This window comes from Rubrivirga sp. SAORIC476, from assembly GCF_002283555.1.
In the GTDB taxonomy this organism is placed as follows: domain Bacteria; phylum Bacteroidota; class Rhodothermia; order Rhodothermales; family Rubricoccaceae; genus Rubrivirga.
In genome coordinates this window covers 1-55,096 of record NZ_MVOI01000015.1, presented here as the reverse complement: position 1 = coordinate 55,096, position 55,096 = coordinate 1, and the positions used below count along the sequence as shown (strand labels likewise).

Genomic DNA, 55,096 nt, shown 5'->3' with positions numbered 1-55,096 from the left:
GGACTCGTACATCGTCTCGACCAGCTCCGCGAAGCGGTCCTCGATGAGACGCCGCTTCAACTTCATTGTCGGCGTCATGAGGTCGTTGTCGACGGTGAAGGGCTCCGGCGCGAAGCGGTAGGTGCGGACGCGCTCGTGGCTCGCGGCGCCGGCGTTGTAGGCTGCGAACACGTCGTCGAACAGGGACAGGAGCGCAGGCTCGGCCAGCATCTGCTCCCGCGGGCCCGTCGGGAGGTCCCGTGCGTTCGCCTCCAGCGCCAGCACGTCCAGGTCGGGCACGACGAGCGCGGACAGGAACGGCCGCCCCTCGCCGACGACCATCAACTGCGCCACGAGGGGGCTGGCCGAGAGCGCGGCCTCGATGGGGCCGGGGTAGACGTTCTTCCCGCCCCCGGTCACGATCATGTGCTTGATCCGGTCGGTGATGCGGAGGTAGCCGCCCTCGAAACGCCCCACGTCGCCGGTGCGGAACCAGCCGTCGGCGTCGAAGGCCGCGGCGGTGTCCTCGGGGCGGTCCCAGTAGCCGGGCATCACGCCGGGGCCGCGGGCCAGGATCTCGCCGGGCGCCGTGGTCACGTCGAGCGGGTAGGCATCGCCCTCCACCTCGGCGAGCACGTGACCGGTGTCGAGCGACCGGATGCCGACCGTCACGCCGGGCATCACCCAGCCGACCGTGCCATACTGCGGCGCATCGGTGGGGTTGGCAGCCAGGATGGGCGCCGTCTCGCTCAGGCCGTAGCCCTCGATCAGGCGGATGCCCGCGGCCTGGAAGAACGCGCCGATCTCCTCCGGCAACGCGGCCCCGCCGCTGATGGCGTACTTGATGCGCCCGCCCAGCTTCTCGTGCAGCGTCGAGAACACGAGCCGCTGCGCGACCGCGTGCTGCGCGCGGAGGTGCGGCCAGACCGTCCGCCCCTCAGCCTCCCGCCGGGCGACGGCCGTTCCCACGTCGACCGCCCACGCGAACAGGCCGCGCTTGACCAGCGAGCCCTCTGCCACGGACCGCTGGATGGTCGCGTACACCCGCTCGAACAGGCGCGGCACCGACACCATCAGCGTGGGGCGGACCTCCGGGAGGTTCTTCGAGATGGCGTCGATGGACTCGGCGTAGACGATCTGCGCGCCCGCCGCCAGCACGGTCGAGTACCCGGCCGTCCGCTCGAAGGCGTGGCTGAGGGGCAGGAACGACAGGTGCACGTCGTCCTCGGTCACGTCGATCCGCTCCAGCGCCGCGTGGACGTTCGACATCAGGTTGCGATGCGTCATCATGACGCCCTTCGGCTCGCCCGTGGTGCCGGAGGTGTAGATGAGCGCCGAGAGGTCGTCGGGCGTCACCACGGCCTCGTCGAGCGTCACCGCGTGGCGGGCGCCCTCGGCGAGCGCGTCGGCCCAGGTGGTGACCGGGGTGTCGGGGCGGGCCTTGCGCGGCTCCGCCATCGACACGATGGCCCGGAGATCGGGGCAGTCGTCGTAGGCGCGGTCGGCCTTGCGGAGTTGGAGGCCGGTCGAGACGATCAGCACGACGGCGCCACTGTCGCGGACGACGTACGCCACCTGGCTGGCGGGCGTGGTCGTGTACAGGGCGACGGTGACCGCGCCCAGGACCTGCGTGGCGAGGTCGGCGACGGCCCACTCGGGACGGTTCTCGCTCAGGATGGCGACGCGGTCGCCCGCGCGCACGCCGCGTGCGTGCAGGAACCCGGCCAGCTGGTGGACCCGCTCGTGGAGATCTTCCCACGGGATGTCGGTCCAGGTCTTGGTCGCTCTGTCTTTGTAGCCCAGCGCCGCCTTGCCCGTCCCGGCGTAGTGGGCGGAGAGGCGGTGGAAGAGCTGGGGCGCGGTCTCGAACGGGACGACGGCAGGCATGTCGGCTGGAGGAGGGCGACGGGAAGGCTACGAACGAAGGGGCGCTGTCCGACTCGTCCCGGCTCCTGGGACGGGTAGTGAGTCTGCATCAGGGCACGGACCCCGGGGCGCGCGATCCTGGTGGTGCCTCCAGCCCGACTCCCATGCGCATCGCCCCGTTTCTTGTCCTCCTCGCCCTGCTCGTCGGCTGTGACGCCGTCGACTCCACCGAGCCCCAGGCCCGCATCCCGGACGGGTCGTTCGTCGAAGGTGTGGCGACTCTGCCGGACGGCTCGACGTTCGCGTTCCGCTCCGAGGGGGAGGCGTACGCTGGGAAGAACGCGTCCGACCACGACTACTTCTTCTTCGGGACGCGGCACGTCTACCCCTCGCCGACGCCCGATGCGATGGAGGTCGCGATCGCGTTCAACCAGCCCTACCAGTCGTCGCCCGTGATGGGCGCGTTCGAGACGCGGTTCTGGGACCCGGACCGGGAGTGGGTCCAGGCCTATTTCCACATCACCAACGTGCCCGGGCTGGACGCGGCCGACCCCGGGGCCCGCACGACGCTGAGCGAGTGGTTGCCCATTGGGACGATGGACGTGGCGCGCGACCGTCGCGGATGGCTCGTCGGGACCTTCGAGATGGACGCCTACCGCTACCCGACGCCGGGCGACTCGACGCGGATCGCGCGTGTCGAGGGGAGCTTCGAGGTACCGATCAGCCCGAGGCGCTGACTGAGGCGGTCAGTGCCGGGTTGTGAACGACACGGTGTGGAGTGGGAGCGGCTCGCATCCCGTCGGCGTCGTGCGGCACGGCAGGACCGTGACGGTGTAGGCGTCGCCGGGCACGAAGGGCTCCGGTTCGCCCGCCTCGGCGCCGCGCCCGTCGGGCGGGTAGATGCCCGGTGGCGGACCCAGCGCGCGGACGGCGAGTGGGGGCTCCAGCAGATCCGGCCCTCGTCGGGGGTGCGCAGGACCGGCCGTCGCTCGCCACATGATCCGCCCGGTGGCGGCGTGGCGAACCTCGACCCAGAGCGCTCCGGCCTCCCCCCAGGCGATCTCAACGGTCCCGCCGGCCGTCTGACGGACCTGCGCAGCCGGGTGTCCGGGGGAGTGGGTAGGCGCCTGCGGGGGCGAGGCGCAGGCAGCCAACAGCCCCGCGAGGAGGAGAAGGCGTGTTCTCACCGGACGTCGACCCGCTCGTTCACGCTGAAGCGGCCTCTGTAGACCGTCCCGTCGTAGCCCACCACCGAAACGGTGTACACGGTCCGGGGCGTCAGCGCAGCGGGGGGGACCAGGACGCGAGGGCGGGGGCCGAGGTGGCGGTCGTACCGCTCGCCGTAGGTCAGCGGCGGCACGATCGGCCCGCGCCGCTGGGCGCCGTGGGAGGTGTCACCCTCGGCGACCTCCCACACGACCGTCGGCCCACGTAGGACCGTCACCCGGGCCGCGACGGGCGCGTCCCACCGGAACACCGGCGGCTGGACCGCACCGTCGGCCTGCACCACCTCGACGCGGACGCCCGGCGGGGCGGCCTCGGGCGGCGCCGAGGCGCACCCACCCAGGAGCAAGGCCGCGACGAGGAGACCGGACCGCATCAGTCGTTCTGCCCGGTCCGGATTCCCAGCGGCAGTCGGGTGCCGGGGGGGAGATCCACGCCGGGCGGGAGCGTGATCCCCGCCGGGCTGCTGTCGCGGGCTGAGAACCGACCGTAGGAGAACAGGGTCGGCGTGGGAGGTCGGGTGGGGTGTGGAATGGGGGTGGCGTAGCCGCTGTAGGTGCCGCGCACGCGTCCGTCCGAGATGGAGGAGATCCAGACGTAGCCGGACGTGTAGACGTAGGATCGGTCGTACGGCGCCGAAAGTCCGCTGAGTACCTCGCCGGGCCCAGGCGGGGTCTCCGAGAAGGCATTGAGGATCCGGTAGATCCCGGCTCGGAGCGGCGTGGCGGTGTGGCCGACCGTCATGGTGTAGGTGCCGGGGTAGTTCAGGTTGCAGCCGTTGGTGAGTTGCAACTGCCAGCCGGGCGCGCCCATCATGGCCCCGTTGACGAAGAACACGGGGCCGCCCACGTTGGTCTCGTTGGCGAAGCCCGTCCACGAGCCCAGGCCGCCGTGGATGCCACCGAGGGTGTCCCAGATGTCCGGGCAGTCGCCGGAGGTCACGATGGGAGGGAACCCCCCGTCGCCATCGCCCTCCCCGCCGCCTGGTCCGTCGGGGTCGGTGATGGCATGAAAGCGCCCGACCAGCCGGATGGAGGTCTCGGTGGCGTCCGCCTCGACGCGCACGGCGGCGAAGTCGAACGCGCCGAGAGTGTGGTCGTCGTCGGTCTCGGTGATGGTGAGGCGGTTTCGAGAGCGCGGTGACTGGGCGCCGCTGCTGTAGGCCCCAACGGAGAGGTCGCCGAGGCGGAGGTAGGCGCGGGCGGCATCGTCCTCCACCACGTCGCGGGCGTCGGCGAAGGCCGCGCCATCGAGGTCGGGCGCGGTGGCCCGTTCGATGGCTACGAGGTCCTCGCCGTCGTCCAGCACGAGCGTCCAGCCACCGAGGGCTGCCGGGTAGGCGTGGACCGCCGCCCAGCCTTCGACGAGGCGTTCGGCGCCGTCGGCCTCCGTGATCGTCAGGTCGAATGTGCCGGGTGCGAGCGGAGACGGGTCGGGCTGGGCCAGCGCGACGAAGGGGAGCAGGAGGAGCCAGAGAAGCCAGCGCATGGGCGAATCGGGGAGGGTGCCGAAACCTCTCGGATCCGAAGCCTCGTCGCCTCACCCGTCGATGTGATTCGGGTCGTCCGCTGTGCGTGCGGGCGGCAGGCACCGCGCGATGGCAGAGGGGCTGCCGCGTCCGCCGAGACGGGCGCACCGCTCCACACGCCTCACACCCGCCCCAGCACCTTGGCCGCCGCCTCGGCGCGGGAGCGGACGTGCATCTTCTCGTACACGTGGCGAACGTGGGTGCGGACCGTGTCGAGCGAGATGAACAGCTGGTCGGCGATCTCACGGTAGCGGTGGCCCTGGACCAGCAGGTCGAGGATCTCATGCTCGCGCGGCGTCAGCGGCGTCTCGTCGACCGGCACAAGCGGTGGGCGGTGGAACGCCTCCACGACGCGGCGCGCGATGCCACTCGACATCGGCGAGCCGCCCGCGACGAGTTTCCGGATGGCGTCCAGCAACTCGTCCGGCGGGGTCGTCTTGAGGACGTAGCCGGTCGCTCCGGCGCGGAGGGCTTCGAAGACCGAGTCGTTGTCCTCGTAGACCGTCAGCATCATCGCCTGGACGGTCGATCGCCGCCGCGTCAGCTCGCGGACGGCCTCGATGCCGCTCATGCCCGGCAGGCCGATGTCCATCAGCGCGACGTCGAGGCGGAGGCCGCCCCCGCGCGGGGGGGAGAGGGCGTCCAGAAAGGCCTCGGCGTCGGCGAAGGTGGCCGCGCAGGCGAAGCCGTCGGCCGCGTCGACCAGCGCCGCGAGGCCCTCGCGGACGTCTTCGAGGTCCTCGACGATGGCGACGGAGATGGACACGGGGGTGGCGGGGAGCGTGGGGCAACCTAGGGCGCGGTCTCCATGCGGGGCCTCACATCAACGGACGATCCGCCCGGCGGGCTGACGAGCGGAATGTCGAGCCTGACCGTGCAGCCGGTCCCCGGCGCCGAGGTCACGGCGAGGGTGCCGCCTGCGTCGCGTGCGCGCGAGGCCATGTTGCCGAGTCCGTTGCCACCGATGAACCGGGCCGCCGCGCCGTCCCCGCCGGCCTCGGTGAAGCCGCGGCCGTCGTCGCGGATGGTGAGGAGGACCCGCCCTGCGACCACCTCGAACGAGACGCCGACGGCGTTCGCCTCGGCGTGTTTGGCCGCGTTGTGTAGCGCCTCCTTCAGCACGAGGAGCGCTGTCCGGCGGATCTCCGCGGAAACCGGCACGTCGGGCAGGCGAGCGGGAAAGGCCAGGCGGGCCGTCAGGGCGTGGGCGTCGAGGTAGCGGGCCGCGTGCTCACGCAGGTAGCCTGCCAGCGCAGGCAGGCGGTCGTTGCGCGGATTGACCGCCCACACGATCTGCCCGAGGCGCTCCAGCATCAACCGCGACGAGTCGGCGATGCGAGTCAGCCGCTCCTCGGTCACCGCCGCCTCGCCGAGCTGGCGCCGCGCCACCTCGGACAGCACCGCGATCTCGCTCAGGCTCGCGCCCACCTCGTCGTGCATGTCGCGCGAGATACGCGACCGCTCGGCCTCCAGCGCCCGCTGCGCTTCCAGCGCGGCCAGCTCGCGCCGGTACCGTCGCCTTGATACGTCCCAGCCGACGCCCGCCACCAACCCCAGCAGCGCCAGCGCCGTGAGCCACTGGAACCAGGCCGTCTGGTGGAGCGCCGGGCGGACGACGAGGGGCACCACGGTCTCGGCCCCCCAGATGCCGTCCGCGTTGGCGGCGCGCACCCGGAAGGCGTACCGACCGGGGGGGAGGTTGGTGAAGTTGACCCGCCGCCGGTCGCCGACCTCGACCCAGCCGTCGTCCCAGCCGTCCAGCCAGACCGCGTAGCGGCTCTGGTGACCGTTGAGGAAGTCGAGCGCGGCGAACTCGATCTCGACCGTCGTCTCGTCGGGCGCTAGCGACACGCCCTCCGGCCCGACGTACCGCTCGGTGGTCGTCCCGGCCCGTGTCGATCGGTGGACGGCCGTCAGCACGACGGGGGAGACGGGCGCGGGGGCATCGAGCGCATCGGGGTGGAAGACGGTCACCCCGCGGTCTCCGCCGAAGTACATCGTCCCGTCGGCGTCGCGGAAGGCGGCCCCCCGGTTGAACTCGACATTGCCGACCCCGTCCTCGACGGTGAACGCCCGGATGCGGGGCGTGGCGGACTCGTCGTAGCGGGCGAGACCGCGGTTGGTCGAGATCCACAGCCGCCCGGCGTCGTCTTCGAGGATGCCGTAGACCACGTTGCTGGGCAGGCCGTCGGCCGCGGTGAGGTGACTGAAGTGTCCATCCCCCTCGTAGCGGCTCAGCCCGCCCTGCGTCCCGACCCAGAGCCGACCCCGGCGGTCGAGGTGCAGGGCGATGGTGGCGTCGTCGGAGAGGGAGGTCGGGTCGTCCGGGTCGTGACGAAATCCCTCGAACGCGTCGCGGGCAGTGTCGTAGCGGTAGAGGCCATCGGAGGTCCCGACCCAGGCGCCGCCGGGAACCGTCCGGATGGCCTGGATGCCACTCGCGAAGGGCGCCGCCGTCGAGGCGGTGTCGCCGCGTGCGGTCTTCCTCCAGAGCCGGCCTCGGAACCCGAACCAGAGGGTCTGGTCGGCGTCGGTCCAGAGCCCCTGGGCGCCCTCGGGGTTGTGCGGGTCCTGCCCTGCATCGAGAGCGACGCGTCGGACCCTGGAGGGCCGGTCGAGGTCGACGGCGTCGAGGCTGAGGCCAGTCCCGATCCAGAGGGTGCGGTCGTCGCTGGCGAGGGCCCAGATCCAGTCGTGCGTCGGGCTGCCAGCCGGACCCGAGCGGTAGCGCGTGACGCGCCCGTCTGCCCCGATCCGGTTGAGGCCGCCACCGAGGGTGCCCACCCACATCGTCCCCTGCGCGTCGCGGTGTATGGAGAGGATGATGCCACTGCCGAGCGAGTTCGGGTCGTCGGGGTCGTGGGCGAGGAGCCGGAACGGAGGGGGCGCGGGCGCGGCGCGGTGGAGACCCCAGACGGTTCCCGCCCAGAGGGTGCCCGTCCGGTCGTGGTGTAGCGCCGAGACCCAGTTCTGGGTGGGGATGTCGCCGGGGAGGCGGAGCGAGTGGCGCGCGAAGGTGCCGTCGGCGAAGGAGAATCGGTAGACGCCGTCGTAGGTGGCGAGCCAGAGGCCGGTCGCGTCCGGGAGAATGGTGCCGACGGCCAGCCCGGTGCCGTAGCCCTGCACCACGGGCATGGGGCCGGGGACCCTCTCGATGGCGCAGCGCTCTCGGTCGAGCCGCCCGAGGTGGACGCCCCCGACCCACAGGGTCCCGTCGGGCGCCTCGGCGAGGGCGTGGAAGGCGTCGGACGAGCCGGTCGGGTGCCCCCACCCGGGCGGGGCGTCGACGCGTCGCGCGCGGCCGTCGGGGGCGTAGGCTTCGAGACCGTCGTCGGAGGTCACCCAGAGGGTCCCATCGCGGGTCGCGAGCCCACCGGTCGGCGCGGTCCGCTGGAGCCGGGAGCGGACGCGGACGAAGCGGTCCTGGGCCGCGTCGAAGCGGTGGAGCGCCAGCGAGTCCGCCAGCCAGGCGGCACCGTCCGGCCCGACGAACAGCCGGACGTGCGCGTGCTCGTAGCGGCGGACCTCGTCATGGGCGGGGCCGACGAGCCGGGCGACCCCGGTGGGGCGCTGGTCCGTGGCCTCGGTGACCGCCCAGAGGTCGCCCGTGGCGTCCTCGATCAGTTGGCGGACCACGTTGCCGGGCAGCGACCCCGCGTCGAACGCCTGGCGGCGCCAGGTCCGCATGGTGTAGCCGTCCCAGCGGCCCAGCCCCTCGCGCGTGGCGAACCACAGGAACCCCTGCCGGTCCTCCAGCACCTCGTAGACCGACGACTGCGGGAGGCGCGGCTCGATGACCACGGCCCGCTCGAATAGGGCGGTGCCGGGCTGCGCGCGGCCGACGACGGCCAGCGTGGCGAGGGAAAGGAGGAGCAGCAGGCGCACGGGCCAACGGGGCCGGACCTCAGAGGATAGAGCGGGCTCCGCGAACGCCACGCGCTACTCCTGGCCGATGCCGCCGACGAACAGCCGCTCCCCATCCGTCCACCGGAGCCAGCCCGCCGGCGGGCGGGGGCCGGCGAGGCCGAGCGTCGAGACCCGAACCCAGTTGCCGCGGACGGCGAGAGGACGGAGGCGGACGTCGGCGAGCGGCGTGGCGAGAAGAGGCGCGTCGCTCGAAGGCCGGGAGCGCAGCGGGGTCCGCTCCGGGTCGACGGTGAGCAGGGACTGGAGCAACACGTCGGGCCAGCCGAGCACCTCTACGCGGTCGCGGCGGAGCCAGGCCGTCCGCCCGTCGGACCGGTTGGTGACGACTTCCACCCAGCCGGTGGCGAGCGTCCGCACGCGCAGGCCGATGTGGCCGCGGGCGATGTCGAGCACCTCCGGCAGGAACCACGGGGGCGCGGTCCCCACCGAGGCCCGTCCGCGACGGGGCACGAACGTCACGCTGTCCGCGGGTGCACCCGCCTCGGCGTCGGCGTCGAGGTCTGGAGGGGGGTAGAGGCCCAGCGGGGCGGGCGCGTCGGTCACCCGGGCGACGGCCAGCCCGAGACCGAGGGGCTGGGCGGGGGCCACGCCGGGGAGGCCGTGCTGAGCGGACACGGTCCCTGTGAGGCAGAGCGCCAGCATCGCCAGAAGGAGCGGAGGCCAGCGGACGGGTGCTGGAGTCTCGTCCTCCATGCCTCCTCCCCGCGTCACAGCCGCCTGAAGACAACGCGTCGGTTCTGCGCCTTGCCCTCCGCCGTGGTGTTGGACGCGGCGGGCTGGCTCTCCCCGAAGCCGACCGTCGTCATCCGCCCCCGGTCGATGCCCTGGCCCGCGAGATAGGCGGCGACGGCCGCCGCGCGGCGCTCTGAGAGCGACTGGTTGGTGGCGTCCGACCCGTCGGCGTCGGTGTGGCCCTGGACTTCGAGGCGGAGGTCGGGGTGCTGCTCCATCATCTCGACGACCTGGGCGAGGTAGCCACCCGACTCGGGGCGGAGCGTCGCGCTGCCGGTGTCGAAGCGGATCGCCGTGGTCGAGATCTCGCCATCGGCCTCCAGGTCGTCGTACAGCGAGCGCTGGCCGCCCTCGGCGATGCGGAGGTCGTCGATGTAGAGGCTGTGGCGGTACACGTTCATGAACACGTGCAACTCCGACGCGCGGGGGAACTCCCAGCGCGGCACGTTCGCCTTGCGAACACCGTTGACGAACACCTTGCAGTAGTCGCCGTCGCAGCCGAGCGCGACCGAGCCCCACTCGTTGGCGCCGTAGCCGCTGGCCGACACCTGGTCGGTGCCCGGCCACGTGAGGCCGGTGTTCTGCGTGCTGGCGTAGAGGTGGGTCGGGGGCGGGTAGGTGCAGCGGGTGTCGGGCGTGTCGTCGGAGCCGTCGGAGAAGAGGTAGATCCGGTCCCGACGCTGCGGGTCGGTGGTCATCGTGCGGAACTCGAGGGTGAACCGCTCAGGGAGCGTCTCGGGGAGCGAGATCGTGAAGCACCCGTTCCCCCCGCGCGTGTCGCTCTCGCCGACGCGGAGCACGCGGGTCGCGTCGTCGCCCGAGCCGAGCACGACCACGTCGAGGTTGCCCGCGATGTAGCCGAGGCGGGACGGGAAGTTGCCGACCCGCGAGCCCTCGAAGTCGTGGACGAAGAGGACGCGCTCGCCGGGGACGAAGTCGTAGTTGGCCCAGACGCCTTGCGGGGCGGCCATCGAGGGGCTCCCCGTGGCGCTGCCGGTGCTGCCCGCGGGCTCGTAGCCGGAGACGGGCTCGCCGTCGGCGTCCACCACGACGGGCTCCTGGCCGTGCGCGCGGGCGTCGTCGATGCACGCCTGATCGGTGACGACGCACACGATGGCGCCCTCGGCGAGGTCGAGCGTCCGGTTGGCGATGTCGAGCGCGCGCTGCTCGACGCGGCGGTCGATGTCATTGCCGACGCGCGTCTGGACGCGGTCGGCGATGGCGCCAGGGGAGCAGGCGGCGAGCCCGAAGGCCACGGCGGCGAGGAGGAGGGGGCGGGTCGGCATGGCGGTCTGGGAGACGGTCCCCCAGTGTCGCCGGCCGCCCCGTTCCGCCGCGTCACCCGATGATGTGATTCCCCGGGTTCGCGCGCCGCTGAAACCGCCGTCTGTGCTTTCGCCCCGGCGCCAGGCGAACGACGGTGCGCCGGGTGCCCCACGCTTCACCGGCTCTCCCCGCCCGCCTCGGTAGCTTCGGCGGCACACGCACGCCGCCGTGGCGGCCCGCCCGACGATGACCGAGATCCCCCGCGACCGAGGCTCCAAGCCTGCGACCCCCGAGACGCCCGCCCCGGCCTCCGCCGACGGCCCCTACGAGCCCGACGCCGTCGAGCAGACGTGGTACCGCTACTGGGAGGACGGCGGCTTCTTCCACGCCGACCCCGAGGCGGTCACCTCCGGCGCCAAGCAGCCGTTCGTGATCCCGATGCCGCCGCCCAACGTGACCGGGCGCCTCCACATGGGCCACGGCCTGCAGGACACCGTCCAGGACCTGCTCATCCGCTACAAGCGGATGCAGGGCTTCGAGGCGCTCTGGATCCCGGGCATGGACCACGCGGGCATCGCGACCCAGAACGTCGTCGAGCGGACCCTCAAGAAGGAGGGCGTCGACCGCAAGGCCATCGGCCGGGAGGCGTTCTTGGAGCACGTCTGGAACTGGAAGGAGGAGTACGGCGGCATCATCCTGCAGCAGAAGCGCCGCCTCGGCGACTCGTGCGACTGGCGCTACGAGCGCTTCACGATGGACGACGGCCTGAGCCGCGCCGTCCAGGACGTGTTCGTGACGCTCCACGAGCAGGGCCTCGTCTACCGCGGCGAGTACCTCGTCAACTGGGACCCGGACAACCAGACGGTGATCTCCAACGAGGAGGTCGACAACGTCGAGCGGCCCGGGCACCTGTGGACCGTCCGGTACCCCGTCGTGGACGCGGACGGTACACCGACTGGGGAGACCATCGACATCGCGACGACGCGGCCGGAGACGATCCCGGCCGACACCGCCATCGCGGTCCACCCCGAGGACGAGCGCTACGCCGCGCTGGTCGGCAAGACGGTGAAGGTGCCGATGGTCGGCCGCATCGTGCCCATCATCGCCGACGACTACGTCAAGATGGACTTCGGCGCGGGCGCGCTCAAGGTGACGCCGGGCCACGACGAGAACGATTTCCAGATCGGGCGGCGGCATGACCTGGAAACCGTGTCGCTGATGAACCTCGACGGGACGCTCAACGAGGAGGGCGGCCCGTACGCGGGCCTGGACCGCTTCGACGCGCGGAAGGCCATCGTCGCGGACCTGGAGGCGAACGGCCAGCTCGTGAAGACCGAGGAGCACGTCAACTCGGTCCCGATCTCGTCGCGCTCGAAGGCCGTCATCGAGCCGCTGCTGTCGCCCCAGTGGTACGTCGCGATGCAGCCGCTCGCCGACAAGGCGCTGGCGGTCGTCAACGACGGCACGATCACGTTCCACCCAAGCCGCTGGGCCAACGAGTACCGACGCTGGCTGGAGGACATCCGCGACTGGCCGATCTCGCGCCAGCTCTGGTGGGGCCACCGGATCCCGGTCTGGTACCCCGTCGACGCCGACGGCGTGCGCGACGAGGACGCTTTCGTGGTGTCGGTCGACTCGCCCGGCGAGGGCTACGTGCAGGACGAGGACGTGCTCGACACGTGGTTCTCGTCCTGGCTCTGGCCCTTCGCGACGCTGGGCTGGCCCGAGAAGACGGACGCGCTGAAGGCGTTCTACCCGGGCTCGGTGCTCGTCTCCGGGTACGACATCCTGTTCTTCTGGATCGCGCGCATGATCATGGCCGGGACCCATTTCCTCGACGAGGTGCCCTACACCGACGTGTTCATCACGGGCATGATCAAGGACAAGCAGGGGCGGTGGATGTCGAAGTCGCTGGGCAACGGCATCGACCCGCTCGACATGATCGAGACCTACGGCGCCGACGCGGTCCGCTACACGCTGGCCGTGCTCTGCGCGCAGGGCCAGGACATCAAGCTCGACGAGGGCAAGTTCGAGGGCGGCCGCAACTTCGCGAACAAGATCTGGAACGCGTCCCGCGTGTTCGGCCGCTTCGTGGAGAAGGACGCCGCCGGGCGCCCGACCGAGGACCTGCGCCGCGAGCGCGACTTCGCCGACCTCGACCTGGCCGAGCGCTGGCTGCTGACGCGGCTCCACGAGACGACCGAAGCGGTCACCGAGGCGCTCGACAAATACCGGATCTCGGAGGCCGCGCATCTCGCCTACGACTTCGTCTGGCGCGACTTCTGTGACTGGTACCTCGAAGTGTCGAAGGCGCCGCACGGCGAAACGCCGAGCCGCGAGACGCTGGCGCTCTCGACCGAGGTGTTCGAGCAGATCCTCCAACTGCTCCACCCCTTCATGCCGTTCGTGACGGAAGAACTGTGGTGGACGCTCCGTCCGCGCCAGCCGGGCGACGCGCTCATCGCCGCCGCGTGGCCCGCGCCCGACCCGGCCGAGACGGACGCCGAGGCGGCCGGGACGTTCGCGACGGTGCAGGACCTGGTGACAGCCATCCGCCAGGTGCGCGCCCAGTACAACGTGCCGCCGTCCCAGGACGTCCGCGCGCTCATTGTGACCGGCGACGCCGCCACGGCGACGGCGCTGGAAGGCGCGCGTGAGTACGTCGAGCGCCTGGCCGGGCTCTCCGCGTTGACGCTCGGCGCGGACCTGGACAAGCCGAAGGCGAGCGCCGCGGTCGTCGTGGGGCCGCACATCGTCTACGTGCCCCTGGAAGGCATGATCGACCTCGACGTGGAGCGGGCGCGCTTGCAGAAGGAGATCGACGCCAAGCGGGGCTTCCTGGGCGGCGTCGAGAAGAAGCTCCTGAACGAGGCGTTCGTGAGCCGCGCGCCCGAGGCGGTCGTCGCCAAGGAGCGGCAGAAGGCGGACGACGCGAAGGCCGAGATCGCGGCGCTGCAGGCTAACCTCGCCGACCTCGGATGACGGACCTCCCCCGCCTCGGCACCGCGGCGGGGGAAACGAGGCGGTGAACGAACCGGAGGATCGAGACGTTACCCGGACCCGTCTCCCGCCACAGCACCCATGCTCCGCCCCCTTCTGCTCGCTGCCCTTCTGCCGTTCGTCGGGTGCTCCGCGCCCGCCCAGGTCGATCCCGGCGACGGGCCCGTGATCGGCCCCCAGATCCCGTCCGGCCCGGCCGCGGAGCGCTCGCCGGACCTCGACGCCGCCCGCGAGCGCTGGGCCGACGCTGGACTGGACGCCTACACGATGACGCTCCAGCGCATCTGTTTTTGCCCGTCGCCCGACTACACGGGTCCGTTCGAGGTGACCGTGCGTGACGGCGCGGTCGAGACGGTCCGCCTCGACGGCGCGACGGTGGACGACGAGCGCGGGGTGTCGGTGGACGACCTCTTCGCGCTGATCGAGGAGGCCTACGAGCGCAACGCGGCGCGGGTCGAGCTGGAGTTCCACCCCGAGCTCGGCTACCCCACGAGCCTCGGCATCGACTACGACACCATGATGGCGGATGAGGAGATCGCCTACCGTGTCTCCGACCTCCGCGCGTCCGACCGGTAGCATGCGCGCCCTGCCTCTCATCCTCGGCCTCCTCCTCGTCGCGGGCTGCGACACCGACCCCATCGTCGGCGGCGAGGCGCTGACGCGGGGCCAGGTCGAGGCCGCCCGCGCCAGCTTCGTCGCCTCGGGCGCCGACTCGTACGTGCTGCGCTACGCCATCGACTGCTTCTGCCCGCCCAACGAGGTCGAGGTCCGCGTGGCCGACGGAGCGGTGGCCGACGTGTCGTGGACGAGCTACGAGGCCGCCCCGCTGACGGTGCTCGGCCTCTACGATCTCGTGCTCGACGCCTACCGCCAGGATGCCGCGTTGGTGCGGGCCACCGTCTCGGCGACGGAGCCGCGGGTGCCCGCCGACATCTGGATCGACTACGACGAGGCCATCGCCGACGAGGAGATCGGCTACCGCGTGCTCTCGTTCGACGCCCGGTAGCGGCGGAGCGTCGCCATTCTTCAACCGCTCCACAGATCCCCCTCAGACAAGCCGGGCGGTCCGGCGCGTTCTTGAGCCCCGATTTCCCCCCCCCGACGCCGTGACTCGTCTTCTCCCGCTCGTCCTCGTTCTCGTGCTCGCCGCCTGCGGCAGTGAACCGCCCGCGGCGGACGTCACCGGCCTGCGGCTCCAGCGCGAGGGCACCGCCTACCCGACGCTTCAGGGCACACTCGTCAACCGGGGACCAGGGGCGATCTCGTCTGCCGACGTGTTCGTGACGCTCTACGACGCCCAGAACCGACCCATGGACGACGTGCTGGTCCAGGTCCGCAACGTGGCCGATGGGGACTCGGCGCGCTTCGAGCAGCGGCTGGACCTCCAGGCGGGGGCGGCCAAGCTGAAGTACGTCGGTGTGAACTGATGAGGAGCGGGTCAGGGCAGAGATGAGGTTTCGGCCGGGCGGCCGCACCGGGCACCAAGCGGGTTCGGGCGGCGTGTATGCGCCCCGCCTCCTCCCGTCATGACTCCTCGCGCCTACCTCTCCGTCCGACCGCTGCCGTTCGGATACCACCTCGATCAGGCCGCCGGGGTCGAGTGGATGAAGGCCGCCCTCCGTCGGGCCGCGGCTGAGGACGAGTCGATCGACGCCGACCGCGCGATCCGGTACTACGACATCGTCTCACGGCGGTCGAGCATCGAGAACCGCTACTCGGCCATCGACGACTACACGCACCAGGACTGGGACCGGATGGCGCTCCACGCTCCCGCGACGGGCGAGGACGGCCTTCCGGCGCCGTGGCATCAGGCGCCGCTGGACCGCCGGATGGCGCTCTACTGCGAGACCGCCGAGCAGGTCGCCCGCGATGCCTTCGCCGCCGACGACGCGCCGCCGGACATCGCGATGCAGGTCTCGTGCACCGGCTACGACAGCCCCTCCGCGGTGCAGCGGGCACTGGCGGATCGCGGCTGGTCGGGCGACGTCCGCGTGCTGACGGTCGGTCACATGGGCTGCTACGCCGCGCTCCCGGCCGTCGCGACCGCGGCCGACGTGGTGACCGCCGAGGCGGGGCGCAAGGCCGACGGCGACGCCCGCGCCACCCTTGTGGACATCGAGTTCTGCACGCTCCACCACTACCCAGCGACGACCGACCCCGAGCAGATCGTCCAGCAGTGCCTCTTCGCCGACGGCGCGATCCGCATCGACGTGACGGCCCAGCCGGGCGAGGCGACGTTCGCGCTGATCGACCACAGCGAGGCCATGATCCCGGACACGCTCGGCGAGATGACGTGGCGCCCCGCCTCGGACGGGTTTCGGATGACGCTCAGCCGCGCCGTGCCAGATCACATCAAGGCGAACGTCGCGGGCGTGATCGAGGCGTTCCTCGCCCGTCACGGCCTTGCCGTCGAGGACGTGGACGTGTGGGCCATCCATCCGGGCGGCCCGCGGGTGATCGAGAGCACCGCCGAGGCGCTCGGGGTGGACCACGCCGTCAAAGCGCGTCACAGCCACGACGTGCTCCGCGAGCGCGGCAACATGTCGTCCACGACGCTGCCCCACATCTGGGACCGGATCGCACAGGACGAGACCATTGCGTCGGGCGCGGTCGTCTGCTCGGTGGCCTTCGGTCCGGGGCTGACGGTGGCGACGAACCTGTTGCAGAAGGTCTGATCTCACTGACGCGGAATGGCCTCGGCGAGTAGCCATCTGCTACCGTCGGCGTGCGGCTTTCACGTCGGAGCGGCAGGGGAGAGGGTTACTTGTCTCCGCCACTCCGTTCCCAGCCTCGATGCCAGAGATCAACAACGCCTTCTACGACGACCTCGGCCACCGCTGGTTCGAGGACGACGGGCACGCGATCGCGCTGCTGCGGGCGGAGGGGCGGCTGAAGCTGGCGTACACGCACGAGGTGCTCGCGCGGCACGGCATTGGGCCGGGCGCCCGCGTGCTGGACGTGGCGTGCGGCGGCGGCCTGATCGCGCTCCCGCTGGCCGAGGCGGGCTACCGGGTCGAGGGCATCGACCTGTCGGGGAACTCGCTGGAAGAGGCGCGGCGGCGCGTCCCCGAGGGCGCCGACGCCACGTTCCGGGTAGGCGACGCGACGGCGCTGGAGGCCGAGGACGCGACGTACGATGCGGTGCTGCTGTTCGACATGCTGGAGCACGTCGAGGACCAGGCGGGCGTGATCGCCGAGGCCGCGCGGGTCGTGAAGCCGGGTGGCGTGGTGCTGTTCAACACGTTCAACCGGACGCCGCTTGCGTGGCTCGTCGCGGTGAAGGGTTTCAAGTTCGTCGTCCGCGAGGCGCCGGATCACATCCACGTCTGGCGCCTGTTCCTGCCGCCAACCGACCTGGCGGACCTCGCCGCGCCGCATGGGCTGACGGTCGAGGAGGTCCACGGCGTCCGCCCGACGCTGGACGGGGCGTTCGGCCGGTCGCTGCTGCGCCGTCGCGTGGATCCGGCGTTCTCGTTCACGACGGTCCGCTCGCTGGCGGTCGGCTACATGGGGACGGCCGTGCGGTCCTGACCGCGCCCGCCTCGGCGCCGAGGCGGTGGAGTCAGGCGCCGAGCGTCTCCCGGATGCGGACGATCTGCTGCTCGTGGCCCATGTCGTGCGCCGCCAGCAGCGTCACGATCTGGCGGACGCTCTCGATGCCGCGCTCGCTGTGGTGCCCCTCGCGCGTCCAGTCGGTCTCGGTGAGAGTGCGGAGGAAGCGAATGGTCATGCGGCGCCCCGCCACGTAGTCCTCGACGGCCTCGTCGAGTGTGCCGCGCAGATACGAGAGGCGCTCGGCCCAGGCCTCCTGGTCGTAGCCCGGAATGTCGGGGATGCGGCCGGGGTCGGCGGCGACGAGCAGGCGGAGGCGGTAGCCGTAGACGACCTCCGAGTCGGCGAGGTGGCGGACGACCTGGAGCACGGACCACGCGCCGGGGGCCTCCGGACGGCGAGCGGCGTTGTCCGACAGGTGCGTCACGGCGTCCGCGATGCGGTCGGGCGCGGCGGCCAGCAGCGGGACCGGGTCGCGGTCGCCGACGAGCGCCAGGCGGGAGGCCACGTAGGCGGCCGGGTCGTTGGCGTCGTAGGCGGGGAGCGGGGTCATCGCTGGACGGGAGGGAGGCGCGGGACATCCGGGTCGGTGGGGACCGGCAGGGGCTCGGGGCCGCAGAGGGCGACGAGGCGGGCCGCGGCCTCGTCCACGTCGAGGCGGACCGCGTCCACCTCGGCGACGATGTCGACCGGCTCGCCCGCCCAGGTGTCGGAGTCCGCCGGGGCGATGTAGCGGTAGATGCTCTGGCCGGTGCGCACGGGGCCCTCGAACAGGCCCGTCTCCTCGACCGGCGCCCGGAGCGGGATCGGGTCGCCCTCGTCGGCCAGCAGGCCGAGCGGGGTGAGGACGGTGTAGCCGTGGTTGATGGTGCGCGCCATGAGCGCGGGGCAGTCGTCACGCAGGCGGTAGACCACGTGCGCGTCCACGACGCCGCCGACCTCGCCGGGGCCGAACACCGCCGCGACGGTGTCCACGACGGTGGTGCAGCCCGACACGGCGACGAGAGGGATGAGGAGGCCGAGGGAACGGAGCGAGGAGCGCGTCCGGCCTCCCTCCATGCCGCCTCCCGTATCCCTCCGCCTAAACATGTCGCTCGGCGTGGTAGGAGCTCCGCACGAGCGGGCCGCTCTCGACGTGCTCGATGCCGAGGGCCTCGCCCTGCTCTTTGTACCACGCGAACACGTCCGGGTGGACGAACTCCTCAACCGGCAGGTGATGGCGCGTCGGCTGGAGGTACTGGCCGATGGTCATCACGTCGACGCCGTGCGCCGCGAAGTCGGCCATGAGGCTCACGACCTCGTCCTGCGTCTCGCCGAGGCCGACCATGATGCCGGACTTGGTGCGGAGGCCGTACTCGGTCTTGGCGAGCTGGATCACGTCGAGCGACCGCTGGTAGTCGGCCTGGGGGCGGACGCGGCGGTACAGGCGCGGGACGGTCTCGACGTTGTGGTTGAGGACCTCCGGGCGGGCCTCGAAGACGGTCTCCAGCGCCGAGCGCACACCGCGCATGTCGGGGATCAGCACCTCGATGGTCTGGCCCTGGGCATGCACCAGGCGGATGGTCTCGGCGAAGACCGGCGCGCCGCCGTCCTCGCGGTCGTCGCGGTTGATGGAGGTCACCACGACGTGCTGGAGGCCCATCAGGCGGGCCGCCTCGGCGACGCGGCGGGGCTCGTCCATGTCGAGCTCCTTCTGCTCGGGGCGGCCCGTGAGCACGGCGCAGAACGAGCAGCCGCGCGTGCAGACGTTGCCCAGGATCATGAACGTCGCCGTGCCCGCGCTCCAGCACTCGCCCATGTTGGGACAGCGGGCGGACGAGCAGACGGTGTGCAGGTCGAACTCCTCGATCGTCTTCTGAACGTCGCGGAAGGTCTCGCCGTAGGGCAGCTTGGCGCGGAGCCACTTCGGGCGTCCGCCGGGCCGGTTGGCGACCTGCGGCTTCTGGACGACGGGCAGTTCGAGGGCGAAGCCGTCGCCTTCGGACTCGATGGCGAGGTCGGCGGCGACGGGGGCCTGCTTGAGGGCGACCTCTCCGGGTCGGCGGGCAGCGGGGCGGGCGGTCTCCATGGGGAGGGAGGTGGGGGGCGGGGGAGACGCGGGACGGGCGGCAATCCGTACGCCGAAGGTACGGAGCCGGTCGTGAGGTCTGCGTGAGCGTGGGCCTCACGGCGGCGGGCGGGAAGGGTTTCCCCCGAGGCGGTCCGCTATCTTCCCGGAGCGCAGGACGTGGTGCGTGGGCCGACGCCCCAGAGCCTTTCCCTGCGCCCCCCGACCGACGCTCCACGACCTCCGACTCCCGTCCATGCAGATCCTCTCCGACGCCACGCGCAAAGCGCTTCCAGCCTCCGCCGACGTGCGCGGCATCCTCGGCCGCCACATCCTGGCCGACGGCTTCGACATCGTCCTCGACATGGAGGAGAGCCGGGGGGCGCGGCTCCGCGACGCGACGACGGGGCGCGACTACATCGACTTCTTCACGTTCTACGCCTCGAACCCGCTGGGCATGAACCACGACGGGCTAGCGGGCGACTCGCACGAGGCGGTCGGCTTCCGGGACCGGCTCATGGACGCGGCGCTCAACAAGGTGGCCAACTCGGACGTCTACACGCCGCACTTCGCGCGCTTCGTGGAGACGTTCGGGCGGGTGGGCATCCCGGCGGAGCTGCCGCACGCCTTCTTCGTCTCGGGCGGCGCGCTGGCCGTCGAGAACGCGCTCAAGGTGGCGTTCGACTGGAAGGTGCGGAAGAACCGCGCGAAGGGCTACTCGGGCGAGCGCGGCTCGAAGGTGCTCCACTTCCGCGAGGCGTTCCACGGGCGGAGCGGCTACACGATGTCGCTGACGAACACGGACCCGAACAAGGTCGCGGGCTACCCCAAGTTCGACTGGCCGCGTATCTCGAACCCCAAGATCCGGGGCGGCGGCGTGGAGATGCGGGAGGAGATCGCGCTGCGGCAGGCGCGGCAGGCGTTCATGGACCACCCGGACGAGATCGCGTGCATCATCCTGGAGCCGATCCAGGGCGAGGGCGGTGACAACCACTTCCGGCCCGAGTTCCTGCAGGGCCTCCGCGATCTGGCGGACGAGCAGGACGCGCTGCTGATCTTCGACGAGGTCCAGACGGGCGTCGGCCTGACGGGCGCCTTCTGGGCGTGGCAGGGCCTCGGCGTGACGCCGGACATCATCGCCTTCGGCAAGAAGACGCAGGTGTGCGGCATCCTGGCCGGGCCGCGGGTGGACGAGGTGGACGGCAACGTCTTCCAGACGTCGAGCCGCATCAACTCGACGTGGGGTGGCAACCTGGTGGACATGGTCCGCTTCGACCGCATCCTCGAGGTCATCGAGGCGGAGGACCTGATCGGCAACGTCAACACCCAGGGCGCGCACCTCATGGCCCGCCTCGGAGCGATGGAGGAGCGGTTCGAGGGCGTCACCGACGCGCGCGGCCGGGGGCTGTTCTGCGCGTTCGACCTGCCCGACACGGCGTCGCGCAACGCGGTCCTGAAGGCGGCCTACGACGAGGGGTTGATGGCGCTGGGTTGCGGCCCGCGCTCGATCCGCTTCCGACCGGCGCTGACGATCTCGCAGGCCGACCTGGACGCGGGACTGGAGATCCTGGAGGGGGCGCTGGTGACCAGCCTGGAGGGGTAGGGCGCGCTCGCAGGACAACGGGAACGGGCAGGCGCGCTTCGGAGAGGAGTGGGCCTGCCCGCCCGGTGTTCGTCGCCGGTCGGTGGGTGGCGATGGGGGATCCCCCGGTGGGTGCTCCGGTACTCCCCCCTTGCTCGCTACCGGGTGGGTCGGTAGCCTCAATGCACCCTCACATGTCTTTTCCATGACTCTCCCTGTCTCTGTGTCGTCCCCGACCCGCATCCTCGTGGTGGATGATCACCCGATCGTGCGTCAGGGCCTCGACCGGCTGGTCGCTGCCGAATCGGACCTCCAGGTCGTCGCCGAGGCCGCCACGGCGGACGGCGCTCTGGAGGCGATCGACGAGGGGGGCGTCGACTTCGTGATCCTCGACATCGGTCTGAAGCAGGGCTCCGGGCTCGACGTGATCGGCCAGATCCGCGCGCGTCGCGCCGACCTGCCCATCCTCGTCCTCTCGATGCACCAGGAGCGGTTCTATGCCGAGCGCGTGCTGCGGTCGGGCGCTCAGGGCTACGTCATGAAGCAGGGCGACCCGGCTGAGATCGTGCCTGCCATCCGCCGCATCCTGAGCGGCGACCTCTACCTCAGCGCGGGCCTCGCCGACGAACTCGTCCGCCGGGCGGTCGAGGGCCCCGACGCCAGTCGGCCGCCGTCGGAGGAACTCTCCGACCGCGAGACCGAGGTGGTGCGCCTGATCGGCGACGGCCTGTCGACGCGCGAGGTGGCCCACGAACTGAACCTCTCCGTCAAGACCGTCGAGAGCTACCGCGCCAACGTCAAGCGCAAGCTCGGCCTCCGGAGCGGCTCCGAGCTGGCGCGGTTCGCCTACGACTGGACGAGCCGGTCGATGGGCGTTACGGCGGGATAGCAGCGCCGCGAGACCGACCTGCGCGACGCATCCGCCCCGTTGATTGGGGCGGAGGCCGGAGGAGCGATAGGAGACACACCTCGTCCTCGCTCCTCCACGATGCGCATACTCTTCAGCCTGCTGGCTCTCTTCGCGGTGATCGCGGCTCCGGCGTCGGCCCAGGCGCGGTTTGTCCAGGCCTGTGCCGCGTCGCCTGAGATCGCCCAGATCGAGGGGCTCGACGGCGGGGCGCTCTGCCAGTGCATCGCCGCACGGTCGATCCAGCGCGGGGTCCCCGCGACGGACCTCGACCGCAGCATCGACTACTCGTCGGAAGGCCTTCAGACGGCCCCGCCGGAGATCCAGGTCGTGGCGCGGGTCGCGATGGAGTCGACGGCCTCCTGCGCTCACGACGTGTACGGGCAGCCGCGTGAGGGCGTCGCCCAGCAGGCATCCCCGACCACCGGGGGGCCAGCCCGGTCACCCGCCGCACCGCCGGTCGGCATCCGCACGGGCGATGGCGGGGCCCCGGTTCGCGCGGAACAGTCCGGCCGCGGCGCGGCGGTCCGGATTCGCGGATAGGCGCCCGCCCGCCGATCCTGATAGCAGGCCCGGACGCACGCCCGGCGCGACGCGCGCTCCGATTGATTGGAGGCATGGGCTGAAAGGGCGATAGGGGAGAAGTCCTCTCTCTCCTCGACCATGCGCCTGACCCTCGGTTTGCTCCTCCTCCTGCTCGCCGCCGTCCCGGCGTCCGCGCAGAGTCGCTTCCTGACGGCCTGCATGGCCTCGGGCGAGCGCGACGCCTCCCTGTCGGTGGACGCTGTGGCCTCCATCTGCGGATGCACCGAGACCCAGTCGCTGGCCTCCACGCTGACCTCAGCCGACCTCGACCGCTACGTCGCCTACCTCCACAGCCAGGGGGAGACGGCCTCCCTCGGAATCGATGACGATGCTCCTGAGGACATCACCGCGGTTTCGGGGGTCCTGATCGAGAGCATGATGACGTGCCTCGGCGGTGAGATCGCCATGGCCGAGGCCGAGTCGCCCTCTCCTCGTGCGACGGTTGCGCCGACGCAGGCCGTCCACGTCCCGGCCGCGGTGGAGGCGGCGGGCAAGACCCTCATGGAGGAGGGACAGACGAGTCTGGCGCCCGCGCCTGTCGTCGTCGCCGCGCCGGGGCTCCGGACCGGGGACGGGACCGGAGCGGTCCGCGCCGAGCAGTCCGGCCGAGGCGCCGCCGTGCGGATTCGCGGATGACGCGCGCCGGGCACTCTAGGCGCTGGCTCCGGCACGCTGCCCTGGGGTGAAGCGGGACGAGGGCTTCGTCAGGGCGGGCAGGATTTCGCGCGCCGGTGCGCGCGGGGGCTCCGTAGGTTGCCAGACCCTCCGTCTGCCCGACCCGCTCCATGCCCCGACCGACTCCTCGTCGCACCAAGATCGTCTGCACCCTCGGCCCGGCCGTCTCGTCGCGTGAGGGCGTGCGGGCCCTGATCGGGGCCGGCATGGACGTGGCCCGGCTGAACTTCTCCCACGGGAGCCACGACGACCACCGCCGGATGATCGAGATCGTCCGGGAGGAGGCCGCCGCGGTCGGGCGGATCGTGCCCGTCATGCAGGACCTGCAGGGCCCCAAGATCCGCCTCGGGCTCGTGGCCGAGGACACCCAGATCTCCAACGGCGACTCGCTGGTGCTGACCAGCGAGCGGGTCAAGGAGGGGACCGCCCAGCGCGTCCACGTGAGCTACGACGCGCTCGCGGAGGAGGTCGCCGTCGGCAACCGGATCCTCCTGGACGACGGCAACCTCGAACTCCGCGTCACGCGGATCGACGGGCCCGATGTCCACACCGAGGTGGTCGTGGGCGGAGCGCTCCGCAGTCGCAAGGGGGTCAACCTCCCGGCCCTCAAGACCGCCCGGCCGTCGCTCACCGACAAGGACCTCGCCGACCTCGCCTTCGGGCTCGAGCACGACGTCGACTTGATCGCGCTCTCGTTCGTCCGCTCGGGGGCCGACGTGGACGACATCAACCGCCGCATCCGCGCCGCGGGCAAGGCCATCCCGGTGATCGCGAAGGTCGAGAAGCCCGAGGCCGTCGCCGACTTCGACGCCGTCCTGGAGGCTACCTACGGGGTCATGGTGGCCCGAGGCGATCTCGGCATCGAGATCCCGATGCAGGAGGTGCCGATCGTCCAGAAGCGGCTCATCCGCAAGTGCCTCGAGGCGTCCAAGCCGGTCATCACGGCGACCCAGATGCTGGAGTCGATGATGGACAACCCGCGCCCGACGCGCGCCGAGGCGACCGACGTCGCGAACGCGGTGCTCGACGGGACCGACGCGGTCATGCTGTCCGGCGAGACGGCGGCGGGGAAGTATCCCATCGAGGCGGTCCGCGTGATGGCCGAGATCGTGCGGGAGGCGGAGGCCAACCGCCGCGACCTCGGCGGGCGGCAGGCACTCGTGGCCGTCACCGACACCGACGACCCCGTCACGGACGCCATCTCGTACACGGCCGTCACGCTCGCCAGCGAGACCCAGGCCGAGGCGATCTGCTGCCTGACCCACTCCGGCTCGACCGCCCGTGCCATCGCGAGCCACCGGCCGGCGGTCCCGATCTACGCCTTCACCGACGACGGTGCGGCGCTCGGCCACATCGCCCTCTCGTGGGGCGTCGAGCCCATCGAGATCCCGTTTCAGGAGCACACCGACGACGGCATCCGGACGGTCCACCAGACCCTGCTCGACCGCGGCGACTACCTCCCGAGCACGCGCATCATTATCACGGCGGGTCTCCCGCTCCCGGCGATGGGGCGGACCAACATGGTCCACGTGTCGTCGCTCGGCGAGGACCATCTGTAGCCGAGCCGAGGCGAAGCGTCGAGCACCGGGGACGCCCTGAGAGGGCCGCCACCAGCGGAACGGGGGGGAGGAGGGGCCCGTAGCCAGGGCCCTTTCTGATCACTCCCCCTCTGCACCCATGGCCCGCTTCCTCTGTGCCGTCCACGCCCCAGACGCCGCCCCGCTCTCCTACGCCCTCGTCGAGGTCCAGAACGACGAAGACACGCCCACCTACGCCGTCCGGGACCTCCGCCGCGTCTCCGGCGACGATGCGATCCAGTCGGTCTTGAACTCGCTCACGAGCGAGCGCCAGTACGTCGGCCAGACCGTCGTGGTGACCTCGGGCGGCCAGGCCTCGGCCGACGCCATCCACGCGGTCGGGCCGAGCGCTGTCGCCGTGACCCTAGGCTCGGGCGACGCCGACGCCCACGATGTGACCGCTCAGGTGCTCGTGGACACCTTCGAGCGCCTCTACCGCGATGGTGCCGTCGACGTCCCGGGTTCCCTCGACGCGGCCTCGGAGGCCGTCGACGCTATCTATTCGGCCGCCGACCTGGAGGCCGCCGCACCCGACTCGGATCGGGACGCGGACGGCGATCTCGACGGGGCCTCGACCACGCTCGCCGGCACCTCGGTGTCCGGCGACGGCCCGTCCCCGACGGTCGTCGAACAGTCCGGCCGCGAGGCCAACGTCTCGACCGAGGTCATCGACGCTCCGCTGTCCCGCGACGAGGCGACGGCCCTCGCCGTCGACGCCCGCGAGAATCGGGCCCGCATCGCGGCGGACACCGGCGCGACCGTGGACCTCGGCGACCACGAGGACGTGGCGCTGGCCCTTGCCCTGGCCGTCTGGTACGGGGAAGCCTCCCGCGACAGCCTCCCCCAGACGGATCAGGCGGACGAGGCGAACACGAAGCGGACCAACCGCCACAACGGACGGCGCTAGCCCGCGCTCTGGTGCCTCCGACGGCCGTCCCTGGAATCCGGGGGCGGCCGTCTTCGTACGCGGCTGCTGCTAGACTGAGCCAGGCGCGGCCGGGTCGACGGGGAACTCAAGGGGCCGCGACGGCGGCGGCGGGGGCTGACGCAGCACCTCCCACACGAGGTGCGGAAGGTCGGGCACGATGAGCGCGTCGAGGGCGAGACGGACGGCGGGTTCGGCGCCGGGGCAGCAGAACAGGAGCGTGTCGGCGTCGGCGTCTTCCGGGCCGAACAGTCCGGCGGTCGCGCGCGACATCATGGCTGCGGCGCCGATGTCCTGGTATGAGAGCATCCGGAACAACTCCCCGAACCCCGGGAGGGGCTTCTGGATGAGCCGCTCGGCGACCTCGATGGTCCGGTCCCGTCGTCCGATGCCGGTCCCTCCCGTGGTCACGACCGCCTCCACGCGGCCCGCGAGGTGGAGGAGCACCGCCCGGATGGCCTCGCCGTCGTCCGGCACGATCCGGTAGAACTCGAGCGTGTGCCCGGCCGCGCGCAGCCCGTCGGCGAGGGCCTTGCCGCTCGTGTCGTCCGCCTCGGTGCGCGTGTCGGAGATGGTCACGACGGCGCACGTGACGGGAGTGTCCCGGGAGAGGCGGCGGTGGGTATCAGCGGACATGGGGAAACGGTCGGGGCCGCTCTCACCCACTCGTCGGGTCGTCCGTTCCGGGCGCGGGCTCGCCGAACCAGCGCGGCGGGTCGTGGCCGTGGCCGCCCCACGGGTTGCAGCGCAGAATGCGCCACGTCGCCAGGATGCCGCCGCGGACGGCTCCGTACTCGCGGAGGGCCTGCACGGCGTACTCGGAGCACGTCGGCGAGTACCGGCAGGTCGGCGGGAGCCACGGCGAGATCGCGCCCTGGTAGAACCGGACGACCCCTACGAGGGCCAGCCGCGGCAAGCGCCAGATCAGGTCGAAGGCTCGCGTCATCGTGGAGAGGGGCGTGGAGATTCGTACGGGACTCCACGCCCCACGATCCACGGTCTAGGCGTAGATGCCGCGCATCTTGAGCGCCCCGGCGACCTTCTCGATGGCGATCACGTACGCGCCGATCCGCATCGACGTGTCGTAGCGCTCGGCGGCGTCGTAGACGCGGTCGAAGGCGGCGCGCATCATGCGGTCCAGGCGGCGGTTGACGCGGTCCTTGGTCCAGAAGTAGCCCTGGCGGTCCTGGACCCACTCGAAGTAGGAGACCGTGACGCCGCCCGCGTTGGCGAGGATGTCCGGGATGACGAGCACGCCGTTGTCGTTGAGGATCGTGTCGGCGTTGGGGGTCGTCGGGCCGTTGGCGCCCTCGGCGACGATCTTTGCCTTCACGTCGCCCGCGTTCTTGGCGGTGATCTGGTTCTCCTTGGCACACGGCGCGAGCACGTCCACGTCGAGCGCGAGCAGCTCCTCGTTGGAGATCGGCTCGGCGCCCTCGAAGCCCGCCAGCGAGCGGCCGTGCGTGTCGGCGTAGGCGATCGCGGCGTCGATGTCGATGCCCTTGGCGTTGTAGTAGCCGCCCGAGACGTCGCTCACCGCGACGATGGTGCAGCCCTGCTCGCGGAGCAGCTGTGCCGCGACGGAGCCGACGTTGCCGAAGCCCTGCACGGCGACCGTCGACTGGCCGGGACGCATGCCGAGGCGGTTCATCGCGCCGAGCGTCGTCGTCATGACGCCGCGGCCGGTGGCCTCGCGCCGTCCCTCGGAGCCGCCGATGAGCAGCGGCTTGCCGGTCACGACGGCCGTCTCGGTACGACGGGCATGCATCGAGTAGGTGTCGAGCAGCCAGGCCATGACCTGCTCGTTGGTGTTCATGTCGGGCGCCGGGATGTCCTTGTCCGGCCCGAACACGTCGATCAGGTTGGCCGTGTAGCGCCGGGTGAGGCGCTCGACTTCGCCGGGCGACATCGTGCTGGGGTCACACGTGACGCCGCCCTTGGCGCCCCCGAACGGCACGCCGACGACGGCGCACTTCCAGGTCATCCACGCCGCCAGCGCCTTGACCTCGTCCACGTGCACGTCGGGCGCGAAGCGGATGCCGCCCTTGGAGGGCCCGAGGACCTCGGAGTGGATCACGCGGTAGCCCTCGAACACCTTCAGCGAGCCGTCGTCCATGACGACCGGGATGCTGGTGATGTGGATGCGCGAGGGGGACCGGAGCACGTCGTAGAGGCCCGAGTCGAGTTCGAGCAACTCGGCGGCGACGTCGAACCGCTCCATCATCGACTGGAACGGGTTGTCCTTGTCGATGGGCGGGGTGGGCTCCTGGTAGATCGCGCGGCTCTCGATGTCGCGCTTGAAGGGGGTCTGCATGGCATCCCGGCGGACCGGGGGGAGGGCGGGGGGAACGGGCCGCCAGGAAGCAGTCGGAAGCGCTTCCAAGTGCGACGGCGGCAAATCTACGGCTCGTATCGTCCGGTCGGCCGCTCCGTTCCATCTCTGCGAGGCGTTCACGCGTGAGGGAGGGGCGGGCGTCGCCGGCGCTGTTCCGTCCGATCTCATCCACGGCGCGTATTTCGGGGCCATCTTGTGCCCTCGCTCCCCGCCGCACACGTGACTCGACAGCAACTCAAGGACCTCGCCGCGCTCACGCGGAGCCGTGCCCGGCGGGAGCATGGGCGCTTCCTCGTCGAGGGGCTCCGGTCAGTGGAGGCGGCGGTGCAGGCCTCCGCACCGCTGGAGGCCGTCCTCGTCACTGCTGAGGCCGCCGACGACCCCCGCCTCGGGCGGCTCGTGGCCCAGACCGACGCCGAGGTGCACACGATCGCCGCGCGCGATCTCGAGCGCATCGGGGACGCTCGGACCTCGCAGGGCGTCCTCGCCGTCGCCCGCTCCGTGGTCCGCGACGATCTCGACTCCCTCGAGGCGCCTCTGCTTCTGCTCGACGGCGTCCAGGACCCCGGCAACGTCGGCGCGCTGGTGCGGACGGCGGCCTGGTTCGGGATTCGCACGGTCGTGGGAGACACGGCCACGGCGGATTTCGAGTCTCCCAAGGCCGTCCGCGCGTCGATGGGGGGGATCTGGGACGTGGCGCTGGCCCGCGTGCCGTCGCTCGTCCCGGTGCTCGGCCGCCTGGCCGAGGCGGCCGTGACCGCGTGGGGCGCCGACCTCGGGGGGACGTCGGTGGGCGAATGGGGGCCGGGCGCGTCGGCAGCGCTCGTCATGGGCAGCGAGGCGCACGGACTGTCGCCGGAGGTCTCCGACTGGCTTCGTCGGCAGCCCCCTGTGGGGAGCCGGTTCGTGTTCATCCCTGGCGTCGAGGGGGGCCAGCCGCGGGGCGTCGAGTCGCTCAACGTGGCGGTCGCGGGCGCCGTCCTGATGTCGCGCTGGCTGGGATAGGGCAGGGGGAGCCTGCCGGTCGACATCCTCCACCTCGGCACTGAAGCGGACGGGGCCGTCGGGGTGACGCCTCAGATCCTGGTCGTTCTACTCTGGTGTGGCGCCTCGCGGGCGACGCCGTCGGTCATCCAGCAGCCGTCGCACGATCCGCCCACCTGGCGGGAGAGCTGGAACACGTACGTCGCGCGCCGCCCGTCGTCATGAAAGAGCGTGACGCGCTGGGCAGCGCGGTCGCCGTCGATGGCGATGGGCGCGTACGCCGCACGGTCGGCGTCCAGCATGTCGTCGTAGGCCGGTCCATGCACCATCCGCGCGAAGCGGTCGAGGGGGCCGGTGGCGGCCTTGTTGGACGGCGACGCGAACCGGAATGTGGTCGCGATGCCCGCGTCGGGCGTGGGGTCGTCGTTGTGCTGGAGCGCCTCGACCTGGATGCGGACCACCTCGGCAGGACGGAGGTCGGCAGACGGCTGCGGGTCTGCGCGCGACTGGGCGGTTACCAGCACGCCCGCGGCGATCATGAGAGCGGCGAGGGCGATGGGAGCGAGCTGCACGGCGCGAGCGGTGGATGGACGGTCTGCACGCGGCCCCGACCGGCGAGGTCCCGCCGCCGGTGAGGATGGGGCAGAGTCTGACGACGGGCGTGGGCTCCGCAGGGGCGCCTCCCGTAGCTTGCGGCATGGAAATCCCCGCCTTCCAGGGTCTCAGCGTCGAGTCGACGCTCCTGCCGCTCGAAAAGCCCGCCGAGATCGGTGAGCGTACCCAGCGCCTGCGCATCGGTGTGCCGAGCGAATCCGGCAACGACGAGCGCCGGGTCGCGCTGGCCCCTTATGCTGCCGCCCTGCTCGTCGCCAACGGGCACGAGGTCCGCATCGAGGCGGGCGCGGGCGCCGAGGCCCAGTTCGCCGACAGCGAGTACGCAGACGCGGGCTGCGACGTGGTCGACACGCCGGGCGAGGTCTACTCCGAGTGCGACCTGATCGTGAAGGTGTTCCCGCCACGGGCCGACGAGCTCGACCTGATGCGCGAGCGCCAGGTGCTCATCTCGGCGCTCCACCTCGGCGGCCTCCAGGCCGAGACGCTCCGGCGCCTGATGGAACTCCGCATCACCGGCATCGGCTTCGAGTTCATCGCCGACGCCGACGGGACGCTGCCCATCGTCCGCATGATGCACGAGATCTCCGGGTCGATGGCAGTGCAGACGGCGGCGCGGCTGCTGGAGTCGAGCGAGGGGGGGCGCGGCGTGATGCTGGGCGGCATCTCGGGCGTGCCCCCGGCGACGGTCGTCATCCTGGGTGCGGGCGTCATCGGCGAGTGGGCGGCGCGGACCGCCATCGGCTTCGGGGCGCACACCATCGTGCTCGACACCGACCTGACGGCGCTGCGGGCCATCGAGCACGTCCTCGACCGGCGCGTGACGACGGCCATGGCCAACCCGACCTACGTGAAGCGCGCCGTTCAGAACGCCGACGTGGTGATCGGCGCCGCGATGTCGGTCGGGCAGCGCTCGCCCGTGGTGGTGACCGAAGACATGGTGGCCGCGATGCGCTCCGGGTCCGTCGTCGTGGACCTCGTCATCGACCAGGGCGGCTGCGTGGAGACGAGCCGCCCGACGACGCCCGACGAGCCGACCTTTGTGGCGCACGGCGTCGTCCACCACTGCGTCCCGAACCTGCCGTCCTCGGTGGCGCGGACGGGCACCTACGCGCTCTCGAACGCGCTCACGCCGTATGTGCTGGAGATCGGCGAGGCGGGCAGCATCAACGATGCCCTCTGGTCCAACGTCTCGCTGCGGACCGGCGCCTACGTCTACCGTCGACACCTGACGAAGAAGAGCCTCGCGGCCATGTTCGGGATGCCGCATCGCGATATTGAGTTGCTGATCGCCTCTGGTATCTGATGCGCACTCTCCTGTTTTTGCTGGCCTTGCTCGCGGTTCCGTCCGCGCTCGCCCAGTCTGCCGACGACCCGGTCCGCGCGACCACCGAGGACGGGCGGGCCATCCTCGTGTATGGCGACGGCACGTGGCGCCTGGACCGACGCTCGCCGCCGCCCGCTGCGGAGGTCGTGGACCTCGACCTTTCGGCCGGTCCTGCTCCTCCGCCGCCGCCTGCTCCTCCGCCGTCCTCTGTGCGCACGCTGACGAGCGCGAGCGGGACCTACGCGCTCACGTACGACCCGACGGCCTGGAGCCGTCCTCGCAACCGCGTCAACGAGGAGACCGAGTTCGAACTGTCGCTGCCGTTCTCGGGCGGCTACGCGATGTCGATCTATGAGGCCTTCCCGTCGACCAACAAGCAGGTCCGCGACTTCGTGCTGACGAATGCCGAGTTGGGCACGGGCCATCCGGTGTCGCTGCTCTCGGAGCGGCCGTTCCGCGTGCCCGGTGGCGAAGGCATCCAGTTGGAGTTCGAGGGCATGGCGGAGAACGGGGTCGAGTTCGTGTTCATCACGTCCGTGTTCGGCACCGACGAGGGCGCGCTCCAGGTCACGACCTTCACCTCGCAGTCGGCCGCGGAGCGGCACCGGGCCACGATGCTGCGCTTTCACGACGGCATCCGGCTCTTGAAGAACGGCGAGTAGCGCCTACTCCCCAGCCACGTAGCGTAGCCAGCGCCCGGTCGAGTCGATAAACGTGACGGGGCCGACGTAGTCGCCCTCGGCCGTGAATGCCGCTGACGGGTCTGGTACGGCGCCCTCGAACAAGGCGCGGTCGGCGGGCGATAAGTCCGTGGGCGGGGTCCACGCCCACGTCGGCCAGCCAGCCCCCCCGTCGGAAAGCTGGGGGGTCGACTGGAGCACGGCCGTCATCTCGTCCAGCAAGCCCTCGCCGCCGTGGGTTCGCCAGAAGATGGAGGGGGGCCCGAACGTCGGGCCGAGGGTGTAGAGAAACGGGCTCTGGCCCGGCCCGGGTGTCCAGGCCGCCAGCGAGTCGAGGGCGGCCCAGTCCTCTCGTGCCGCGGCGGCCAGGATCACGGCGCGCGTCTCGGCCACGGTGGAGGGGAGACTGTCGGGGCGCGCGGCCTCGGGCACGGCGCGGGCGTTCGACACGGGGGGCGCGGACTCGGCCGGCCGCTCCGGAGAGCAGCCGGCTGTGAGGAGCCCGAGCACCAGGATGCGAAGACGCATGGCCCTAGCGTACGACGACGAACGTCTGGGTCGCGACCTCGTCGCCCGCCGTCAGCCGGAGGGCGTACAGGCTAGGCGCGAGCCCGTCCAGGCCCACCGTCGCGGGCGTCCGGCCCGCGGGCCCGGTGGCGACGGCGACCTCGCCGACGGCCCGCCCGACCACGTCGTAGACCTCGGCCCGGACGCGCATCCCCGGCTCGGCCACGACCTGGAAGCGGAGGCGGTCACCGGTGATCGGGTTCGGCGCGACGATCGCTGAGAGCCGCCCAGTCGGGGCCGTTGCGGAAGCGGGGCTGACCCCGAGGCGGTCGGCCTCGCTTCGTAGTCCGCGCTCGGTCCACGCGGCGCCGTCCGTGCCGGCGAAGTTGAAGCCGCTGGCGGTGCGGCCGCCGGGTACCCGCGTGACGTGCATGTGCGTCGGATGGCCGCCGAGGCAGCCGATCACGTCCGACGCGCCGCGGCCGTCGGCGAGCGGCTCCGCGTTGGCGACGGTGGTCGCAGCGCTCCCGCTCCGGTTGTAGGTCGTCTGGATCCGTTGGATGCGGCTGCCCTGCGAGCTGTTCAGGATGTCGATAAGCTGCATCGTCCTGGTGCACTGTGCTGCCCCCGAGGTCGTGGTGACGCGTCCTCGCGGAGCCCCACCCACCGACACGGCGTTCGGGCGCTCCGTCTCCCCCCTGACCTGTGCTCCCGCCCGTCGCCCTGCGCGCCGAGACCGACCTCGGCGCCATCCGCCACAACGTCCGCACGCTCGCCGCGCTTCGTCGGGACGCCGTGATGGGCGTCGTCAAGGCCAACGCCTACGGCCACGGGGCGGTCCCCGTATCACGCGTGCTGCTGGCGGAGGGTGTTACGTGGCTGGCGGTCGCGACGCTGCCCGAGGCCATCGCGTTGCGCGATGCAGGGATCGAGGCCCGCACCCTGGTTCTTGCGGCGCCGCTCCCAGACTTCCTGCCCGCCTACGAACGCCACGGCCTCGACGCAGTCGTGGCGTCCCCGGAGGGGGCTGAGGCTGTGATCGCGCGGACGCCGTCGGTGCGGGTCCACGTCAAGGTGGACACCGGCATGCACCGCCTCGGCGTGGCGCCGGGGGAGGCCGCCGAGACGGTGCGGCGCCTGACCGCGGCCGGAGTCGAGGTGGTGGCCCTGTGGACACACCTCGCCACGGCCGACGCCGCCGACCCCAGCTTCGCGTTCCTCCAGGTCCGCCGCTTCGACGGCGTCCTGCGCGACCTCGGCGCGGACGCGCCGCCGCTGGTGCACGTCGCCAACGGCCCGGCGCACGTTCGCCTGCCGCCCGTCACGTCGCGTCCCGCGCTGACCCGCCTCGGAGGCGTCCTCTACGGAATGGCGTCCGACCCGTCGATGGCCCCCGCGATGACCGATCTCCGCGCGGCGATGCGGCTCATCGCCCGCGTGGTCCACCTCCAGACCGTCGCCCCCGGCGAGTCGGTCAGCTACGGGCGGACGTGGGTCGCCGAGCGCCCGACGCGCATCGCCACGCTGGCGGTCGGGTACGCCGACGGGATCCCGCGGTCGCTCTCGAACCGCGGCGAGGTCGGCATCGCGGGACGGCGGGCAGCGATTGTCGGGCGCGTCTGCATGGACATGACGATGGTTTCCCTCGGCGACCCCGGCGGGTGGGGAGGCTCGGTCGAGGTCGGCGCCGAGGCGGTCGTGTTCGGGCCGGGCGGGCCGAGCATCGAAGAGGCGGCGGCGAGCGCCGGGACCTTCGCGTACACCCTCCCGACGGGGCTCACGGCGCGCGTCCACCGCGTCCTGCGGGAGGGCTGACCGGCCAGAGGCAGTCGAATGTGAAGATGGCAGAACCCGAGCCGCCCGGCTGTGTATATCGAGTCACGCCCTCGGCTTGAGGGTTTCCCTCACCCGCACCCACCCCCCTCGCCCCATGGCTACCTCCACCCCGCAGGAGATCACCATTCTCGTCGTCGATGACGAGGAGGACGTCGTCGAGATCATCTCCCACTTCCTCCGCGAGGAGGGCTACAACGTCCTCACCGCCTACGATGCCGACGAGGCTCTCTCGAAGGCCAGCCCGGACATCGACGCGATCCTCCTCGACGTGATGCTCCCTGGCATGAGCGGCTTCGAGATCGCCAAGCGCCTCCGCGGCCGTGTCGAGACGGAGAAGATCCCGATCATCATGATGACGGCGAAGACGGAGGAGTCCGACCAGCTGGAGGGCCTCGCCAACGCCGACCAGTACCTGACCAAGCCGGTCAGCCCGAAGGTCGTGCTCGCCAACATCCGGGCCGTGCTGCGCCGGACGGGCACCGAGGAGAGCAAGACGCTGTCCGTCGCTGGCCTCACCATCTACGAGGACGAGTACCGCGCCACCCTCGACGGCGACGACCTCGGTCTGACGCTGACGGAGTTCGAACTGCTTCGCTACCTCGTCCGCCACCCTCGCAAGGCGTTCACCCGCCAGCAACTGCTTGAGACGATCTGGAAGGACGCCATGATGGTGACCGAGCGGACCGTCGACGCGCACATCAAGAACCTCCGGGAGAAGCTGGGCGAGTTCGCCAAGCACATCCAGACGGTCCGCGGCGTCGGCTACCGGTTCGTCGAAGAGGCAGAGTCCGAGGCCTAGGCCGTCGTGCGTAGAACGTGGGGGGAGACCGCCCCCCACGCTCTGCGTCCTACGTTCCGCGACACCATGCGCTGGCGCAACGTCCGCGAACTCGTTTATCCACGTCGGGCCTCGACCCAGACGTGGATGATGCTCACGTTTGCCTTTTTCGTGGGGCTGGCGGTGGTGGGCGTCGGGCTGTACGCATTCCTGATCCTCCAGGGGCAGGTCCGCGATGCCGCCCGGGAGACGGTCCGCGAGCAGGCCGAGCGACTCGCCGTCCAGCTCGAAGCCCAGCCCGACCGCGCGTCGCGGCTGGACCTCGCGCAGCAAATCGCTGAGCTGACGCAGGTCGATGTCGGGATCGCCACCCGCGACGAGGTCATCGGCGACTTCGGGCCCTCTGCCGACCTCGGCGGCGACCCGACCCCGTTCTTCGAGCGCGAGGAGGTGGTCGAGGCACTCGCCGCAGACGACCAGGTCGGCTTCGCCGAGCGGCGGGGCGTCGATGGAGGCATGCAACTCCACATGGCGCTCGTGCGGCCCGAGTCGGGCCTGATCGTCCGCATCGGAGAGCCAGTGCCGCAACTGCTCCGGGCCATCCAGTCGCTCCAGGCGGCGCTGGCGGTGGGCATGGTGCTGGCGCTGCTGACGGCGCTCGTCGGCGCGTGGACGGCCGCCCGTCAGGTCACGCGCCCGCTGACGGCGATCACCCGGAGCGCGCAGCAGATCAACGAAGGCGACCTCGACGGCCGCATCACGGTCCGCACGCGCGCTGCCGAGTTTCAGGACCTCGCCCGCAGCCTGAACCACATGGCGGGCCGGTTCCGGGCGGACATCCACGAACTCCGGCGGATGCAGCGCATCCAGAACGAGTTCATCGGCAACGTGAGCCACGAGGTGAAGAACCCCATCTTCGCCGTCTTCGGCTACCTCGAAGCGCTCGGCTCAGACACGCTACCCACCGAACAGCGCAAACGCTACGCTCAGAAGGGGTTGGCGAACCTTCAGCGCCTCAACAGCCTGTTCTCGGACCTGATCGAGATCGCCAAGCTGGAGTACCGTGAGGACTCGATCCGCCCGACCGAGTTCGACCTCCAGGACCTCATCGGCGAGATCGGGGAGATGCTCGACCCGAAGGCCGAGGCGAAGGGGCTGGAACTGACCTACGCCAACGACCCGCTGCTGGTCGTGGCCGACCGCAACCGGATCCGGCAGGTGCTGACCAACCTGATCGACAACGCCATCGCGTATTCCGACGAAGGGTCGGTACGCTGCCGGATGCGCCGCCACATGGACAAGGCGCGCGTGGAGGTCGTCGACACGGGCCGCGGCATCCCCGAGGAGCACCTCGACCGCATCTTCGAGCGCTTCTACAGGGTCGACACGGCGCGTTCGCGCAAGGAGGGGGGCACCGGGCTCGGCCTCGCCATCGTCCGCCAGATCCTCGAAGCGCACGGCTCGACGATCCACGTCGAGAGCACCAAGAACCGAGGCACGCGCTTCTGGTTCGAACTGCCGCTCGCCGAGTCGGTGCCCGGTGGCGACGGCGCGGCGGTGAGCGCGCGCACGGAAACCGCCTGAGCTGTGGACGATCTCTACGCCCTCGTCTACGTCTCCGAGGCGGTCAGCCCGTTCACGGAGGCCGAACTGGACACCCTCCTGGAGGTGTCGCGCGCCTACAACCGCCGCCTCGGCGTGACCGGCTTCCTCGCCTACGAGGACCCCGTGGCCGAGGAGCGTCCCGGCACCTTCGTCCAGCGGATCGAGGGACCGCGAGACGCCGTGCGCGACGTGTTCGAGCAACGCATCCTCCCGGCGACGCGACACGTGAACGTGGAGGTCAAGATGGAGGGAGCGATCCGGCAGCGCACCTTCGGCGACTGGACGATGGCCTTCCAGCGCCGCGCCGCGGACGACCCCGAGGGCTTCGACCACCTCGTCGACCGCCTCGGCCCGCCACCCGCATAGGTCGCGTGGCCCTCCCGTCGAGCCTCCGCAACCTGGGGCCGGTCTCCGACTGGATGCTCGCCGACGTAGGCATCCACTCCGCCGACGACCTCCGCGAGGTAGGCGCAGTGATGGCCTATCGGATGGTCCGGCACCGCTATGCGGGCGCGACGCGGCACCTGCTCTATGCCCTCGTCGGCGCGCTGGACGACCGTCACTGGGCGAGCTTCTCGGAAGACGAAAAACGGGCGATACAGGAGCGGGCCGCCGGCACGCTCGACGTCGGGCCTGCCAGTCCCTGACCGCCGGAAGGGGGGAGTGGCCGGGCTGGCTCGCAGCCGGACCCGTCGGAGATCACGTCGCAGGTGCCCCTTACAGCCGGGCGAGGACCTGCTCCGCGATCACCTCCCCGACCGCGAGGGACGCCGTCGCCGCCGGGCTGGGCGCGTTGATCACGTGGACCGCCCGCGCAGTGGACTCGATGACGAAGTCGTCCGCCAGCGTGCCGTCAGGGTGGAGGGCCTGAGCGCGGACGCCGGACGGGGCGCGGACGAGGTCGTCGAGCGCCAACTCCGGGACGAGCCGCCGTGCAGCGTTCCAGAACACGCGCAGGCTCAGCGACCGGCCCAGCTCGCCGAGCCCGGAGCGCAGGTGCCGCCGCGCGAGCCGCCGGAACGCAACCGACCCGAGCGCCTCGCCGAGGTCGCCCAGGCGATCGTCGCGGAGACGGTAGCCGTCGCGGGCGAACGCCAGCGCCGCGCTCGGCCCGGCGTCCACGGTCCCATCGATGCGGCGCGTGAGGTGAACGCCGAGGAAGGGGAGGGCGGGGTCCGGCACCGGGTAGATCAGCCCGTGCACGAGGCCGGCCGCCGCGGGGCGGAGCGCGACGTACTCGCCTCGGAAGGGGACCAGCTCCACGGACGGCCGGGCGCCGAACTGCTTCGCGACGCGGTCGGCCCAGAGGCCCGCGCAGGTCACGAGCGCACGCGCTTCGATAGGGCCGCGGTCGGTTTCCACGACCACGCCCGCAGCCGTCTCGCGTCCGCCCACCACCGACGTGCCGGTGCGCAACTCCGCGCCCGCCTCCAGCAGGCGGAGCGCCATGCGGTCGGCCACGGCACCGAAATCGGTCACGCCGGTGGACGGCACCCAGAGCGCGGCGACGCCCGCCGCGTGGGGTTCGTGCTCCCGGAGTCCGTCGGCGTCCAGCCGCTCGACGGCCACGCCGTTCTGGGCGGCCCGCTCTTGCAGCGCGTCGAGACGGGGCACCTCGGAGGCGTCGACGGCCACGACCACCTTTCCGGAGCGGACGAACGGGATGCCCTCGGCGTCGCAGAAGGCCTCCATCCGCGCCTTGCCCGCTTGGCAGAGCGCGGCCTTGCGGCTGCCGGGCCGGTAGTAGAGCCCCGCGTGGAGCACGCCCGAGTTGCGGCTCGACTGGTGGCGCCCGACGGCGGGCTCCTTCTCGACCACAGTGACGCGGAGGCCGGGACGTGCCGCCAGCGCCGCGCGTGCCGTCGCCAGCCCGACGAGGCCGCCGCCGACCACGATGAGGTCCGCGCGCATCTAGCGCACCAGCACGACGCGTGTCGTCCCCCGGGCGGTCTCGCCGCGAAGGCGGACGACGTACGTGCCTGCGGGCAACTCACGGCCATCGATGCGGATCGTCTGCCACTCGCCGCGCGGCGCGATGCCGTCGAACAGGATCTGCACGCGCCGACCTGCGAGATCGTACAGCTCGGCTCGGACCGGCTGCGTGGTCTCGACCCGGAAGCGGCTCGTCGTGGCACCCTGGAACGGGTTTGGCCGCGCCGACTCGAACTCGACCCCGACGACACCCGGCACGGTCGACACGTTGAACCCGATGGGTCTCAGCATCGGGCCGACGATGTCGCACTCATACGGCTGGCCCTCGCTGTGCAGCGCGCCCGACCGAATCCAGAAGACCGTGTCCTCGTTCTCGATGGACTCTGCGTCCACGAACGGTTCGAACTCGAAGGCGCACCCGGTCGAGACGGTCTGGCCGTCGTCGATCTCGTCCATCTTGTAGCGGAGGACGAGCACGTCGGTCTTGGAAAACACGTCTGCCGGGAGGCGCCGGTCCTCCTCGCCAGGGTGGATCTCATACCCGATGCCTGTGTCGGCGTCGACGATGCTGAAGTAGGTCGGGTCCGCGGCGCCCGCGAGGAGCCGCGAGGCCTCGGTCGTGAAGCGGAGCCCGGTGCTGCCCGGTGTCGGGTGCTCCCGAATGACATCGTTGTCCGGCGTCCCGTCGAGGTCGAAGTCGAAGCGCCAGTAGGCGTGGTGGCGGTGACCGGTCTGGGTGCAGATCGCGTCCGCGGCGGCGAACGAGAACTCGGGCCAGATGCGGCCGTCGGCATAGAGGTGCCACTTCATCCGGTACCGGTACCAGCCGGCCTGCATGTGGGCGGTCAGCACCAGCTCGTCGCCGTAGTCCTCGACCGAGACGCCCGTGAAGTCGCCCACGTCGCCTCCGGGGGTCGGGTTGGCGGGACCGTTGGCCTCGCACGCCGTCTGCACCGCGCCCGGCTGAGCCTGGGCGAGGCAGGGGAGCGTCAGCACGGCGTCGGCGCCTACGTCGATGAGGGCTTCTTCGTCCTGCCAGTCGCGGAAGCAGCCGCAGCCGCCCTCGTCGTACTCGACGTTGAGGACGGGCACGCTCGCCCGCGCGAACACGAGCCGCCCCCGGTAAAACACGTCGCGGAGTTCGAGCCCGCCGCCGTTGAGCGAGGTCCGGTTGGCGGGGCGGTACAGGTCGAACTCCCAGAGTGGAGCGTCCGCCGGCCAGGCGATGTGGCCGTTGGGGACGGTCGGCTCCGGGGGCCCTTCGAAATACCGGCTGCTGGTCTGGCACGTGCCCTCCGTCAACTCGATCTGGGCGAGGGCGGCCGGGGCCAGGAGCAGGCCGAGGCCGAGCAGGGCGACCGGCCCGATGCGGGAGTGTCGGAACATGGCTACAAGCGGGACTGCCGACGCGCAGCCGGGTGGGCGAGGTTGGTGTCCGCCTCGGGGTCGGCATCGGCGTCGAGGACGCGGAGCGTGCGGAGGTCGACGATCACGTAGCGAAGACGCTCCGCGGGCCGGCCGGGGGTCGTCTCGAACACATCCATCAACACGCAGCGCCCGCCGGGGCCGCACGGGTGGCCGTCCTCGCGGACGAGCGGGAAGCCGCCCTCGACGTGGACCGTCCCGCGTGCACCAGCGATCAGGGGCGCGATGTCCGAGTGCGAGGCCGTGAGCGTGCGCGCGGCCTCGGCCTCGTCGGGCGTCGGGGCGATCACGGACGACATCCGAACCGACTCTCGAAAGACGTGCCCGTCCGTGCCCGTGGTGCGGTCGGTCGTCGTGCCCGCGACGGGGTCGTAGGTCACCGTCCGCGTGACGCGCTCGCGGACGCCGCGGTCGGTCTTGACCGAGTCTGAGACGCTGAACAGCACGCGGGGGCTGCTCGCGCTCAGGCGCAGGGGCTGGGCGCCGGCGACGGGCACCACGAACAGGACCGCCAGCACGGCGGTCAGCCATCGGGCAGCAGGCATCTCGGTGGGGGGACGAGGAGGCCGCAATCTAGGGGGCGTAGGTGTCAATTCCGAATGGAGGCCCGTTTCGGCATGGCACAGCGGGGTTTCGTGAGGCGCGGGGCACCGGACCCGGCCGGGACGCGTTGCAGCGCCTCGTATCTTTCCGGCGTCCGTTGCCCCCTGTCCGAGGCTGCGCGTCGCACACTTCTTTTTGTCCCTTCCTGCTCCATCATGGCCTCCGACGACCGCCGCCCCGACGACTCCCGCTCGCGCTTCTCGATGCGGACGTTCCTGAGCCCCGAGGATGACGTGCCCCGTTCGGGGGACGAGCCCGGCGACGGCAGTGCGCGCGCCCATGACCTCGCCCCGGAGTCGTTCGGCACCGGTGGTGTCGACGACGATGCCCTCGACGCGCTCGTCCGCGCCGATGCGTCCGAGTTCGTGTCCGACGTGCCCACGCCCGAGGCGGAGACTCCGGCCTTCGTCTGGGCTGCCGGCGATGTGCCCGAGCCGGTCCCCGGTGACCTGGACGCCGCCGCGCCGATGATGAGCGAGAACCTGGAAGCGCTTCCTGTCGACGCGGTGTCGGAGACGGGCTCGTCGGCTCCCGATGCTGAGGCTGAAGACGCGCCGGCGTCCGCTCAGGCCCTCGACACGGACTGGACGGTGGCTGAGGGCGACTTCGCCCAGGCAGACTCCGACGACGCCTTCACCGGCCTGCAGGACGCCGATGCCCTGCCCGCCGCCGGATTCGACGGCCTCGGAGAGGGCGCGACCCTGCCGAAGGACTCCGGAGCGGAGCCTTCCGTCGGCGAGCCCATCGCTTCGGAGGCGCTCTCTTTCGACGCGTTCACGATGACCGAAGCCACGAGCGCCACCCCGGACGCCTCGGCGTCTGAGGTGTTGCCAACGGACGCGACCGCGGCCGAGCAGGAGGCGCTCGACAGTGACATCCCGACCTTCCTTCCCGCCACGTCGGTGGAGACGATGCCCGACGCCGACGTGGCCCTCCCCGACGCCGAACCGAATGCGGTGGAGCTGCCGACCGCCGAGGCGGGCGTGGCCACACCGACGACCCACCCTCCTGTGATTCAAGCGACCGCCGAGACCGAAGAGACCGCAGCGACCACCGACGCCGTCGACGACGCGTTCGAGGCTCAGGCTGACGCAGAGAAGGCCGACGCGCCTGGCCTCGGGAGCCCCGAGGGCACCCTGGAAGTCCCGACCCTCGGCCCGGAGGACTTTGAGCCTGAGGAACTGCGCCAGGCTCTCCGCACGATGATGGTCTCGCGGCGTCTCGACCAGAAGATGCTGACCCTGCTGAAGCAGGGGAAGGGCTTCTTCCACATCGGGTCCGCCGGGCACGAGGCGAGCCAGATCGCCGTCGCGCGTCACTTCGAGGGCGGCAAGGACTGGTTCTGCTTCTACTACCGCGACCTCGCCACGGCGCTCACGGTCGGCGTGACGCCGACGGAGGTGCTCCGCGCCCACTTCGGCAAGGCGGCCGACGTGTTCGGCGGCGGGCGCCAGATGCCTGAGCACTTCGGGCACCGCGATCTCAACATCCTGTCCACGTCGTCGTCGGTGGCCGCACAGTACGTGCCCGCGGTCGGCTTCGCGCTGGGCGTCAAGCGCGAGGATGCCGAGGCGGTGTCGGACGGTGCGTCGAGCCGCGCGGTCTACGTCTCTGGTGGCGAGGGCTCCACGAGCCAGGGCGCTTTCCACGAGGCACTCAACTGGGCCGCGCGTGAGGCGCTGCCGGTGCTCTTCCACGTGCAGGACAACAAGTTCGCGATCTCGGTCCCGGTGGATGAGCAGACCGCGGGCGGCTCGATCTGGCACCTCCTCGGCGGCTACGCCGGGCTCCAGCGGATCCGGTACGACGGCACCGACTTCTTCCAGTCGGTCGCGGCGGCGCGTGCCGCGATGGACCACATCCGCGCCGGGCACGGGCCGGTCGCGCTCCATGCCGACCTCGTCCGCCTGCTGCCGCACTCGTCGTCGGACGACCACCGCAAATACCGCGAGGCCGAGGCCATCGAGGCCGACGCCGCCCGCGACCCGATCCCGCGCCTCGCCGCGCGCCTCGTCGAGGCGGGCATCCTCACCGAGGACGAGATCGAGGCGATGCAGGTGGACATCGCGGCCGAGATCGACCGCCTGGCGCGAGCCGTCGAGGCCGAGCCTGACCCGGACCCGTCGGACGCCCTCCGTCACGTGTACTACGAGGGGCCGGACGAGCGGCAGTACGAGGTCGACGGTGAGACCGGCGACCTGATCGTGATGGTGGACGCCATCAACCACGCGCTCGACGAGGAAATGGCCCGCGACGAGCGGGTTCTCGTTTACGGCGAGGACGTGGGAGGCGGCAAGGGTGGCGTGTTCACTGCCACGCGCGGACTCACCGAGAAGCACGGTCGGCACCGCTGCTTCAACAGCCCGCTCGCCGAGCACTCCGTGATCGGGAGCGCTGTCGGACTGGCCGCGTCCGGTTACATGCCTGTCGTGGAGATCCAGTTCGCCGACTACATCTGGCCCGGCATGCAGCCGCTCCGGAACCAGGTCGCGTCGATGCGCTACCGCTCCAACGGGACGTGGGCCAACCCGATGGTCCTCCGCGTGCCGTGCGGTGGCTACATCCACGGCGGCCTGTGCCACAGCCAGAACGTCGAGGCGATGTTCAGCCACTGGCCCGGTCTCCATGTCGTGATGCCGTCCAACGCGGCCGACGCGAAGGGTCTATTGAAGACGGCCATCCGCGGGCAGGACCCGGTCATTTTCCTGGAGCACAAGGCGCTCTACCGCCAGGGTCCGGCGCGGCGCCCCGAGCCGCACGCCGAGTACCTCGTGCCGCTAGGCAAGGCGGTGGTCGCCCGCGAGGGCACCGACCTGACCATCGTGACGTGGGGCGCCATCGTGTACAAGGCGCTCAACGTGGCCAAGGCGCTGGAGAAGGAGGGCGTGTCGGTCGAGGTCGTCGACGTGCGCTCGATCCTGCCGTTCGACCGCGAGACCGTGCTCGCGTCGGCGCGCAAGACGGGCCGCGTGCTCGTCGCCTACGAGGATCACGAGTTCATGGGCTTCGGCGCCGAGGTGGCCGCCCAGGTCTCCGACGCGGCCTTCGGCCACCTCGATGCCCCGGTCAAGCGGGTCGCCGGGGCGTTCTCGTCCATCCCCTACGCCGACGCGCTGGAGAAGGCCGTCCTCCCACAGGACGACGACGTGCTCGCCGCCGCCCGCGATCTCCTCGCGTACTGACCGATGACTCGCATTCCTCTTCTGCTGTTTCTCGCCGTCCTCGCCTCGCTCCCCAGCCAGGCGCAGGCGCGGCTCGTGTTCGAGGCGCCCGTCCACGACTTCGGCGCCATCGCCGAGGCCGACGGACCGGCGGACCACACGTTCCACTTCACGAACGCGGGCGACGCGCCGCTGCAACTGACGGAGGTCCACGCCGCCTGCGGTTGCACCACGCCGGATTGGACGAGCGAGGCCGTCGCGCCGGGCGCAACGGGTGAGGTACGCGTCGTGTACGACCCCGACGGCCGGCCGGGCGACTTCGAGAAGACGGTTTCCGTGGTGGCGGAGGGCGCCGAGCCGTCGGCGGTGACGCTCCGCATCACCGGCGTCGTCCGCCCTGCGCTGGCCGACATCGGGGAGCGCATCGGGTCGCTCGCGTTCGATCATCTGGAGGCGGATGGGGGAGAGGCGCCACTCGGCGAGCCGCTCCAGGCGGCATTCCAGTTCGCCAACGCGGGAGACCGGCCCGTGCGCATCGAGCGCGTCGAGGCGCCCGAGGGCGTGGAGGTGGCGGCGCCGCCGCGTCCGTTCTTTCCCGATCATCTCGGCGGCCTGTTCGTCTCCATCGCCGACCCCGCCGCGCTCGCCGTGGATGGCGCGGTCTCGGTCGAGATCGTCCTGCACACCACCGACGCAGACGAGCCCGTCAAGCGGGTCCGCATGGTCGGCCGCGTAGGACCCGCCCGGACGCTTCCGGACAGCGAGTAAGACCGCGCGCCTCGGGCGCGTTCGAGGGGCATGATCCGCTTCCCGCTCGTTGCCGTCCTCGTCCTCCTGCTCTCCGGGGCGGCCGCGTCCCAGGCGTCTGTCGAGGCGCCGCTGACGCGCGTCCTCGCAGGCGTCGTCCAGTCCGATGGGCGAGTGGACTACGCTCGCCTCGCGTCGCTCCATCGTGCCGACCTCGACGCGGCGCTGGCAGCCGTCGCCTCGCAGGACCCCGCCGCGCTCCGCTCGGACGCTCAGAAGACGGCGTTCCTGGTCAACGCCTACAACGCCCACGTGCTGGCGCGCGTCCTCGCCTCGCCGCGGGCGACGAACCTCGAACGGCAGGATCTCTTCGGGGCGTTCTTCCGGCAGCCGGTCGCGGTCGCAGGCTTGCGGATGACGCTCGACCAGTTGGAGCATGGCGTCCTGCGCCGGCAGTCGCGGGTGAATGGGGCCGCGGTCCCGGCCGCGCTGGGGCGCCTGCGGCCGAGCCGGGTCGACTACCGCATCCACGCCGCGCTGAACTGCGCCGCGGTCTCGTGCCCGCCGCTCGCTGGTCGCGCCTTTCGCGCCTCGTCGCTCGACGCCGACCTCGACGCCCGCTTCCGTGCGTTCGCCGGGTCGGCCCGCGCTGCTCGCCTTGACGGCCGCCGACTCGTGCTGTCGTCCCTGTTCGACTGGTTCGCAGACGACTTCGAGGCCGCTCGGCCCGTCGGGGATGTGCTGCTCGCCGCCATGCCCGCCTCGCGGGCGTCGTCGCTCCGGTCGCGGCTGGCGGGCAAGACGGCCGCCCAACTCCGGAGGGACCGGACGGTGACATTCGCCTACGACTGGACGGTCAACCGGGCGCGGTAGTCTGAGGTGGCGCGCGCGTGCCGAGGTGGGCATCTTCGCCTCACGCCTCACGCCTCACGCCTCACGCCTCACGCCTCCATGCCCACTGTCCTCCAGGTCAACACGTCTCCCGGTGGGGTCCCGAAGCTCGCCGTAGCCGAAGCTCATGTCGGCCGCGAGGGGCTGAGCGGCGACAGCGTCAACCACCCGAAGGTGCATGGAGGCCCCGAGCGGGCCGTCTGCCTGTTCTCGCTGGAACTGATCCAGGCGCTTCAAGCGGAGGGGCACCCGATCTTCCCGGGCGCCATCGGCGAGAACCTGACCGTATCGGGGCTCGACTGGCCGGCACTGGAGGTCGGCGATGTGCTGGACGTGGGAGAGGCGCGGCTCCAGTTGACCCAGCGCGTCGAGCCCTGCAATACCATCGCGGCGTTCTTCGCAGACCGGGCGTTCAAGCGCATCAAGCCGGACCGAGCGCCCGACGAGACCCGCTGGTACGCTCGCGTGCTGACCGAAGGCATCGTCCGTCCGGGGGATGCGGTCTCCGTCGTGGAGAGCGGCGTGGACTCATCCGTTTGAGAGGCGCCGGCGGCGGCACGATTCAGTCGGTCCGCTCCTGCCCGGTCGGGTCGTAGGGAATGCCGTCCTGCCCTGCCTCGGGCGTCGGGTCGAGGCGGCCGATCAGGCGCGTCTCACGCACGAGGCCGACGAGGTATACGACCGCCAGCAGGACGACGCTGAGAACACCGAGTGCGTCGAAGAGCGTCCAGGTGGTGCCGAAGGCGGCCCACTCGCGCGGACCGGCGGCCCACGCAAGCGTGTTGAAGCCGATGGCGATCAGCCGGAGCTCGGTCGGCCCGAGGAGGCCGAACGAGATTTTGAATACGTCCCGCGCGATCGTCACCATGTTGACGAGCAACATCAGCATGAGCACGCCCACGCAGACGGCCAGGGCGATCTCCATCTTCAGGAGCCCACCGGCCCCGAGGCCCACGCACAGGGCGACCGTCGAGATGGCGTCCGCCTGGTGGTCGACGAAGAAGCCGTACTTCTCGCGACGGATCTGGCGAACGCGGGCCAGCGTGCCGTCGAGGCTGTCACCCCACCAGTGGATCACGAGACCCAGCGACGCGACATGGAGCCAGACGGGGTTCGAGCCAGCCAGACCGTAGGCGACGGCTGACAGGAACGACCCCACGATGGCGATGCTCGTCAGCCCGTCCGGCGTCATCCAGTCCGGCAGCCGGGCGGCCATGCGCGGCAGCGCCCAGCGCTCGAAGCGACCCAGCAGGATGTCGTTGACGCGCCGCTTCGGCGCCGGAGGGGGGGCCACCGGAGCGGGCTCTTCGAGAACGGTCGGGGAAGGGGAGGGCACGTCGGGCACGTCGGAGGGAGACGCGAAGGTAACCGGAGTGTTATCGGCTCTCCTGTGACATCCGTACCAGACGCAGGGCGGGCACCCTCCCGGAGCGTGCGCCCCGCGTCTGGTCTGGGCACCCGGCGCTACGCGGAGACGGCCGAGTCGTGGACCGTCGCGAGGGCCTGGTCCAGGTCCGCGATCAGGTCCGCCTCGTCCTCCACGCCGACGCTGAGGCGCACGAGGCTGTCGGGCAGGCCCGCCGCGCGACGCACCTCCGCCGGGATCGAGCCGTGCGTCATCGATGCGGGGTGGGAGACGAGGCTCTCGACGCCGCCGAGGCTCTCGGCCAGGGAGAACAGCTTCGTGGACTGCATGAAGCGGACGGCTGTGTCGAGGGTATCGTCGGCGAGGACGAGCGACACCATGCCGCCGAAGTCGTGCATCTGCTTGGCTGCGATGGCGTGGCCGGGGTGATCCTCGAAGCCCGGGTACAGGACACGGGCGACGGCGTCGTGACCGCGGAGGTACTCGGCGACCGCCCGTGCGTTGGCACAGTGGCGCTCCATGCGGAGGTGCAGGGTCTTGGTGGACCGGAGCAGCAGGAAGCAGTCCTGGGGCGCGGGCGCCGCGCCGACCGACTTGATCTGGAAGCGAAGGTGCTCGGTCCAGTCCTCGTCGGACGTGAGCACGGCGCCGCCGATCACGTCGGAGTGGCCACCGATGTACTTCGTGGTGGAGTGCAGCACGAGGTCGGCGCCGAGGGCCAGCGGCTGCTGGAGGTACGGGCTCGCGAATGTGTTGTCGACGGCGACGCTCGCACCGCCGTCGTGGGCGACCGCCGACAGCGCCTCGATGTCGTAGATGCGGAGCAGCGGGTTGGTCGGCGTCTCGATCCAGACCAGCTTCGTCGCGTCTGTCATCGCGTCGGCGAGCGCGTCGGGCGAGGCGAGGTCGACGAACGTGAACTCCACGCCCATCGGCTGGTGGATCTGCGTCATCAGGCGGTAGGTCCCGCCGTAGAGGTCGCTCGTCGAGACGACGTGGTCGCCGGGGCGGAGCCGCCGCAGGATGGCATCGATGCCTGCGACGCCGGACGCGAACGCGATGCCGTGGGCAGCGCCTTCCAGCGACGCGAGGTTCTCCTCCAGAGCTGTCCGGGTCGGGTTGCCGACGCGGGCGTAGTCGTAGCCCTTGTGGACGTCCGGCGCCTCCTGGACGTAGGTGCTGGTCTGGAAGACCGGCGTCATGATGGCGCCGGTGGTCGGGTCAGGCTGCTGGCCCGCGTGGATGGCGCGGGTGCCGAACTGAAAGTCGGCGTCAGCCAAGCCGGGGGCGTCGGCGCCGAGGGAGAGGGAGTCGGACATGAGGGGCAGGGGGAAACAGAAGCGGGGGCGCGGCGAACCACGCCCCCGCGGGGTCAGGCGATCCGGAGTCGGACCTTAGTTCATCGAGATGCCGGCGCACTCCGAGACGGCCTGGGCCTCGTCGACGCGGTTGAGCTGCGTGTAGACGCGGAAGAGCGCGTCGCAGACGCCCGCCTCGTCCTCGGTGCCCGCGGAGAGCGTGCGCGCCTGCATCAGCGGAGCGACAGACATCTCCAGGTTCTCGTTGCGCTGCTCGATGAGCGCGTCCGCCCCGTCGGCCTCCGGGTCGGCGATGTACTGCTCGTTGAGAGCCGCCGCGCGGTTCTGGAAGGCCGCGCCGAGGTTGTAGAACGCGTCCGAGTTGTCAGGCGCGAGCCGGGTCGCCTCGGTGAGCTGCTCGACGGCCTCGTCGTAGCGCTCGGCCTGGAGCAGGAGCGCGCCGTAGTTGTAGCGGTACGTCGGGTTGGTCGGCTGCTGGTCGACGACGGCCGCGTAGCGGTCGATGGCCTGGTCGGTCTGACCGGCGAGCGTGTAGGCGTTCAAGAGCATCGTCTGCACGTCCTCGTCCTCGGGGAAGCGCGACTGGGCGCCTTCGAGGAACGTGACGGCGTCCGAGGGACGGTCGGAGAGGACGAGGGCGCGGCCGTAGTAGTAGGCCAGGATCGGGTCGTCCGGAGCGACCTCGACGCCGCGCTCCAGCGGCGCGAGCGCCTGAGCGGCGTCGCCGGTGCGGAGGTTGGCAAGGCCGAGGCCGAGGTACCCCTGCGACGAGTCCGGCACGAGCTGCGTGGAGCGCTGGAAGTAGCCGATCGCATCGGCGACATCCGCCTGCGGGTCGCGGATCAGCTCGTTGCCCGCGTTGATGGCGAGCACCCAGAGCGACAGGTTGACCGTCTCGTTGGTCGGGTCATCCGGCGCGAGTGACGCAGCGCGCTCGGCGGTCGAGACCATGTCGTCGAAGTTGGCCGCCAGGAAGGCTGCCTTGGGCTGGGCGCCCGGCGTGTTCTCGTACTGCTGGCGGAGGATCTCGACGCGCAGCTGGAGCGCCTCGACATTGTCCGGGTTGGTGGCGAGGGCCTCGTCGATGTTCTCGAGCGCGCGCTCGTAGTCGCCGTTGCGGAGGTCGAGCTTGGCGCCTTCGACGTTGGGGTCGCTGGAGCAGCCGTCGGCTCCGCCCGCGAGGAGGGCGAACACGAGGGCGAGGAGGAGAGTGGGGATGCGTGAGGGCATGATGAGGTGGCGGGCGGAAACGCGGGAGAAGCGCCTCGGGGGATCACGAGGCGGGTCGGGTGGGTCGTACCCTTCCACGCCCAACCTACCGCCTGGGTCCGGCTTCGCCCGTCCTCCACAGGCTTCTTATCCATGACTCCCGCCGCGCACGCCCTCACCGACGGCCTCATCGACTACGCGGGCCTGTTTCCGCCCGCCTCGCTCGACCTGCCGCCCGCCGTCGCGGCCTACGCCCGGCACCGGCGCAGCGCCGAGGCGGGCCTGCTCGCTCGCTTCATCCTCCCGGCCAGCCGCCTCGGCGCGCTGGTGGAGGCGATGGACGAGGCACAGGTCTCCGGTCCGTGGGCGCTCTCCGTCCTCGGGCTGCCCCCGGAGGGCGACGACTGGCTCGGCGCCGCGCGACGGACGCTCGACGCCGCCCGCGCCACCGAGGCGGCCCACCCCGACCGTCTCCGGTGCGACCGGTTCGAGTTGAAGCTGCCCGCCGATCTCGCTCGTGACGCGGACGCGCTCGCCGGGATGCTGGGCGCGCTGGACGACGCCTTCGGCACGGGCGCCGCGCCGCGGGCTGCCCTCGAAGTGCCGGTTCTCGACGCGCCCGACAGCGTCGCTCCAGCCGCGCAGGCCGTCGCCGATGCCAACGGGCGAGCGGGGCGGCCCTCGTTCGCGCTCAAGTTCCGCTGCGGCGGGGTGACGCCGGACCTCGTGCCTGGCGTCGAGACGCTCGCGACTGCCCTGACGGATGCGCTGCGGGCGGGCGCTCCCTTCAAGGCGACCGCGGGCCTCCATCACCCGCTCCCCAACGACGACGAGGCGGTCGGGGCGCGGATGTTCGGCTTCCTGGGTGTCTTCGGGGGCGCGGCGCTCGCCCGCCTCCACAGCCTCGGACCGGACGACCTCGCCGAGATCCTGGCCGACGACGACGCCTCCGCGTGGTCCGCCGGCGACGATCTCCAGTGGCGGTCGCTGCGCGCATCGGCGGCCGAGGTCGCCGATGCGCGCCAGCAGGCTGCACTCAGCTTCGGCTCGTGCTCCTTCGACGAGCCCATCGACGACCTCCGCGCGCTCGGCTGGATCTAGATCCGGAGCCGACGCCTCCCTGGCCCGTGACACTCCTGGAGACGCCTTCCGGTGTTCAGGGTGTGCGCCAGGCCCCCGTTCTCTTTTCCGTCGGGCCCTCCCGACCGCCGGCTCACCTTTTCTGATGACTCCCTTTCTCGACCTCGCTTCCGACTCCGGCTTCGGCCTCGCCAACTTGCCGTATGGCGTCTTCTCGACAGCCGGCCACCCTGCCCGCGTGGGCGTCCGCCTCGGCGACTGGGTGGTGGACCTCGATGTGCTGGAACAGCACGGTCTGATCGCCGCTGCCGGGGCCGGGCGCGGGCCCGTGTTCAGCCACGCGTCGCTGAACGCCTTCATGGCGCTCGGGGCTGACGCGTGGGATGCCGTCCGCTCCCGCCTGCAGGATCTGCTGCGCGCGGATGGAGCGCCGGATCTCAGGGACTCCGCGACACTGCGCGAGCACGCCATCGTCCCGCTCGCGGACGTGACGATGCACCTCCCGGCCGAGATCGGAGACTACACCGACTTCTACTCGTCGCGGCAGCACGCGACCAACGTCGGGACCATGTTTCGCGGGCCCGAGAACGCCCTCATGCCGAACTGGCTGCACCTGCCGGTGGGCTACCACGGCCGGGCGTCCTCGGTGGTCGTGAGCGGGACCGATGTCGTCCGTCCGAGCGGCCAGCAGCGGCCCGACGACGACGCGCCGCCGGTGTTCGGTCCGTCGAAGCTGCTCGACATCGAACTGGAACTCGGCTTCTTCGTCGGGCCTGGCAACGACCTCGGATCGCCCCTCCCGATGGCCGAGGCAGGCCGGCAGATCTTCGGCTTCGTGCTGGTCAACGACTGGAGCGCGCGCGACATCCAGAAGTGGGAGTACGTGCCGCTGGGGCCCTTCCTGGGCAAGAACTTCGCCACCTCGGTCTCGCCCTGGGTGGTCCCGTACGCCGCGTTGGAGCCGTTCCGGATTCCGGGGGAGGCGCAGGACGCGTCGGCGGGCAACCCCGAGCCGCTGCCGTACCTCCGCCAGCCCGAGCCGCGAAGCCTCGACATCGACCTGACGGTGGCGTTGGAGACGGCCGCGATGCGCGAGGCCGGCGCCGACCCGCACGTCGTGGCCACCTCGAACGCGAAGAACCTCTACTGGAGCCCCGAGCAGCAACTCGTCCACCACACCGTGAACGGCTGCAACGCGCGCCCCGGCGACCTGATGGCGTCGGGGACGATCAGTGGGGAGGAGCCCGGCAGCTACGGATCGTTCCTGGAACTCTCCTGGCGCGGCACCCGGCCCCTCAGCCTCCCGGACGGCGACACCCGGACGTTCCTGCGCGATGGAGATCGTGTTCTGCTCTCCGGCGAAGCCGTCCGAGGCGACCTTCGAATCGGGTTCGGAGAGGTCACGGGGACCATCCTTCCCTCTGACTCCACGGCTGGCGGCCTCCCTCTGGCTTCGTAAGGCCCCTATATTCAGGCGCATTCGGGCGGTCCCCACCGCCGGCCCGTGCCTCCCCAGACCGCCCCGGCGGTCGCATCGCGTCACGGAAACCGCTCCGCATGCAGGTTGCTCACCACTCGTTTCGGCAACACGCCCTTCGCCTGTCCGACTTCGGATTCGAGTATCCCAAGGGACTCGTGGCGGCGTACCCCGCGGAACCGCGGGACAGCGCACGGCTGATGGTGGTGGACCGAGCCAGCGGCACCATCGAGCACCGGACGGTCCGCGACCTTCCCGAGTACTTCGGCGCCGGGGACGTGTTCGTGGCCAACGACACGATGGTGTTCCCGGCCCGGCTCCGCGGCATCAAGGAGAACACAGGCGCCAAGATCGAGGCGTTTCTGCTCCGGGAACTGAACTCCGAGCACCGCCTCTGGGACTCCATCGTGGACCCTGCGCGGAAGGTGCGTGTCGGCAACAAACTGGTCTTCAGCGACACGCTCGCCGCCGAGGTGATCGACAACACCACCAGCCGCGGGCGGACGCTCCGGTTCATGTTCGACGGCTCGCCGGAGGCTCTCTACGAGGCCATCGACGCGATCGGGGAGACGCCGATCCCGCCGTACCTGCGCCGCAAAGCCGAGCCCGCCGACCGGGTCCGCTACCAGACGCTGTTCGCGCGCCGCCGCGGGGCCGTGGCTGCCCCGACCGCCGGGCTCCACTTCACGCCCGACCTGCTTCAGGCGATGACGGACAAGGGGTGTGAGGTCGCCAACGTGACGCTCCACCTCGGGCTGGGCTCGTTCCAGCCGGTCGAGGTCGAGGACCTCTCGAAGCACCGGATGGACTCGGAGTACTTCGAGGTCCGCCCGGAGGCCGTCGAGCGCGTCAACCGTGCCATGGCCGACCCGGATGCCACGGTGACCGCGTGCGGGACGACGGTGCTGCGCGCCATGGAGTCCACGCTGTCCGCCGCGAAGACGCTCAAGGTGGGGCGGGGCTGGACGGACAAGTTCATCTACCCGATCCACACGTTCCACATCGCCGACCGGCTGCTGACCAACTTCCACCGGCCGCGCTCGCCGCGCATGATGATGGTGGCGGCCTACATGGGCTACGAGTTGCTGGTGGAGGCATACGAGACCGCGATCCGCGAGGAGTACCGCCTCTTTTCGTTCGGCGACGCGATGCTGGTGTTGTAGAGATGGGCCACGGGGTACGGGACGCGGGAGGCCCGTCGGATGCGAGTCCGCCGCCCGGCCCGAGCGTGGGCGTGGTGTTGCCCGCAGGCGGGTCCGGGTCTCGGATGGCGGAGGCAGGCGCGCCGCCGAAGCAGTTCCGCCGCCTCGGAGGCGCTCCGGTGCTGGTGCAGACACTGCGTGCGTTCCACCGGCACCCCGCAGTCAATGTCGCCGTGGTGGTGGTCCCGGTCGGGGAGGAGGCCGCCACCCGTGCGCTTCTGGCCGAGTACGGTGCCGAGGCAGACGTGGTGACGGGAGGGCCGAGCCGACAGGCGTCCGTGGCCCACGGGGTCCGCGCCCTGCCCCCAGCCGTGCGGACGGTGCTCGTGCACGATGCCGTTCGGCCGTTCGTCTCGCAGGCCGTTATTGCATCTGTCCTCCAGGCTGTCCTCGCGCATGGCGCGGCCGCGGCGGCGCTGCCGGTCGCCGACACCCTCCGCCAGGGAGGACGTGGACCCCTCTTCGGGACGACGGTGCCTCGGGAGGGGCTGTGGGCCATGCAGACCCCACAGGGAGCGCGCCGTGACTGGCTCGTACGGGCGGCGGCCAACGCGGCGGGGCACCTCGCCACGGACGAGGTCGGCCTGCTCCAGCATGCGGGGCACCCGGTCTGGATCGTGGAGGGGGACGCGCGCAACACGAAGCTGACCCGCCCCTCGGACTGGAAGCTGGCGGAGGCACTCTGGCCGGACTGGGCAGCGAGTGAGGAGTGAGGACGTACTGGTACGATGTTCGGTCGGCGGTCCCATTTCGGAGTCATCTTGCGGGTCCCCATCTCCACCCCTATGCGCATCGGCCACGGTTACGACGTTCACCGCCTCGTCGCAGGGCGCCCGCTGATCCTGGGCGGCGTGACCGTGCCCTCCGAGGTCGGCCTCGACGGCCACTCCGATGCCGACGTGCTGACGCACGCCATCATCGACGCCCTCCTCGGGGCGTCGGCCCTCGGCGACATCGGAGCCCTCTTCCCGGATACCGACGCCGAGTGGAAGGGGGCCGACAGCATCGGCCTGCTTCGCGCGGTCGTGCAGCGAGTCTCCGAGGCGGGCTGGGGCGTCGGCAACGTGGACGCGACGGTCGTGCTGCAGCGGCCCAAGCTGCGGTCCCACATCGACGCCATGCGCGAGACGCTGGCTGCGGCGTTGGGCGTCGGCCTCGGGCAGGTATCGGTCAAGGCCACGACGGGGGAGGGGATGGGATTCGTCGGGACGGGCGAGGGCGCAGCGGCACACGCCGTGTGTCTCTTGATCCAGGCCTAAGGTGGAGACCTGGGTCCCCGACTTCATCGCGTGGCTGGAGGCACTGCCGCCGGTCGGGATTTACGCGGTGCTCCTGGGCGTGGCCTACGGCGAAAACCTCGTCCCGCCGATCTGGGGGGACACCGTGATCGTCCTCTGCGGGTCCCTGGTCGGGCTCGGCGTGCTCTCGTTCTGGCCGACGGTCGCGCTGGCGTCGCTGGGGGGAGCAGCTGGCTTCCTGACCGTGTTCGCTGCCGGACGACGTCTGGGCGTAGCCATCCACGACCCGACGCGGTGGCGTTGGATTCCACGCGGTGCGCTGGCGAGGGTGGAGGGCTGGCTGGACCGGTGGGGCTATGCGGTGATCGCGGCCAACCGGTTCCTCGCAGGCGGTCGGGCCGTGATCGGCCTCCTGGCTGGCGCGTCGGCGCTGCGCTGGAGGCCGACGATGGTCTGGGCCACGGTCAGCGCGATCGCCTGGAGCGTGCTGCTGGTCTGGGGAGGCGCGCTGCTCGGCCGCGAGTACGACCGGTTGCTGGAGTGGCTCGCTCAGTACGGCCGTGTGGTGACGGCCCTTCTCGCGATGTGCCTCCTGGGCGTCACAATCAGGCGTTGGCGGCGTCGACCGAAGAACTCACCGCGAAGAGACCCTCCCGGAGCCGCATTGCCCCCCTCCGGCGGTTGACCTCCGGCGTCCGGCCGGGCTAGCTTCGCACTTCGCGATGCCCGCGCTGCTGGCGTAGCTCAGTTGGTAGAGCAGCTGATTTGTAATCAGCAGGTCGTGGGTTCGAGTCCCTCCGTCAGCTCCGCCGATGGGCGCTCCGATCCGAGCATCGCATGTTCTTTCACCGGGCAGGTGGCCGAGTGGTTAAAGGCGACAGACTGTAAATCTGTTCTCATACGAGTACGGAGGTTCGAATCCTTCCCTGCCCACGATGAAGCTGTCTGCGGACGGCAGTCGTGTTCTCGACGCAGTCGGGCACATGGCTGCGCGTCCGCGGTCGGTTTTGCGGGAGTAGCTCAGTTGGTAGAGCGTCACCCTTCCAAGGTGAATGTCGCCGGTTCGAGCCCGGTCTCCCGCTCTGAGGGCCAGACGGCCCCGCGGGGCCATCCCGCACATCGCCTCCTTAGCTCAGTGGTAGAGCACTTCCATGGTAAGGAAGGGGTCCCCGGTTCAAATCCGGGAGGAGGCTCTGCGGCTCCGGCCGCGTCCGTGACCTCCTCAACCTGCGCTGCGCGCAGTAACGACACAGACCCATGGCGAAGGAACAATTCCAGCGGAACAAGCCCCACGTGAACGTGGGCACGATCGGCCACGTCGACCACGGCAAGACGACGCTGACGGCGGCGATCACGAAGGTGCTCGCCGAGAAGTCGGGCGGCGTCGCCAAGGGCTTCGACGAGATCGAC

General features: G+C 71.2%; 55 protein-coding genes and 4 tRNA genes (1 of these 59 cut by a window edge). 36 read left to right on the top strand and 23 right to left on the bottom strand.

Going from position 1 to position 55,096, the window contains the following annotated elements; translation table 11 throughout:
• Window positions 1–1,866 carry the 5' portion of a long-chain fatty acid--CoA ligase gene (locus B1759_RS17950; protein WP_095516460.1) on the bottom strand. It extends 9 nt beyond the left edge of the window, so the window shows 1,866 of its 1,875 coding nt (coding positions 1–1,866); the start codon lies at window positions 1,864–1,866; its stop codon lies beyond the left edge, outside the window.
• A 143-nt stretch (window positions 1,867–2,009) separates the two neighbouring features.
• Here B1759_RS17950 and B1759_RS17945 point away from each other — a divergent pair, with 143 nt between their 5' ends.
• Window positions 2,010–2,582 carry a hypothetical protein gene (locus B1759_RS17945; RefSeq protein WP_095516459.1) on the top strand — a complete coding sequence of 191 codons (573 nt, stop codon included), beginning with the start codon at window positions 2,010–2,012 and terminating at the stop codon, window positions 2,580–2,582.
• Window positions 2,583–2,591: 9 nt separating this feature from the next.
• Here the strand turns inward: B1759_RS17945 and B1759_RS19485 are convergent, their stop codons facing one another.
• The 7 genes from B1759_RS19485 to B1759_RS17910 form a co-directional block, all read right to left on the bottom strand.
• On the bottom strand, window positions 2,592–3,032 hold the full coding sequence (locus tag B1759_RS19485; RefSeq protein WP_143537477.1) for a hypothetical protein: 441 nt from the start codon (window positions 3,030–3,032) through the stop codon (window positions 2,592–2,594).
• Window positions 3,029–3,445, bottom strand: coding sequence for a hypothetical protein (locus tag B1759_RS17935; protein WP_095516457.1), 417 nt, complete (start codon window positions 3,443–3,445; stop codon window positions 3,029–3,031). The genes B1759_RS19485 and B1759_RS17935 overlap by 4 nt, the downstream gene beginning before the upstream one ends.
• Window positions 3,445–4,557, bottom strand: a complete 1,113-nt coding sequence (locus tag B1759_RS17930) for a hypothetical protein (RefSeq protein ID WP_095516456.1) — start codon at window positions 4,555–4,557, stop codon at window positions 3,445–3,447. The genes B1759_RS17935 and B1759_RS17930 overlap by 1 nt, the downstream gene beginning before the upstream one ends.
• Window positions 4,558–4,718: 161 nt before the next feature.
• Window positions 4,719–5,363 carry a response regulator transcription factor gene (locus tag B1759_RS17925; RefSeq protein WP_095516455.1) on the bottom strand — a complete coding sequence of 215 codons (645 nt, stop codon included), beginning with the start codon at window positions 5,361–5,363 and terminating at the stop codon, window positions 4,719–4,721.
• A gap of 26 nt (window positions 5,364–5,389) precedes the next feature.
• Entirely contained in the window at window positions 5,390–8,482 is a 3,093-nt protein-coding gene (locus B1759_RS17920) for a two-component regulator propeller domain-containing protein (RefSeq protein ID WP_095516454.1), read from the bottom strand.
• 54 nt (window positions 8,483–8,536) lie between these two features.
• Complete coding sequence (locus B1759_RS17915; RefSeq protein ID WP_143537476.1) at window positions 8,537–9,217, bottom strand: hypothetical protein; 681 nt, start codon at window positions 9,215–9,217, stop codon at window positions 8,537–8,539.
• A gap of 14 nt (window positions 9,218–9,231) precedes the next feature.
• A complete protein-coding gene (locus tag B1759_RS17910) occupies window positions 9,232–10,542 on the bottom strand; it encodes an OmpA family protein (RefSeq protein WP_095516452.1) in 1,311 nt (436 codons plus the stop codon).
• 226 nt (window positions 10,543–10,768) lie between these two features.
• Here B1759_RS17910 and B1759_RS17905 point away from each other — a divergent pair, with 226 nt between their 5' ends.
• The 6 genes from B1759_RS17905 (at window position 10,769) to ubiG (ending at window position 17,053) form a co-directional block, all read left to right on the top strand.
• Window positions 10,769–13,504: a valine--tRNA ligase gene (locus B1759_RS17905; RefSeq protein WP_095516629.1), complete on the top strand. Its 2,736-nt coding sequence runs from the start codon at window positions 10,769–10,771 to the stop codon at window positions 13,502–13,504.
• 99 nt (window positions 13,505–13,603) lie between these two features.
• On the top strand, window positions 13,604–14,098 hold the full coding sequence (locus tag B1759_RS17900; protein ID WP_095516451.1) for a DUF6174 domain-containing protein: 495 nt from the start codon (window positions 13,604–13,606) through the stop codon (window positions 14,096–14,098).
• 1 nt (window position 14,099) lies between these two features.
• Window positions 14,100–14,528 carry a DUF6174 domain-containing protein gene (locus B1759_RS17895; protein WP_095516450.1) on the top strand — a complete coding sequence of 143 codons (429 nt, stop codon included), beginning with the start codon at window positions 14,100–14,102 and terminating at the stop codon, window positions 14,526–14,528.
• Window positions 14,529–14,628: 100 nt separating this feature from the next.
• The gene (locus tag B1759_RS17890; RefSeq protein WP_095516449.1) at window positions 14,629–14,949 is read left to right on the top strand and encodes an FxLYD domain-containing protein; all 321 of its coding nucleotides are present in this window, start codon (window positions 14,629–14,631) and stop codon (window positions 14,947–14,949) included.
• 99 nt (window positions 14,950–15,048) lie between these two features.
• The gene (locus B1759_RS17885) at window positions 15,049–16,197 is read left to right on the top strand and encodes a 3-oxoacyl-[acyl-carrier-protein] synthase III C-terminal domain-containing protein (RefSeq protein WP_095516448.1); all 1,149 of its coding nucleotides are present in this window, start codon (window positions 15,049–15,051) and stop codon (window positions 16,195–16,197) included.
• 118 nt (window positions 16,198–16,315) lie between these two features.
• Complete coding sequence (gene ubiG, locus B1759_RS17880) at window positions 16,316–17,053, top strand: bifunctional 2-polyprenyl-6-hydroxyphenol methylase/3-demethylubiquinol 3-O-methyltransferase UbiG (protein ID WP_095516447.1); 738 nt, start codon at window positions 16,316–16,318, stop codon at window positions 17,051–17,053.
• A gap of 31 nt (window positions 17,054–17,084) precedes the next feature.
• Here the strand turns inward: ubiG and B1759_RS17875 are convergent, their stop codons facing one another.
• Genes B1759_RS17875 through lipA form a run of 3 tightly spaced genes read right to left on the bottom strand, consistent with a single transcriptional unit; the run spans window position 17,085 to window position 19,142 of the window.
• Window positions 17,085–17,627 (bottom strand): DinB family protein, encoded by a 543-nt coding sequence (locus B1759_RS17875; protein ID WP_095516446.1) that lies wholly within the window; start codon window positions 17,625–17,627, stop codon window positions 17,085–17,087.
• Complete coding sequence (locus B1759_RS17870) at window positions 17,624–18,133, bottom strand: hypothetical protein (RefSeq protein ID WP_095516445.1); 510 nt, start codon at window positions 18,131–18,133, stop codon at window positions 17,624–17,626. Before B1759_RS17870 ends, B1759_RS17875 begins: the two co-directional genes overlap by 4 nt.
• A 22-nt stretch (window positions 18,134–18,155) precedes the next feature.
• Entirely contained in the window at window positions 18,156–19,142 is a 987-nt protein-coding gene (gene lipA, locus B1759_RS17865) for a lipoyl synthase (protein WP_095516444.1), read from the bottom strand.
• Between the two features lie 235 nt (window positions 19,143–19,377).
• Here lipA and lat point away from each other — a divergent pair, with 235 nt between their 5' ends.
• The 6 genes from lat to B1759_RS17835 all read left to right on the top strand — a co-directional run bounded on the left by lat (window position 19,378) and on the right by B1759_RS17835 (window position 25,354).
• Window positions 19,378–20,724, top strand: a complete 1,347-nt coding sequence (gene lat, locus B1759_RS17860) for an L-lysine 6-transaminase (protein ID WP_095516443.1) — start codon at window positions 19,378–19,380, stop codon at window positions 20,722–20,724.
• Window positions 20,725–20,908: 184 nt separating this feature from the next.
• Window positions 20,909–21,592 (top strand): response regulator transcription factor, encoded by a 684-nt coding sequence (locus B1759_RS17855; protein WP_095516442.1) that lies wholly within the window; start codon window positions 20,909–20,911, stop codon window positions 21,590–21,592.
• Window positions 21,593–21,691: 99 nt separating this feature from the next.
• Window positions 21,692–22,153 (top strand): hypothetical protein, encoded by a 462-nt coding sequence (locus tag B1759_RS17850; RefSeq protein ID WP_095516441.1) that lies wholly within the window; start codon window positions 21,692–21,694, stop codon window positions 22,151–22,153.
• A gap of 120 nt (window positions 22,154–22,273) precedes the next feature.
• Window positions 22,274–22,831: a hypothetical protein gene (locus tag B1759_RS17845; protein ID WP_095516440.1), complete on the top strand. Its 558-nt coding sequence runs from the start codon at window positions 22,274–22,276 to the stop codon at window positions 22,829–22,831.
• 149 nt (window positions 22,832–22,980) lie between these two features.
• The gene (pyk, locus tag B1759_RS17840) at window positions 22,981–24,429 is read left to right on the top strand and encodes a pyruvate kinase (protein ID WP_095516439.1); all 1,449 of its coding nucleotides are present in this window, start codon (window positions 22,981–22,983) and stop codon (window positions 24,427–24,429) included.
• A gap of 118 nt (window positions 24,430–24,547) precedes the next feature.
• Window positions 24,548–25,354, top strand: a complete 807-nt coding sequence (locus tag B1759_RS17835; RefSeq protein WP_095516438.1) for a hypothetical protein — start codon at window positions 24,548–24,550, stop codon at window positions 25,352–25,354.
• A 69-nt stretch (window positions 25,355–25,423) separates the two neighbouring features.
• Here the strand turns inward: B1759_RS17835 and B1759_RS17830 are convergent, their stop codons facing one another.
• From B1759_RS17830 to B1759_RS17820, 3 genes are read right to left on the bottom strand one after another with little or no spacing between them, the layout of a single operon-like run.
• Window positions 25,424–26,008, bottom strand: a complete 585-nt coding sequence (locus tag B1759_RS17830) for a molybdenum cofactor biosynthesis protein B (RefSeq protein WP_095516437.1) — start codon at window positions 26,006–26,008, stop codon at window positions 25,424–25,426.
• Between the two features lie 22 nt (window positions 26,009–26,030).
• Window positions 26,031–26,318, bottom strand: a complete 288-nt coding sequence (yidD, locus tag B1759_RS17825) for a membrane protein insertion efficiency factor YidD (protein ID WP_095516436.1) — start codon at window positions 26,316–26,318, stop codon at window positions 26,031–26,033.
• 54 nt (window positions 26,319–26,372) lie between these two features.
• On the bottom strand, window positions 26,373–27,686 hold the full coding sequence (locus tag B1759_RS17820; protein ID WP_095516435.1) for a Glu/Leu/Phe/Val dehydrogenase: 1,314 nt from the start codon (window positions 27,684–27,686) through the stop codon (window positions 26,373–26,375).
• A gap of 240 nt (window positions 27,687–27,926) precedes the next feature.
• Here B1759_RS17820 and B1759_RS17815 point away from each other — a divergent pair, with 240 nt between their 5' ends.
• Window positions 27,927–28,712 (top strand): RNA methyltransferase, encoded by a 786-nt coding sequence (locus B1759_RS17815; protein ID WP_158225337.1) that lies wholly within the window; start codon window positions 27,927–27,929, stop codon window positions 28,710–28,712.
• 71 nt (window positions 28,713–28,783) lie between these two features.
• Here the strand turns inward: B1759_RS17815 and B1759_RS17810 are convergent, their stop codons facing one another.
• Window positions 28,784–29,263 (bottom strand): DUF4864 domain-containing protein, encoded by a 480-nt coding sequence (locus tag B1759_RS17810; protein ID WP_198949009.1) that lies wholly within the window; start codon window positions 29,261–29,263, stop codon window positions 28,784–28,786.
• Between the two features lie 125 nt (window positions 29,264–29,388).
• Between B1759_RS17810 and B1759_RS17805 the strand changes: the two genes are divergently transcribed.
• Window positions 29,389–30,609, top strand: a complete 1,221-nt coding sequence (locus B1759_RS17805; protein WP_095516433.1) for an alanine dehydrogenase — start codon at window positions 29,389–29,391, stop codon at window positions 30,607–30,609.
• Window positions 30,609–31,292: a hypothetical protein gene (locus B1759_RS17800; RefSeq protein WP_095516432.1), complete on the top strand. Its 684-nt coding sequence runs from the start codon at window positions 30,609–30,611 to the stop codon at window positions 31,290–31,292. The genes B1759_RS17805 and B1759_RS17800 overlap by 1 nt, the downstream gene beginning before the upstream one ends.
• A 3-nt stretch (window positions 31,293–31,295) precedes the next feature.
• Here the strand turns inward: B1759_RS17800 and B1759_RS17795 are convergent, their stop codons facing one another.
• Both B1759_RS17795 and B1759_RS17790 read right to left on the bottom strand, forming a co-directional pair.
• Window positions 31,296–31,838, bottom strand: coding sequence for a hypothetical protein (locus B1759_RS17795; RefSeq protein WP_095516431.1), 543 nt, complete (start codon window positions 31,836–31,838; stop codon window positions 31,296–31,298).
• Window positions 31,839–31,842: 4 nt separating this feature from the next.
• Window positions 31,843–32,421, bottom strand: coding sequence for a T9SS type A sorting domain-containing protein (locus B1759_RS17790; protein ID WP_095516430.1), 579 nt, complete (start codon window positions 32,419–32,421; stop codon window positions 31,843–31,845).
• A gap of 101 nt (window positions 32,422–32,522) precedes the next feature.
• On the opposite strand from B1759_RS17790, the gene alr reads away from it, so the two are divergent.
• From alr to B1759_RS17765, 5 genes are all read left to right on the top strand, one after another.
• Window positions 32,523–33,632, top strand: a complete 1,110-nt coding sequence (gene alr, locus B1759_RS17785) for an alanine racemase (protein WP_095516429.1) — start codon at window positions 32,523–32,525, stop codon at window positions 33,630–33,632.
• 115 nt (window positions 33,633–33,747) lie between these two features.
• Complete coding sequence (locus B1759_RS17780; RefSeq protein WP_095516428.1) at window positions 33,748–34,452, top strand: winged helix-turn-helix domain-containing protein; 705 nt, start codon at window positions 33,748–33,750, stop codon at window positions 34,450–34,452.
• 66 nt (window positions 34,453–34,518) lie between these two features.
• Window positions 34,519–36,015, top strand: a complete 1,497-nt coding sequence (locus B1759_RS17775) for a HAMP domain-containing sensor histidine kinase (protein ID WP_198949008.1) — start codon at window positions 34,519–34,521, stop codon at window positions 36,013–36,015.
• A gap of 3 nt (window positions 36,016–36,018) precedes the next feature.
• Window positions 36,019–36,402, top strand: coding sequence for a BLUF domain-containing protein (locus B1759_RS17770; RefSeq protein WP_095516427.1), 384 nt, complete (start codon window positions 36,019–36,021; stop codon window positions 36,400–36,402).
• Between the two features lie 5 nt (window positions 36,403–36,407).
• On the top strand, window positions 36,408–36,683 hold the full coding sequence (locus B1759_RS17765) for a TfoX/Sxy family protein (RefSeq protein ID WP_095516426.1): 276 nt from the start codon (window positions 36,408–36,410) through the stop codon (window positions 36,681–36,683).
• Between the two features lie 70 nt (window positions 36,684–36,753).
• Here the strand turns inward: B1759_RS17765 and lhgO are convergent, their stop codons facing one another.
• The 3 genes from lhgO to B1759_RS17750 are packed head-to-tail and all read right to left on the bottom strand — an operon-like array spanning window position 36,754 to window position 39,938.
• Window positions 36,754–37,947, bottom strand: coding sequence for an L-2-hydroxyglutarate oxidase (gene lhgO, locus B1759_RS17760; RefSeq protein ID WP_095516425.1), 1,194 nt, complete (start codon window positions 37,945–37,947; stop codon window positions 36,754–36,756).
• The gene (locus B1759_RS17755) at window positions 37,948–39,354 is read right to left on the bottom strand and encodes a T9SS type A sorting domain-containing protein (RefSeq protein ID WP_095516424.1); all 1,407 of its coding nucleotides are present in this window, start codon (window positions 39,352–39,354) and stop codon (window positions 37,948–37,950) included.
• Between the two features lie 2 nt (window positions 39,355–39,356).
• A complete protein-coding gene (locus tag B1759_RS17750; RefSeq protein WP_095516423.1) occupies window positions 39,357–39,938 on the bottom strand; it encodes a hypothetical protein in 582 nt (193 codons plus the stop codon).
• A gap of 213 nt (window positions 39,939–40,151) precedes the next feature.
• On the opposite strand from B1759_RS17750, the gene B1759_RS17745 reads away from it, so the two are divergent.
• From B1759_RS17745 to B1759_RS17730, 4 genes are all read left to right on the top strand, one after another.
• A complete protein-coding gene (locus B1759_RS17745; RefSeq protein WP_198949007.1) occupies window positions 40,152–43,178 on the top strand; it encodes a thiamine pyrophosphate-dependent enzyme in 3,027 nt (1,008 codons plus the stop codon).
• Between the two features lie 3 nt (window positions 43,179–43,181).
• The gene (locus B1759_RS17740; protein WP_095516422.1) at window positions 43,182–43,925 is read left to right on the top strand and encodes a DUF1573 domain-containing protein; all 744 of its coding nucleotides are present in this window, start codon (window positions 43,182–43,184) and stop codon (window positions 43,923–43,925) included.
• 30 nt (window positions 43,926–43,955) lie between these two features.
• Entirely contained in the window at window positions 43,956–44,777 is an 822-nt protein-coding gene (locus B1759_RS17735) for a DUF547 domain-containing protein (protein ID WP_095516421.1), read from the top strand.
• A gap of 78 nt (window positions 44,778–44,855) precedes the next feature.
• Complete coding sequence (locus B1759_RS17730) at window positions 44,856–45,335, top strand: MOSC domain-containing protein (protein WP_095516420.1); 480 nt, start codon at window positions 44,856–44,858, stop codon at window positions 45,333–45,335.
• Between the two features lie 22 nt (window positions 45,336–45,357).
• On the opposite strand, the gene B1759_RS17725 is transcribed toward B1759_RS17730, so the two are convergent.
• From B1759_RS17725 to B1759_RS17715, 3 genes are all read right to left on the bottom strand, one after another.
• Window positions 45,358–46,131 carry a CDP-alcohol phosphatidyltransferase family protein gene (locus B1759_RS17725; RefSeq protein WP_143537474.1) on the bottom strand — a complete coding sequence of 258 codons (774 nt, stop codon included), beginning with the start codon at window positions 46,129–46,131 and terminating at the stop codon, window positions 45,358–45,360.
• Window positions 46,132–46,259: 128 nt separating this feature from the next.
• On the bottom strand, window positions 46,260–47,480 hold the full coding sequence (locus B1759_RS17720; protein WP_095516418.1) for a cystathionine gamma-synthase: 1,221 nt from the start codon (window positions 47,478–47,480) through the stop codon (window positions 46,260–46,262).
• Between the two features lie 75 nt (window positions 47,481–47,555).
• On the bottom strand, window positions 47,556–48,710 hold the full coding sequence (locus tag B1759_RS17715) for a lipopolysaccharide assembly protein LapB (protein ID WP_095516417.1): 1,155 nt from the start codon (window positions 48,708–48,710) through the stop codon (window positions 47,556–47,558).
• 132 nt (window positions 48,711–48,842) lie between these two features.
• Here B1759_RS17715 and B1759_RS17710 point away from each other — a divergent pair, with 132 nt between their 5' ends.
• From B1759_RS17710 to B1759_RS17665, 11 genes are all read left to right on the top strand, one after another.
• Window positions 48,843–49,790 carry a hypothetical protein gene (locus B1759_RS17710; protein ID WP_095516416.1) on the top strand — a complete coding sequence of 316 codons (948 nt, stop codon included), beginning with the start codon at window positions 48,843–48,845 and terminating at the stop codon, window positions 49,788–49,790.
• A gap of 124 nt (window positions 49,791–49,914) precedes the next feature.
• Window positions 49,915–51,228, top strand: a complete 1,314-nt coding sequence (gene fahA / locus B1759_RS17705) for a fumarylacetoacetase (RefSeq protein ID WP_095516415.1) — start codon at window positions 49,915–49,917, stop codon at window positions 51,226–51,228.
• A gap of 98 nt (window positions 51,229–51,326) precedes the next feature.
• A complete protein-coding gene (gene queA / locus B1759_RS17700) occupies window positions 51,327–52,409 on the top strand; it encodes a tRNA preQ1(34) S-adenosylmethionine ribosyltransferase-isomerase QueA (protein ID WP_095516414.1) in 1,083 nt (360 codons plus the stop codon).
• A gap of 65 nt (window positions 52,410–52,474) precedes the next feature.
• Window positions 52,475–53,161 (top strand): 2-C-methyl-D-erythritol 4-phosphate cytidylyltransferase, encoded by a 687-nt coding sequence (gene ispD / locus B1759_RS20080; protein ID WP_304442431.1) that lies wholly within the window; start codon window positions 52,475–52,477, stop codon window positions 53,159–53,161.
• 72 nt (window positions 53,162–53,233) lie between these two features.
• Complete coding sequence (ispF, locus tag B1759_RS20075; RefSeq protein ID WP_198949003.1) at window positions 53,234–53,707, top strand: 2-C-methyl-D-erythritol 2,4-cyclodiphosphate synthase; 474 nt, start codon at window positions 53,234–53,236, stop codon at window positions 53,705–53,707.
• A 1-nt stretch (window position 53,708) separates the two neighbouring features.
• Window positions 53,709–54,371, top strand: coding sequence for a DedA family protein (locus B1759_RS17690; RefSeq protein ID WP_095516413.1), 663 nt, complete (start codon window positions 53,709–53,711; stop codon window positions 54,369–54,371).
• Window positions 54,372–54,419: 48 nt separating this feature from the next.
• Window positions 54,420–54,492, top strand: a tRNA-Thr gene (locus tag B1759_RS17685).
• A 44-nt stretch (window positions 54,493–54,536) separates the two neighbouring features.
• Window positions 54,537–54,619, top strand: a tRNA-Tyr gene (locus B1759_RS17680).
• A 76-nt stretch (window positions 54,620–54,695) separates the two neighbouring features.
• Window positions 54,696–54,768: transfer RNA gene (locus B1759_RS17675), tRNA-Gly, on the top strand.
• A 39-nt stretch (window positions 54,769–54,807) separates the two neighbouring features.
• Window positions 54,808–54,879: transfer RNA gene (locus B1759_RS17670), tRNA-Thr, on the top strand.
• Window positions 54,880–54,943: 64 nt separating this feature from the next.
• Window positions 54,944–55,096, top strand: a 153-nt coding sequence (locus tag B1759_RS17665) for a GTP-binding protein (RefSeq protein ID WP_233134430.1), incomplete at its 3' end; no start/stop codon positions are given.

Excerpts from the sequence above, each read along its gene's own strand:
- B1759_RS17780 (WP_095516428.1), top strand. The coding sequence starts at position 33,748 with ATGGCTACCTCCACCCCGCAGGAGATCACCATTCTCGTCGTCGATGAC.
- lipA (WP_095516444.1), bottom strand. The coding sequence starts at position 19,142 with ATGGAGACCGCCCGCCCCGCTGCCCGCCGACCCGGAGAGGTCGCCCTC.
- queA (WP_095516414.1), top strand. The coding sequence starts at position 51,327 with ATGCAGGTTGCTCACCACTCGTTTCGGCAACACGCCCTTCGCCTGTCC.
- B1759_RS17855 (WP_095516442.1), top strand. The coding sequence starts at position 20,909 with ATGACTCTCCCTGTCTCTGTGTCGTCCCCGACCCGCATCCTCGTGGTG.
- B1759_RS17930 (WP_095516456.1), bottom strand. The coding sequence starts at position 4,557 with ATGCGCTGGCTTCTCTGGCTCCTCCTGCTCCCCTTCGTCGCGCTGGCC.
- B1759_RS17735 (WP_095516421.1), top strand. The coding sequence starts at position 43,956 with ATGATCCGCTTCCCGCTCGTTGCCGTCCTCGTCCTCCTGCTCTCCGGG.
- ispF (WP_198949003.1), top strand. The coding sequence starts at position 53,234 with ATGCGCATCGGCCACGGTTACGACGTTCACCGCCTCGTCGCAGGGCGC.
- lhgO (WP_095516425.1), bottom strand. The coding sequence starts at position 37,947 with ATGCGCGCGGACCTCATCGTGGTCGGCGGCGGCCTCGTCGGGCTGGCG.
- ubiG (WP_095516447.1), top strand. The coding sequence starts at position 16,316 with ATGCCAGAGATCAACAACGCCTTCTACGACGACCTCGGCCACCGCTGG.
- fahA (WP_095516415.1), top strand. The coding sequence starts at position 49,915 with ATGACTCCCTTTCTCGACCTCGCTTCCGACTCCGGCTTCGGCCTCGCC.
- B1759_RS17845 (WP_095516440.1), top strand. The coding sequence starts at position 22,274 with ATGCGCCTGACCCTCGGTTTGCTCCTCCTCCTGCTCGCCGCCGTCCCG.
- B1759_RS17875 (WP_095516446.1), bottom strand. The coding sequence starts at position 17,627 with ATGACCCCGCTCCCCGCCTACGACGCCAACGACCCGGCCGCCTACGTG.
- B1759_RS17740 (WP_095516422.1), top strand. The coding sequence starts at position 43,182 with ATGACTCGCATTCCTCTTCTGCTGTTTCTCGCCGTCCTCGCCTCGCTC.
- B1759_RS17795 (WP_095516431.1), bottom strand. The coding sequence starts at position 31,838 with ATGCGTCTTCGCATCCTGGTGCTCGGGCTCCTCACAGCCGGCTGCTCT.
- B1759_RS17835 (WP_095516438.1), top strand. The coding sequence starts at position 24,548 with ATGGCCCGCTTCCTCTGTGCCGTCCACGCCCCAGACGCCGCCCCGCTC.
- B1759_RS17775 (WP_198949008.1), top strand. The coding sequence starts at position 34,519 with ATGCGCTGGCGCAACGTCCGCGAACTCGTTTATCCACGTCGGGCCTCG.
- B1759_RS17850 (WP_095516441.1), top strand. The coding sequence starts at position 21,692 with ATGCGCATACTCTTCAGCCTGCTGGCTCTCTTCGCGGTGATCGCGGCT.
- B1759_RS17745 (WP_198949007.1), top strand. The coding sequence starts at position 40,152 with ATGGCCTCCGACGACCGCCGCCCCGACGACTCCCGCTCGCGCTTCTCG.
- B1759_RS17755 (WP_095516424.1), bottom strand. The coding sequence starts at position 39,354 with ATGTTCCGACACTCCCGCATCGGGCCGGTCGCCCTGCTCGGCCTCGGC.
- B1759_RS17800 (WP_095516432.1), top strand. The coding sequence starts at position 30,609 with ATGCGCACTCTCCTGTTTTTGCTGGCCTTGCTCGCGGTTCCGTCCGCG.
- lat (WP_095516443.1), top strand. The coding sequence starts at position 19,378 with ATGCAGATCCTCTCCGACGCCACGCGCAAAGCGCTTCCAGCCTCCGCC.
- B1759_RS17945 (WP_095516459.1), top strand. The coding sequence starts at position 2,010 with ATGCGCATCGCCCCGTTTCTTGTCCTCCTCGCCCTGCTCGTCGGCTGT.
- B1759_RS17750 (WP_095516423.1), bottom strand. The coding sequence starts at position 39,938 with ATGCCTGCTGCCCGATGGCTGACCGCCGTGCTGGCGGTCCTGTTCGTG.
- B1759_RS17900 (WP_095516451.1), top strand. The coding sequence starts at position 13,604 with ATGCTCCGCCCCCTTCTGCTCGCTGCCCTTCTGCCGTTCGTCGGGTGC.
- B1759_RS17790 (WP_095516430.1), bottom strand. The coding sequence starts at position 32,421 with ATGCAGCTTATCGACATCCTGAACAGCTCGCAGGGCAGCCGCATCCAA.
- B1759_RS17905 (WP_095516629.1), top strand. The coding sequence starts at position 10,769 with ATGACCGAGATCCCCCGCGACCGAGGCTCCAAGCCTGCGACCCCCGAG.
- B1759_RS17805 (WP_095516433.1), top strand. The coding sequence starts at position 29,389 with ATGGAAATCCCCGCCTTCCAGGGTCTCAGCGTCGAGTCGACGCTCCTG.
- B1759_RS17820 (WP_095516435.1), bottom strand. The coding sequence starts at position 27,686 with ATGCAGACCCCCTTCAAGCGCGACATCGAGAGCCGCGCGATCTACCAG.
- pyk (WP_095516439.1), top strand. The coding sequence starts at position 22,981 with ATGCCCCGACCGACTCCTCGTCGCACCAAGATCGTCTGCACCCTCGGC.
- B1759_RS17915 (WP_143537476.1), bottom strand. The coding sequence starts at position 9,217 with ATGGAGGACGAGACTCCAGCACCCGTCCGCTGGCCTCCGCTCCTTCTG.
- B1759_RS17885 (WP_095516448.1), top strand. The coding sequence starts at position 15,049 with ATGACTCCTCGCGCCTACCTCTCCGTCCGACCGCTGCCGTTCGGATAC.
- B1759_RS17730 (WP_095516420.1), top strand. The coding sequence starts at position 44,856 with ATGCCCACTGTCCTCCAGGTCAACACGTCTCCCGGTGGGGTCCCGAAG.
- B1759_RS17830 (WP_095516437.1), bottom strand. The coding sequence starts at position 26,008 with ATGTCCGCTGATACCCACCGCCGCCTCTCCCGGGACACTCCCGTCACG.
- B1759_RS17710 (WP_095516416.1), top strand. The coding sequence starts at position 48,843 with ATGACTCCCGCCGCGCACGCCCTCACCGACGGCCTCATCGACTACGCG.
- yidD (WP_095516436.1), bottom strand. The coding sequence starts at position 26,318 with ATGACGCGAGCCTTCGACCTGATCTGGCGCTTGCCGCGGCTGGCCCTC.
- B1759_RS17870 (WP_095516445.1), bottom strand. The coding sequence starts at position 18,133 with ATGGAGGGAGGCCGGACGCGCTCCTCGCTCCGTTCCCTCGGCCTCCTC.
- B1759_RS17910 (WP_095516452.1), bottom strand. The coding sequence starts at position 10,542 with ATGCCGACCCGCCCCCTCCTCCTCGCCGCCGTGGCCTTCGGGCTCGCC.
- B1759_RS17895 (WP_095516450.1), top strand. The coding sequence starts at position 14,100 with ATGCGCGCCCTGCCTCTCATCCTCGGCCTCCTCCTCGTCGCGGGCTGC.
- B1759_RS17715 (WP_095516417.1), bottom strand. The coding sequence starts at position 48,710 with ATGCCCTCACGCATCCCCACTCTCCTCCTCGCCCTCGTGTTCGCCCTC.
- B1759_RS17935 (WP_095516457.1), bottom strand. The coding sequence starts at position 3,445 with ATGCGGTCCGGTCTCCTCGTCGCGGCCTTGCTCCTGGGTGGGTGCGCC.
- B1759_RS17720 (WP_095516418.1), bottom strand. The coding sequence starts at position 47,480 with ATGTCCGACTCCCTCTCCCTCGGCGCCGACGCCCCCGGCTTGGCTGAC.